The organism is Pseudocolwellia sp. AS88 (assembly GCF_030551755.1).
In the GTDB taxonomy this organism is placed as follows: Bacteria; Pseudomonadota; Gammaproteobacteria; order Enterobacterales; family Alteromonadaceae; genus Pseudocolwellia.
Window position 1 is genome coordinate 1 of sequence record NZ_JAUPEC010000005.1, and the last position, 57,671, is coordinate 57,671.

General features: G+C 35.7%; 51 protein-coding genes (1 of these 51 running past the window's edge). 27 read left to right on the forward strand and 24 right to left on the reverse strand.

Features of this window, described 5'->3' with window-relative positions; translation table 11 throughout:
• Window positions 1-96 precede the first annotated feature (96 nt).
• The 3 genes from accC to aroQ form a co-directional block, all read right to left on the reverse strand.
• On the reverse strand, window positions 97-1,443 hold the full coding sequence (gene accC / locus Q5N69_RS04975) for an acetyl-CoA carboxylase biotin carboxylase subunit (protein WP_304367756.1): 1,347 nt from the start codon (window positions 1,441-1,443) through the stop codon (window positions 97-99).
• 23 nt (window positions 1,444-1,466) lie between these two features.
• Entirely contained in the window at window positions 1,467-1,925 is a 459-nt protein-coding gene (accB, locus tag Q5N69_RS04980; protein ID WP_304367757.1) for an acetyl-CoA carboxylase biotin carboxyl carrier protein, read from the reverse strand.
• 74 nt (window positions 1,926-1,999) lie between these two features.
• A complete protein-coding gene (aroQ, locus tag Q5N69_RS04985; RefSeq protein ID WP_304367758.1) occupies window positions 2,000-2,449 on the reverse strand; it encodes a type II 3-dehydroquinate dehydratase in 450 nt (149 codons plus the stop codon).
• Between the two features lie 405 nt (window positions 2,450-2,854).
• On the opposite strand from aroQ, the gene Q5N69_RS04990 reads away from it, so the two are divergent.
• From Q5N69_RS04990 to Q5N69_RS05000, 3 genes are read left to right on the forward strand one after another with little or no spacing between them, the layout of a single operon-like run.
• Window positions 2,855-3,250 (forward strand): substrate-binding domain-containing protein, encoded by a 396-nt coding sequence (locus tag Q5N69_RS04990; RefSeq protein WP_342866519.1) that lies wholly within the window; start codon window positions 2,855-2,857, stop codon window positions 3,248-3,250.
• Window positions 3,222-4,463: a hypothetical protein gene (locus tag Q5N69_RS04995; RefSeq protein WP_304367760.1), complete on the forward strand. Its 1,242-nt coding sequence runs from the start codon at window positions 3,222-3,224 to the stop codon at window positions 4,461-4,463. Before Q5N69_RS04990 ends, Q5N69_RS04995 begins: the two co-directional genes overlap by 29 nt.
• A gap of 3 nt (window positions 4,464-4,466) precedes the next feature.
• Window positions 4,467-6,899: a bifunctional diguanylate cyclase/phosphodiesterase gene (locus tag Q5N69_RS05000; protein ID WP_304367761.1), complete on the forward strand. Its 2,433-nt coding sequence runs from the start codon at window positions 4,467-4,469 to the stop codon at window positions 6,897-6,899.
• 141 nt (window positions 6,900-7,040) lie between these two features.
• On the opposite strand, the gene Q5N69_RS05005 is transcribed toward Q5N69_RS05000, so the two are convergent.
• Both Q5N69_RS05005 and cutA read right to left on the reverse strand, forming a co-directional pair.
• A complete protein-coding gene (locus tag Q5N69_RS05005; protein WP_304367762.1) occupies window positions 7,041-8,915 on the reverse strand; it encodes a protein-disulfide reductase DsbD in 1,875 nt (624 codons plus the stop codon).
• Between the two features lie 2 nt (window positions 8,916-8,917).
• Entirely contained in the window at window positions 8,918-9,232 is a 315-nt protein-coding gene (gene cutA / locus Q5N69_RS05010) for a divalent-cation tolerance protein CutA (protein WP_304367763.1), read from the reverse strand.
• Between the two features lie 521 nt (window positions 9,233-9,753).
• On the opposite strand from cutA, the gene Q5N69_RS05015 reads away from it, so the two are divergent.
• A complete protein-coding gene (locus Q5N69_RS05015) occupies window positions 9,754-10,296 on the forward strand; it encodes an FxsA family protein (RefSeq protein WP_304367764.1) in 543 nt (180 codons plus the stop codon).
• A gap of 153 nt (window positions 10,297-10,449) precedes the next feature.
• Here Q5N69_RS05015 and Q5N69_RS05020 read toward each other — a convergent pair whose 3' ends face one another.
• On the reverse strand, window positions 10,450-12,924 hold the full coding sequence (locus Q5N69_RS05020; protein ID WP_304367765.1) for a hypothetical protein: 2,475 nt from the start codon (window positions 12,922-12,924) through the stop codon (window positions 10,450-10,452).
• Window positions 12,925-13,273: 349 nt separating this feature from the next.
• Here Q5N69_RS05020 and Q5N69_RS05025 point away from each other — a divergent pair, with 349 nt between their 5' ends.
• Together Q5N69_RS05025 and groL are read left to right on the forward strand one after the other, a co-directional pair.
• On the forward strand, window positions 13,274-13,564 hold the full coding sequence (locus tag Q5N69_RS05025) for a co-chaperone GroES (RefSeq protein WP_304367766.1): 291 nt from the start codon (window positions 13,274-13,276) through the stop codon (window positions 13,562-13,564).
• 174 nt (window positions 13,565-13,738) lie between these two features.
• Window positions 13,739-15,388, forward strand: a complete 1,650-nt coding sequence (gene groL / locus Q5N69_RS05030; RefSeq protein WP_304367767.1) for a chaperonin GroEL — start codon at window positions 13,739-13,741, stop codon at window positions 15,386-15,388.
• A 352-nt stretch (window positions 15,389-15,740) separates the two neighbouring features.
• Here groL and Q5N69_RS05035 read toward each other — a convergent pair whose 3' ends face one another.
• Window positions 15,741-16,556, reverse strand: coding sequence for a RecX family transcriptional regulator (locus Q5N69_RS05035; protein ID WP_304367768.1), 816 nt, complete (start codon window positions 16,554-16,556; stop codon window positions 15,741-15,743).
• 120 nt (window positions 16,557-16,676) lie between these two features.
• Here Q5N69_RS05035 and grxB point away from each other — a divergent pair, with 120 nt between their 5' ends.
• A complete protein-coding gene (gene grxB, locus Q5N69_RS05040; protein WP_304367769.1) occupies window positions 16,677-17,336 on the forward strand; it encodes a glutaredoxin 2 in 660 nt (219 codons plus the stop codon).
• A 53-nt stretch (window positions 17,337-17,389) separates the two neighbouring features.
• On the opposite strand, the gene Q5N69_RS05045 is transcribed toward grxB, so the two are convergent.
• Entirely contained in the window at window positions 17,390-18,304 is a 915-nt protein-coding gene (locus Q5N69_RS05045) for a hypothetical protein (protein ID WP_304367770.1), read from the reverse strand.
• Window positions 18,305-18,832: 528 nt separating this feature from the next.
• Here Q5N69_RS05045 and Q5N69_RS05050 point away from each other — a divergent pair.
• The 3 genes from Q5N69_RS05050 to Q5N69_RS05060 all read left to right on the forward strand — a co-directional run bounded on the left by Q5N69_RS05050 (window position 18,833) and on the right by Q5N69_RS05060 (window position 22,361).
• Entirely contained in the window at window positions 18,833-20,335 is a 1,503-nt protein-coding gene (locus Q5N69_RS05050; RefSeq protein WP_304367771.1) for a hypothetical protein, read from the forward strand.
• An 18-nt stretch (window positions 20,336-20,353) separates the two neighbouring features.
• Window positions 20,354-21,061, forward strand: coding sequence for a response regulator transcription factor (locus Q5N69_RS05055; RefSeq protein ID WP_304367772.1), 708 nt, complete (start codon window positions 20,354-20,356; stop codon window positions 21,059-21,061).
• A 256-nt stretch (window positions 21,062-21,317) separates the two neighbouring features.
• A complete protein-coding gene (locus tag Q5N69_RS05060) occupies window positions 21,318-22,361 on the forward strand; it encodes a hypothetical protein (protein ID WP_304367773.1) in 1,044 nt (347 codons plus the stop codon).
• Between the two features lie 116 nt (window positions 22,362-22,477).
• Here Q5N69_RS05060 and Q5N69_RS05065 read toward each other — a convergent pair whose 3' ends face one another.
• The gene (locus Q5N69_RS05065) at window positions 22,478-23,122 is read right to left on the reverse strand and encodes a peroxiredoxin-like family protein (protein ID WP_304367774.1); all 645 of its coding nucleotides are present in this window, start codon (window positions 23,120-23,122) and stop codon (window positions 22,478-22,480) included.
• Between the two features lie 133 nt (window positions 23,123-23,255).
• Between Q5N69_RS05065 and Q5N69_RS05070 the strand changes: the two genes are divergently transcribed.
• On the forward strand, window positions 23,256-23,828 hold the full coding sequence (locus Q5N69_RS05070; protein ID WP_304367775.1) for a TetR/AcrR family transcriptional regulator: 573 nt from the start codon (window positions 23,256-23,258) through the stop codon (window positions 23,826-23,828).
• A gap of 93 nt (window positions 23,829-23,921) precedes the next feature.
• Window positions 23,922-24,245 (forward strand): ribonuclease E inhibitor RraB, encoded by a 324-nt coding sequence (locus Q5N69_RS05075; protein WP_304367776.1) that lies wholly within the window; start codon window positions 23,922-23,924, stop codon window positions 24,243-24,245.
• A gap of 113 nt (window positions 24,246-24,358) precedes the next feature.
• Here Q5N69_RS05075 and Q5N69_RS05080 read toward each other — a convergent pair whose 3' ends face one another.
• Entirely contained in the window at window positions 24,359-25,348 is a 990-nt protein-coding gene (locus Q5N69_RS05080; RefSeq protein WP_304367777.1) for a LysR family transcriptional regulator, read from the reverse strand.
• Window positions 25,349-25,663: 315 nt separating this feature from the next.
• Here Q5N69_RS05080 and Q5N69_RS05085 point away from each other — a divergent pair, with 315 nt between their 5' ends.
• The 4 genes from Q5N69_RS05085 (at window position 25,664) to Q5N69_RS05100 (ending at window position 31,076) form a co-directional block, all read left to right on the forward strand.
• Entirely contained in the window at window positions 25,664-27,253 is a 1,590-nt protein-coding gene (locus tag Q5N69_RS05085) for an FAD-dependent oxidoreductase (protein WP_304367778.1), read from the forward strand.
• Entirely contained in the window at window positions 27,243-27,857 is a 615-nt protein-coding gene (locus tag Q5N69_RS05090; RefSeq protein WP_304367779.1) for a c-type cytochrome, read from the forward strand. The genes Q5N69_RS05085 and Q5N69_RS05090 overlap by 11 nt, the downstream gene beginning before the upstream one ends.
• A gap of 17 nt (window positions 27,858-27,874) precedes the next feature.
• Window positions 27,875-28,369, forward strand: a complete 495-nt coding sequence (locus Q5N69_RS05095) for a RidA family protein (RefSeq protein ID WP_304367780.1) — start codon at window positions 27,875-27,877, stop codon at window positions 28,367-28,369.
• 91 nt (window positions 28,370-28,460) lie between these two features.
• On the forward strand, window positions 28,461-31,076 hold the full coding sequence (locus tag Q5N69_RS05100; RefSeq protein WP_304367781.1) for a TonB-dependent siderophore receptor: 2,616 nt from the start codon (window positions 28,461-28,463) through the stop codon (window positions 31,074-31,076).
• Between the two features lie 116 nt (window positions 31,077-31,192).
• Here the strand turns inward: Q5N69_RS05100 and Q5N69_RS05105 are convergent, their stop codons facing one another.
• From Q5N69_RS05105 to Q5N69_RS05140, 8 genes are all read right to left on the reverse strand, one after another.
• On the reverse strand, window positions 31,193-31,597 hold the full coding sequence (locus Q5N69_RS05105) for a rhodanese-like domain-containing protein (protein WP_304367782.1): 405 nt from the start codon (window positions 31,595-31,597) through the stop codon (window positions 31,193-31,195).
• A 42-nt stretch (window positions 31,598-31,639) separates the two neighbouring features.
• Window positions 31,640-32,503, reverse strand: a complete 864-nt coding sequence (locus Q5N69_RS05110) for a cobalamin biosynthesis protein (protein WP_304367783.1) — start codon at window positions 32,501-32,503, stop codon at window positions 31,640-31,642.
• Window positions 32,504-32,629: 126 nt separating this feature from the next.
• A complete protein-coding gene (mtnN, locus tag Q5N69_RS05115) occupies window positions 32,630-33,355 on the reverse strand; it encodes a 5'-methylthioadenosine/S-adenosylhomocysteine nucleosidase (RefSeq protein ID WP_304367784.1) in 726 nt (241 codons plus the stop codon).
• Window positions 33,356-33,590: 235 nt separating this feature from the next.
• Window positions 33,591-34,256, reverse strand: coding sequence for a DUF2726 domain-containing protein (locus Q5N69_RS05120; RefSeq protein ID WP_304367785.1), 666 nt, complete (start codon window positions 34,254-34,256; stop codon window positions 33,591-33,593).
• Window positions 34,257-34,582: 326 nt separating this feature from the next.
• Complete coding sequence (locus Q5N69_RS05125; protein WP_304367786.1) at window positions 34,583-35,647, reverse strand: hypothetical protein; 1,065 nt, start codon at window positions 35,645-35,647, stop codon at window positions 34,583-34,585.
• Window positions 35,648-35,813: 166 nt separating this feature from the next.
• On the reverse strand, window positions 35,814-36,383 hold the full coding sequence (locus Q5N69_RS05130; protein WP_304367787.1) for a hypothetical protein: 570 nt from the start codon (window positions 36,381-36,383) through the stop codon (window positions 35,814-35,816).
• A 162-nt stretch (window positions 36,384-36,545) separates the two neighbouring features.
• Window positions 36,546-37,235, reverse strand: a complete 690-nt coding sequence (locus Q5N69_RS05135) for an exonuclease domain-containing protein (protein ID WP_304367788.1) — start codon at window positions 37,233-37,235, stop codon at window positions 36,546-36,548.
• Window positions 37,236-37,247: 12 nt separating this feature from the next.
• Window positions 37,248-39,092, reverse strand: a complete 1,845-nt coding sequence (locus tag Q5N69_RS05140) for a putative nucleotidyltransferase substrate binding domain-containing protein (RefSeq protein ID WP_304367789.1) — start codon at window positions 39,090-39,092, stop codon at window positions 37,248-37,250.
• A gap of 398 nt (window positions 39,093-39,490) precedes the next feature.
• Between Q5N69_RS05140 and Q5N69_RS05145 the strand changes: the two genes are divergently transcribed.
• From Q5N69_RS05145 to Q5N69_RS05160, 4 genes are all read left to right on the forward strand, one after another.
• A complete protein-coding gene (locus Q5N69_RS05145) occupies window positions 39,491-39,742 on the forward strand; it encodes a DUF4212 domain-containing protein (protein WP_304367790.1) in 252 nt (83 codons plus the stop codon).
• On the forward strand, window positions 39,742-41,481 hold the full coding sequence (locus Q5N69_RS05150; RefSeq protein WP_304367791.1) for a sodium:solute symporter family protein: 1,740 nt from the start codon (window positions 39,742-39,744) through the stop codon (window positions 41,479-41,481). The genes Q5N69_RS05145 and Q5N69_RS05150 overlap by 1 nt, the downstream gene beginning before the upstream one ends.
• Before the next feature lie 130 nt (window positions 41,482-41,611).
• Window positions 41,612-42,049 (forward strand): hypothetical protein, encoded by a 438-nt coding sequence (locus Q5N69_RS05155; protein WP_304367792.1) that lies wholly within the window; start codon window positions 41,612-41,614, stop codon window positions 42,047-42,049.
• A gap of 101 nt (window positions 42,050-42,150) precedes the next feature.
• The gene (locus tag Q5N69_RS05160) at window positions 42,151-45,588 is read left to right on the forward strand and encodes a PAS domain-containing hybrid sensor histidine kinase/response regulator (RefSeq protein WP_304367793.1); all 3,438 of its coding nucleotides are present in this window, start codon (window positions 42,151-42,153) and stop codon (window positions 45,586-45,588) included.
• Between the two features lie 27 nt (window positions 45,589-45,615).
• Here the strand turns inward: Q5N69_RS05160 and Q5N69_RS05165 are convergent, their stop codons facing one another.
• Together Q5N69_RS05165 and Q5N69_RS05170 are read right to left on the reverse strand one after the other, a co-directional pair.
• On the reverse strand, window positions 45,616-46,269 hold the full coding sequence (locus Q5N69_RS05165) for a response regulator transcription factor (protein ID WP_304367794.1): 654 nt from the start codon (window positions 46,267-46,269) through the stop codon (window positions 45,616-45,618).
• A 421-nt stretch (window positions 46,270-46,690) separates the two neighbouring features.
• Window positions 46,691-47,719 carry a zinc-binding alcohol dehydrogenase family protein gene (locus tag Q5N69_RS05170; RefSeq protein ID WP_304367795.1) on the reverse strand — a complete coding sequence of 343 codons (1,029 nt, stop codon included), beginning with the start codon at window positions 47,717-47,719 and terminating at the stop codon, window positions 46,691-46,693.
• 143 nt (window positions 47,720-47,862) lie between these two features.
• Between Q5N69_RS05170 and Q5N69_RS05175 the strand changes: the two genes are divergently transcribed.
• Window positions 47,863-48,804, forward strand: a complete 942-nt coding sequence (locus tag Q5N69_RS05175) for a LysR family transcriptional regulator (protein ID WP_304367796.1) — start codon at window positions 47,863-47,865, stop codon at window positions 48,802-48,804.
• Between the two features lie 98 nt (window positions 48,805-48,902).
• On the opposite strand, the gene Q5N69_RS05180 is transcribed toward Q5N69_RS05175, so the two are convergent.
• Entirely contained in the window at window positions 48,903-49,508 is a 606-nt protein-coding gene (locus tag Q5N69_RS05180; protein WP_304367797.1) for an NUDIX domain-containing protein, read from the reverse strand.
• Window positions 49,509-49,780: 272 nt separating this feature from the next.
• On the opposite strand from Q5N69_RS05180, the gene Q5N69_RS05185 reads away from it, so the two are divergent.
• From Q5N69_RS05185 to Q5N69_RS05210, 6 genes are all read left to right on the forward strand, one after another.
• The gene (locus Q5N69_RS05185) at window positions 49,781-50,122 is read left to right on the forward strand and encodes a DUF2956 domain-containing protein (protein WP_304367798.1); all 342 of its coding nucleotides are present in this window, start codon (window positions 49,781-49,783) and stop codon (window positions 50,120-50,122) included.
• 74 nt (window positions 50,123-50,196) lie between these two features.
• Window positions 50,197-51,141, forward strand: coding sequence for an ABC transporter ATP-binding protein (locus tag Q5N69_RS05190; protein WP_304367799.1), 945 nt, complete (start codon window positions 50,197-50,199; stop codon window positions 51,139-51,141).
• Between the two features lies 1 nt (window position 51,142).
• Window positions 51,143-51,916 carry an ABC transporter permease gene (locus Q5N69_RS05195; RefSeq protein WP_304367800.1) on the forward strand — a complete coding sequence of 258 codons (774 nt, stop codon included), beginning with the start codon at window positions 51,143-51,145 and terminating at the stop codon, window positions 51,914-51,916.
• On the forward strand, window positions 51,916-52,614 hold the full coding sequence (locus Q5N69_RS05200; protein ID WP_304367801.1) for a tRNA (guanosine(46)-N(7))-methyltransferase TrmB: 699 nt from the start codon (window positions 51,916-51,918) through the stop codon (window positions 52,612-52,614). Before Q5N69_RS05195 ends, Q5N69_RS05200 begins: the two co-directional genes overlap by 1 nt.
• Window positions 52,615-53,025: 411 nt before the next feature.
• Complete coding sequence (gene panP, locus Q5N69_RS05205) at window positions 53,026-54,657, forward strand: pyridoxal-dependent aspartate 1-decarboxylase PanP (RefSeq protein ID WP_304367802.1); 1,632 nt, start codon at window positions 53,026-53,028, stop codon at window positions 54,655-54,657.
• Window positions 54,658-55,105: 448 nt separating this feature from the next.
• Complete coding sequence (locus tag Q5N69_RS05210) at window positions 55,106-55,255, forward strand: hypothetical protein (RefSeq protein ID WP_304367803.1); 150 nt, start codon at window positions 55,106-55,108, stop codon at window positions 55,253-55,255.
• A gap of 362 nt (window positions 55,256-55,617) precedes the next feature.
• Here the strand turns inward: Q5N69_RS05210 and panC are convergent, their stop codons facing one another.
• The 3 genes in view from panC to folK are tightly spaced (at most 42 nt apart) and all read right to left on the reverse strand, a layout consistent with a single transcriptional unit that may run on beyond the window.
• Window positions 55,618-56,475 carry a pantoate--beta-alanine ligase gene (panC, locus tag Q5N69_RS05215; protein WP_304367804.1) on the reverse strand — a complete coding sequence of 286 codons (858 nt, stop codon included), beginning with the start codon at window positions 56,473-56,475 and terminating at the stop codon, window positions 55,618-55,620.
• Between the two features lie 10 nt (window positions 56,476-56,485).
• Window positions 56,486-57,280: a 3-methyl-2-oxobutanoate hydroxymethyltransferase gene (gene panB, locus Q5N69_RS05220; protein ID WP_304367805.1), complete on the reverse strand. Its 795-nt coding sequence runs from the start codon at window positions 57,278-57,280 to the stop codon at window positions 56,486-56,488.
• A 42-nt stretch (window positions 57,281-57,322) separates the two neighbouring features.
• Window positions 57,323-57,671: the 3' portion of a 2-amino-4-hydroxy-6-hydroxymethyldihydropteridine diphosphokinase gene (folK, locus tag Q5N69_RS05225; protein WP_304367806.1), read on the reverse strand. 143 nt of this gene lie beyond the right edge of the window; the window shows 349 of its 492 coding nt (coding positions 144-492); its start codon lies beyond the right edge, outside the window — the gene reads right to left on this strand; its stop codon occupies window positions 57,323-57,325.

Consider the following 57,671-nt stretch of genomic DNA (forward strand, 5'->3'; position numbering starts at 1 on the left):
CTTAAAATATAAAACGCCCAATGAAGTACATCAGGCGTTTTAATTAAATGACTGTCAACCTATATTAGGACGGGTCATTTAAATAACATGTTAAATCTATTCAGATTCACCTAGTTTTTTCTCTAAGTAATGGATGTTTGCACCGCCATTAACAAAACCAGAATCATTTAAAATATCTTGGTGTAATGTGATATTTGTTTTAATACCATCAATAACTAATTCAGATAGAGCATTACGCATACGAGCTATAGCTACATCGCGATTATCGCCCCAAGTGATTAGTTTACCAATCATTGAGTCGTAATGTGGAGGCACTACATAATCTGCATATATATGAGAATCCCAACGAACACCTAAACCACCTGGAGGATGGAAGCGTGTGATTTTACCCGGTGAAGGAATAAAAGTACGTGGATCTTCAGCATTAATACGACACTCAATTGAATGACCAGCGATTTTGATATCTTCTTGTGTATAAGATAATGGCTGACCAGCAGCAACACGAAGTTGCTCTTTGATCAAATCAACACCAGTGATCATCTCTGTAACTGGATGCTCAACTTGAATACGAGTGTTCATTTCAATGAAATAGAACTCGCCATTTTCATATAAGAATTCAAAAGTACCAGCACCGCGGTAGTTGATTTCAATACATGCATTACAACAACGTTCACCAATCTTGGCACGCATTTCAGCCGTAATTCCTGGTGCAGGAGCTTCTTCAACAACTTTTTGATGACGACGTTGCATTGAACAATCACGCTCACCTAAGTGAATAGCATTACCTTGACCATCTGCAATGATTTGGATTTCAACGTGACGAGGGTTTTCAAGGAATTTTTCCATGTAAACCATGTCATTTTTGAAGATAGTGCCTGCTTCTTTCTTAGTTAAGGTAATTGATTCAATTAACTCTTCTTCAGAACGAACAACACGCATACCACGTCCACCACCACCACCAGCAGCTTTCACTATTACTGGGTAGCCGATGCGTTTAGCATGAGCTTTGTTTGCTTCTTCATCATCTGTTAATGGTCCATCAGAACCAGGAACACAAGGAACACCAGAGGCTTTCATTGCACGTATCGCGGCTACTTTATCACCCATGATACGAATGCTTTCAGCTTTCGGTCCAATAAAGGCAAAACCTGAATTCTCAACTTGTTCAGCAAAGTCAGCATTTTCAGCTAAAAAACCATATCCAGGATGAATGGCTACTGCATCAGTAACTTCAGCCGCAGTGATAATTGCAGGAATGTTTAAGTAACTGTCTAGTGCTGATGGTTTACCAATACATATCGTCTCGTCTGCTAATAAAACGTGCTTTAATGTTTTATCTGCAGTTGAATGTACAGCAACCGTTTTAATACCTAACTCTTTACAAGCTCTAAGTATTCTTAATGCTATTTCGCCTCGGTTGGCGATAACTACTTTATCTAACATGAAATTACCCTTTTTGGTTGGGCTTATTCAATGATGAATAGCGGTTGATCAAATTCAATAGCATCTTCGTTTTGAGCAAGTATTTCTTTAATAACACCTGATTTATCTGCTTCAATTTGATTCATCATTTTCATTGCTTCAACAATACATAGTGTATCGCCAGCATTTACATGTTGGCCAACTTCAACAAATGCTGGTGCGTCAGGTGAGCCTGAAGAGTAGAATGTACCAACCATAGGTGAGCGAACAGTATGACCTGTTTGAACAGGAGCAGCAGCTGGAGCAGCAGTTGGAGCGGCAACTGCTGCAACAGGAGCAGCGGCTGGTGCAGCAACTGGAGCCGGAGCAGCTGCAGGAGCTGAAGCATAAACCGTTTGTCCACGGCTAATTCTTACTGACTCTTCACCTTCTGAAATTTCTAATTCATTGATGCCTGATTCTTCAACAAGCTCAATAAGTTTTTTGATTTTACGAATATCCATAATTAATACCTTTGTTCGTTATATATATTAAGAAGAAAACAACGCGTTAAATTCAACACGTTATTGTTAATTTATTATGTTTTTATCAGCCATGAATGAGCAGCACTTAGCGCATATTCATAACCGTTTGTACCTAAGCCACAAATTACACCAACCGCAACATCAGATAAGTAAGAATGATGTCTAAATTTCTCGCGTGCATGAACATTTGATAAGTGAACTTCAATAAAAGGAATACTAACCGATAACAAGGCATCTCTTAATGCTACACTGGTATGTGTAAATGCTGCTGGGTTAATTATAATGAAGTCAATTTTATGATGGCTATTATGTATAGCATCAATGAGTTCATGCTCAGCGTTAGATTGTAAATGTGTAAGTTGTATATCTTTGCTTGTAGCAGACATTTTTAGCTGTGAAACAATATCATCTAAGGTCTCAGAACCGTATATTTCAGGTTCTCTTTTACCTAACATATTTAGATTAGGACCATTCAGTAATAAAACGTTAAACTTTGCAGTCATTGTCTGTAAAAAGCCATGATATTGTAATAGATGCGTACTATTACATATTTGAGCACTTGATCAAAGAGTATTTACAAAAAAACTGCTCTAGATCTTAATAAAACGACAATCTGTGCTATTTTGAGCGAATATGCGCACTTTTTCGAAGAAGTTAGACCAGTTGGTGTTGATGCCTTAGCTTCTAAAATACTTTTTTATATAACTTTGCGAATTTGTATATTTTAACTAAGATTAATAGAAGTGCTGTAAGGGCTTAATTTGTTGATTTTTTAATTAATCTATTGATTTATAATATATTGCATTCACATTCCCTGTCAGTGCATAATCTATAAATTCAATAGGAACTTTTTTAGCGATATTTATAAGGATATTGTTATTACCCAAATATTTCTTAAAATTAGCATCTTGCTCTTTGTTTTAGTTAGTTTTAGATCGGAAAGCATACATGTTATTAGTCATTATTCTGTTGAAGTAAAGACTCTCTCATCATCACAACTTCGTAGAATTTATTCTATGAGGCAACTTCGTTGGTCTAATAATGAACCCATAGTCGTTTTTGTTTTACCGAGCCAACATGCGGTTCATAAAACTTTCTCAAAAGAAACGCTGCACATTTTCCCATATCAGCTCGATAGAATTTGGAATAAGTTAACCTTCTCAGGGTTAGGTGTTGCACCAAGGATAGTACAATCTCAAGCAGAATTATTACAAGCAGTTAGCACCACCCCGGGAGCAATTGGCTATGTTGAGGTCATGGATAAGGAGAAACAGCATGTCAATGTTATTAACGTCACAGAATAGTTGGGTGAGTAAATTGAATCGTAAATTAACGACCACACTTTTTGTATATTGTTTTTTTACAACAAGTATCTCGCATGCCTATGACAGTGGAGGCACAAAAGATCTCCAAGTTCATGGGTTTGTGGCACAAGGTATTATAGATGTTAATGGTAGTGACTTTGTTAGTGATGACCAAGGTTTGTCATTAGAGTTAACGGAAATAGGGATTAATGCATCATACCAATTAACTTCAGATATTAGAGTCGCAGGACAAGCCGTTTATCTAGATGGTGGCAATCGTTATAATAAAGGTACAAGAGTTGATTACTTATTGGTTGAGTGGGCATTACAGAATACAGAGAATTGGCAAACTAAATTATATTTAGGCCGTATTAAAAACTATCATTGGTTATATTCTAGTACCCGTGACGTTCCTATGGCTAGACCTAGTATTATTCTGCCTCAGTCAGTTTACTTTGATGCAACACGTGATATGTCAATTGGCGGCGATGGTGGTGCAATAGCAACACGTTATTCAAATGAAAATGTTGGTGATATAGACATCACCGCAAGTATGTCTGCATCTACTCTTTCAAAGACGCAAACAACGATTGTTATGGGCAGTAGATCAAGAGGCCGTTTAAATCATGAGAATGATTTTCAAGGCAGTATTTACTGGACACCTAGTAATTCTCAATGGAAGTTTGGAATAGCTACAACTAATGCAGACTTTACTTATAAACAAGGTGAGCAAGATGTCTTTCTTGATGGTGGTTTAGCATTAGAACGTTTTTATTTTAATGCAGAATATCAGGCTGAGAATTGGACCTTTAGCACTGAGTTACTTCAAGAGAACATAGATTTATATGGTTTGCTGTCGCCTGACTTTACAAATGTAAAAAGAGGACAGGGGGGCTTTGTACAAGGACAATTTACTTTAACACCTGAGTTACAACTATTAGCACGCTATGAACATTATTATGCTGATAAAGATGATAAAAATGGTCAACAGCTTGAACGTGAATCAGGAGGAGCGGTTCCAAATTATTTTGGCTACCAATATGATACAACTTTAGGTTTGAAATATAGAATTGATTCAAATATTGAATTGCAATTTGAACATCATTGGATACAAGGTACAGCAAGGCTAACACCTATATTAATCCCTGAACCTAGAGTTAATAAAGAAGAGTATTGGCAATTATGGGCATTACAACTAATGTATTGGTTTTAAATAATGACACAAGTTTTTATTAGTGTTCCAACAAAACTATTATTACTCGTTATTGGCGCTCTACTTTTATTGAGTGCCGGCTTTTCTATTGTCTCATTAACTAGATTAAATGCTGAATTTAAAACATACCAAGCTGAAACCTTGGTTCAAGGGCAAGAACAATTTAAATTTCATGAAAAAACCTTAAAAGATCAGCTAAGGGTTTGGATTGAATCTTTTTCTGATGTTATTCATCTTCAAGAAAAAAATGACTTTATTGATTTAACGACTGAATTATCAAAGCAATTTGATGCACTGCAATTACACCATAACGTTGAAAAAATGTGGTTAATTGATAGTAAGAAAAATGTTCTTTATAGCTCAGGCCCTACGCCAAATTATGTTATTGACAGTGTCAATAAAACACTGGATATGCAAGAGCCTCAGCACTTACTATACTGTCAGGCGTATTGTGAGCAATTACTAACAGTGCCTTTATTAAACAAGAAAGGCGATATGATCGTTGTTGCTTTATCTGTGTCATTGGTTGATATGATCTATGCGATTAATCAATCAATTAAAAGCCAAATAGCCATTGTGAGTTACCCTAAAGCCAACAATACTAAATTACATGAAGCTAAGTTTTTATCAGCCTCTAATATCGAGTTAATGCGTGCTTTGTTTAACCAAAGAAACCCTTCAATATCAGTAGATGAAATAAAAAGAATGGGTGTTCAAGTTGATCTTGATTTAGAAAGTTACTTAATTAATTTGATGCCATTAGCTTCAAATAATCAACGTTCATATTATATGGCGCTAATTGATGATGTAACGAAAATTACTTCTGAGTCTCAACAATACCGTTATCAATTTTTACTTTCAGCCGTTTTAATTTTTGTTACTTTAGCTGGCCTAGTTTATTTTGTTGCGAGTCCGTTAACTCAGCGTTTACTGGTTTTATCTAATGCGTTACCGCTACTTGCGCGTAAAGAATTTGACCAATTTAGACGTATAAAATTGAAGCGTAAAAGCGTATTTTCTGATGAACTAGACGTATTAGCAGATGCTTCAAGTGAGCTTAGTTACGAATTAGAACAATTGAATATAGAGGTTGAACAAAAAACTAAAGAATTAGAAAACATCGCCATGTACGATTTACTGACAGGGCTACCTAATCGTAATATGTTGAATTACCAATTGCGTAAGTCAGTGGCTAACTTGTCACAATTTAAACAAAAAGTTGCGGTGTTATTTCTTGATTTAGATGATTTCAAAAAGGTAAACGATAGTCATGGGCACGGCCAAGGTGACCGATTGCTTATTGAAGCGGCAAACCGAGTAAGATTAAGTATACGTAATGTTGATGTAGCTTGTCGATTTGGTGGTGATGAATTTGTTGTTGTTCTAGGAAAAATAGAGTCAGTTGAGGAAGCAAAGATTGTTGCAGAAGAGATTCTCCAACGCTTTAAAACGCCTATCAAAATAGGAAGCAGTGTATTTTATGTTTCTACAAGTATAGGTATTGCCTTTACAGAAGATAAAATGATCAAAGCTGAAGAGTTGATCAGTTATGCTGATATCGCTATGTACGAAGCAAAAGATAACGGTGGAGCTCAGTACCATATATACCATCCAGAAATGTATCAGCGCGTTGCTCATCGCGTTATGCTTGAAGGTGAAGTAAGGCAAGCACTTGCAAAAAATCAATTTAGCTTAAGTTTACAACCTCAGTTAGTCGCAAAAACTAATCGGATTTATGGTTTTGAGGCTTTATTACGCTGGAAGCATCCAACCAGAGGAATGATATCTCCAGACGATTTTATTCCTATTTTAGAAAACTCTACTCATATGATTGAGCTTGGGTATTGGATTATTCGTCGTTGTTTTGAACTTGCTATCGATATTAAAAAACAAGGATTGAATGGAGCTAGAATTGCTATAAATCTCTCAGCAGGGCAGTTTATTGATCCTAACCTACCAAACTATTTACAAGATCTCTTGGTTGAGTTTTCAATTCCTGCTTCTAGCTTTGAGTTAGAGCTTACTGAGCAAACTTTAGTAAAAAATGTAGAACATACAATTACTATGATGGAAACATTAAAAAGCTTAGGTTTTAGCTTTGCTATTGATGATTTTGGTACGGGGTATTCTTCGTTAGCGTATTTAAAACAAATGCCTGTTGATGTTATTAAGATCGATAAAAGCTTTATCTTTGGTATGTTGGAAAATCATTCTGATTACCAAATTATTATGTCGACCATAGCTATGGTGAAAAATTTAGGTTTAATGGTAGTTGCTGAAGGCGTTGAAACAAGTGCACAGTTAAGAAGTTTAATGCAAAACGATTGTGATTTAATTCAAGGTTATTACTTTTCTAAACCTATTCCTGAAGTAGAACTGATTGATTTTATTAATACGCATATAGTGGATAGTCATTGGAAGACTAAGGCGCAATAGCTTGTTGTTTCAATTAGGCTAGCTTTATAACAGAGTTAGTTTCTTTCTATTTACTTAATAAAAAGTGAAAGGCTGTATCTACTGCCTTTCACTACTCATATTAGCTTCAAGCTTACTATCACTTAAACCTGCAATTTTGTATTAGAATATTTGATTTAATAATGCCGAAAATTCCTTCGCATCCATAAAACCTGTGACCCTATTCTGTGTTAGCTCTTCACCTTGAATATTAAAAAATAGAATCGAAGGTAAGCCAAACACATTAAAGTTATCCATTAACTCAACACTTGTATCTGAACCACTATCAGTTAAATCAACTTGTATTAATACTGTATTTTCAAGGGCAGCTTGTACTCTAGAGTCATTAAAGGTGTAATGTTCAAACTCTTTACAAGCAATACACCAATCAGCGTATAAATCCACCATTACTGTTTTACCATTGGCATTAGCCTTTTTTACAGCTTCACGTAATTCTGTCAGCCCTTCAACCATAATAAACTTATTATCATGGGGTTCTCCAAGTGTTGAACTTTGAGAGTTTACTTGGTTTGGGGTTTCAGACAAATGATTGGGTACTACAGTGTTATCAATCAATTTATAGCCTTGCATTGCACCATAAAATAAGATTAAAAATATGAATAAAGCACGCACACCATGCCAGAAATTTGCTGTAGTCGTTTTATTTGTTGTGTAAAAATAAGCACCAGTGGCGAGTAGTAATACAACCCAAAGTGCTTCGGTAACAGCAGCGGGTACAATTCGCTCTAACAAGAAAATAGGCACAGCTAATAATAAGAGCCCGAATATATTTTTAATTATATTCATCCACGCACCAGCTTTTGGCAGTAACTTACCACCTGAGCTACCTAGTATTAATAGAGGTAAACCCATACCTAAACTTAAAGCATATAAGGCAGAAGCGCCTAAAACAATATCACCCGTTTGAGATATATAAAGTAATGCTCCTGTTAATGGCGCAGTAGTACATGGTGATGCCACCAAACCAGAAATACCCCCCATAGATACAACACCTAAAATAGAACCACCTTTTTGGTTATTGCTCATGTCGTTTAACTTATTTTGCCAACTACTTGGTAATGCTAAATTGAATATTCCAAACATTGAAAGCGCTAAAAATATGAATAATATACTTAAACCTATTAATACTGCAGGCGCTTGGAAAGCAGCTTGAAATTGAGCACCCGCTAACGCAACAACAATACCTAATATGGTGTAAGTAATTGCCATACCCTGCACATAAAAGAACGAAAGGGTAAAAGCTTTTTTAGTTGTAAGTTTGTTACCTTGGCCAACAATAATTCCCGTTAGAATTGGGTACATAGGAAAAACACAAGGAGTAAAAGATAACAGAAGCCCGCCAATAAAAAAAGCAACTAGCGTTAACCATAAACTGTCTTGCTTAAGCATATCAAGCAACTGATGTTGTTCACTTTTAGCTACAATATTATTGCTAGGGCTTTGCTCAATAACAGCTAAATCATCAGAAGATGTATTGGCGCTTAATGCATTTAAAACATCTTCAGTTTGTGTTTCTACCGGAGTTATATAAACAATTTTTTTGGTAGGAGAGTAGCAAAGGCCTTTTTCTGCACAGCCTTGATATCGAACAGTAACAGTAGGGTTTTCTTGTGTGCTTGTAACATAAATATCAAAAGTTAAACTTTCAGTAAAAACTTTTTGTATACCAAAGAATTCATCTTCGTGATCTTCACCAATAGGCAAATCCACTTCGTTTATTGTTGCTGCTTCAGGGGTAAATTTAAATTGATGACGATATAAATAGTAACCTTCGGCAATATCAAAAGTAATATTAACCTTATTGCCTTTTTGACTAAAATTAAACTCAAAAGCTTCATCAACTCTTAAAAACTCATCTTCATTACTAAAAACTGAGGTGGTCGATAGATCAAAAAATGAATCTTGCGCATTTACTGATGCGGTTAGTAAAAATAGGCTGATAAAACTTAAGCAAAAAGAGGAATATATTTTTTTCATTATCACGACTTCGTAGACTCATTAATCCAGAGTAAATATTCTTCATTACCTTGCTGGATATTCATGGCAATTATTTCAGGAGTATCATAAGGGTGCAGATCTTTAATGCTTGATTCAATTAATGGAAACAGTTTCGCTGTTGATTTAATCACTAATTTCACTTCATTATCACACATAACTTGCTTATCCCACTGATAAACAGAAACCACATTGGGAATAATATTTACGCATGCTGCTAATTTATTCTTAACTAATGTTGTTGCAATTAACCTAGCAATATCATCAGATGGGCATGTACAAAATACAATTTGATACATTATAAGTATTACCTTAAGAAAAACTTAAACTTTTAAATTATCGATTTATAACAACCTAAAAATAAATACACACACTAAACTTTGTAATAGTGTATTGCTGAATAAAGGTTTTAGGCTGTTTTTATAAATAAAGCTTACTCCATTCGATTATATCTTTGTAGCTTAAATACTGTGTAACCTGAGCTTGAGTTAAGCTCTTTTACTCAATAATGCTATTTAACCGCCCACCAACGTTGTCTGCATGGATGCAGGTACATGGTTTTTGTCAGGTAAAAAAACGTATTTTTACGCCCAATAGCCAGCTGTTGGTTTATAAAAAATCTGGATAATTAAATAAATTTTATCATTGAGAGAGAACTAAGGCTTTTTATATTCTTAATTCAGATAAAGCTAAACGATACTTTAATAAATCAATAAGTTATTAAACCCATTAATTCGAGTTAAGGTGATGTATTAAGGTATTGGTTGAAAAAGACCCGTTAAACCCCATATTAGTTTCTTTAAAGCGTATTGAGGTGTCCATGTTTAGATTCTTATTTCTGTTATTCATAATCATTCCGATTATTGAAATCACTCTTTTAATTAACATCGGTGAAGTTATTGGCGCGTGGCCAACCATCGCTATTGTTATTATTACCGCTTGGCTAGGCGCTAAAAATGTTCGACAACAGGGCTTAGCTACTATGCAATCAGTGCAAACTAAAATGGCACAGGGTGAAATGCCATCGGCTGAAATAGTTACAGGGTTAATGTTAATGGTGGCAGGTGTTTTATTAGTAACTCCTGGTTTTGTTACTGATATTTTAGGTTTACTACTTCTTGTACCCAGTGTTCGTAAAGCTTTGGGCGCCTCTGTGCAAAAGCACTTACATACAAGACAAGGAAGTACATTTGGTGCAAGTGCTCACTTTCATTCGTCAGACTTTTCTCAAGGGGGCGGTAATGTTTATGAAAACGAAATGGACAACTCAACAGTATTCACTGAAAAAGAACCGGCTATTTTAGAACGTAAACCGCATAAAGGTGAAACTATCGAAGGCGATTTTGAACGCAAAGATGAATAATTAACCAAAATTTCAATACTCTATAGATGTAATTTAATTAGAATTTAAATAATAAAAAACCGCTTACTGCAAAGTAAACGGTTTTTGTATATTTAAGTGAAGTGTTTAAGTTTCACTTTAATATCACTAACAACCTTAATAAAGCCGTAAGTTTTATTTAGTAAAAATACTCTCAACGTTTAATATTGTTTCAAAGGTATCAATATTGGTTGATATTATTTTTTGATCGCCATATAACTCACCACTTTGAATACCAGTAACTGATACTTTCACGTTATCGTTTGCGGTAATCGATATAGTGCCAGCTTCTTTATCCCAATATCCTGTTACGTTAGCTGATTTAGCTGCTAACTTATTTTTAGTGTTTTCACCGATAGTATAAAAGTCTAAGTTTTTTACTGGTAACTTAATATATTCGTTATATTTTTTAGCTACAGCTTTTAACCAATCAAATTGTAATGTTTCGCCATTTCCATAGTTTTCAAAGTTAGTTATATGGAAGTAATGCGGCCATGATTTATAAGTAAGCATATGAAGTAACGTATTATTTGCTTCATATTCTAATACTTCTTGGTAGGTTTTTGGTGTACAAATTGCTGCAGGTTCTGAACAAGGATCGATACCTCGTTCAACATAAGAATCATGATAAATATAATTATACTCATCCACTAAACCTTCAGGTGTCGTAACATTGTAGTAAACCTGTGTAGGGTAGCGAGGTAACATGAAAACGTTGGTACCAGGAATATACGATTCAACGGCTTGATTCACTCGAGATGAGTCAGACGCGAAATATTCAATACCAAGATTTTCAACAGCTTCCATTAATTCAGTATTAAGTCCATCTGGGAATGGCGCATATTCTGGTGATTCAGCATTTGAACTTTCTGTATCTTCTAATCCTGAATGATTACCAGTAACTAAGGTTCTTGAAGCAGTTTCGAAACCAGGAAGATCTAATGTTTGCCACATACTAAGGTTTTCGGCTATTTCATATAAAGCCACATCATAAGTAGCACCTGAACTGGTGTACATATCTCTATGAGTTAATGTATGATTTAAGAAACGGAAGCTATCTTTAGTGTCTATAATTGCTTGTGTTAGCTCATCTGAACTCCCACTTAATTCAATATCAAGTTTTGGTTGTAATGCTACACTAGCTTCTTTAGTGTAAATTTGAGTTGTAGCTGCATTACCGGCAATAAAAATTAAGCCCAATTCGTTGCTGCCTGACGCTTGCCATGCAGTGATAATTGGCGAGATATCTACAGTAATTTCGCCCCAATTTTCTTGATAGCTCACACAGTCTTGTGCTTTGTAATCGCCACCTTGGTTTAACCAAGAAGTTTGTGCATTACTTTTTTCCCAGTCAGCAGCATTATCCCAATTTGAAGTTGTTAAGCAAACGTAGCCTCTACCGCGATAAAAATAATTAAGCCAGGTTCTTACTGTTGCTAAGTTTAATGTGGCTTTGCCGATCACATCAGCTTTACTTACATCAAAACTCATTAATGAACGATGATGTCCAAACCAAGAACTTCTCACATTAATTAAAGATTTAGCAGACGTGTTTTTACTTCTAGAAGATGAAGATATTGAAGTATCTTTATTTGATATTAATGACACATTGCCAGTCGTAGGTGCTTGTGCATAACCCCCGTTAAAGGCTAAGTCTAATTTAAAGTTTGGAAAATTTTCATTTTCTTCATTAAACAATGTTTGAGCGCTAACAATATTATGAATACTTTCTGCTGAGTTGCGGTATTCATTAGTTTCATGGTTAGTATTCGTTTCTGGGTCCCATACTTCAACCGCAGCAAATAAATCATCAACGTGTGCACTTAAGTGAACTTGGCGAGAACCAATAAATACACCTTGTGAAGCATAATTAATAAACTCGTAGTTAATTATTTGAGAATATAATAAATAAGAAGCATTAGAAATAGTTGATAAAAGAACTTTACGACCATCAGCATATGTAAGTTCTGATATGAAAATTTTACCTGTTTCAGTATCAGTTAATAAAGGTAAAACAGTTGGACCTTCAGGATCCGCGCTTGCTTGAGTAGCTAAAGCATAATCAGTTAGGTTTAACGGTGTTGCAGTATTCACATATGAATATAAATTTTCATCATTAGCTGCTTCTTGCCATGTTGCAGTAAAAGAGTTACCTGCTTCTGTATAGCTAGCATCCATACCATAATCTAAGTCATAGTTTTGGCGGAAGTACTCACCAGAAATAGGGTCACCAGAAATAACCGACTCTCTTACCTTAAAGTCGCGTTCATAGTTATGAAGAGTTTTCCATTCTTCTAACGTTAAAGCCGAGTTCAGGTAGTTATCTTCGCCGGTGTAATATAAAAAAGTGCTTGTTAAAATAACGCCACTATAATTACCAACTGCATCAGTTACTAAAGTTTCTTGAGTTAATGCTTGCTTACTTGCATCAAGAACTTCATAAGGTACACCCATTTCGTCCAGTACATCATCTATATAATCTAATCCGGAATCTTCTTCTGGTGTTCCTGACGCAACAACCAAAAGTTTTAAGTTAACGGTTTTGGCTATTGTTGCTTGAGTGAAGAAAAGAAAAGAAATTAACAGAGTATTAATCACCACTTTATTCATCTAAATATCCTTAATTATTATATTACTATTGTTTCCCAACACCATATTAACATTTTGTTTCTATTTAATTAACAAGTTTATCAGGGTGTTAATATGAATGTTTAGTGACTTATAAAGAAAGTTATTTATTAAATTCAACAGATAAGATAGTGCGCCTATATAAATGAGAAGAGGAGAATAATCGTTTCGTGAAATTGTAGTGTTGTTGCGTTAAGTAGAAAGTAAACCTTCCCACATAATAAATAACTAAAAAAATAGCTAAAAGACTTGTGAAGTACATTTTTAGCCCCATTTACTTACACAAGAATAAAAACAAATTTGTTAAACCTAATCGTTTCAGGAGAGAAAAATGAGTATTCGTCCATTACATGACCGCGTAATTATTAAACGTAAAGAAGTAGAATCAAAATCTGCTGGTGGCATCGTTCTTACAGGTAGTGCTGCAGAAAAGTCTACTCGTGGTGAAGTGGTAGCTGTAGGTAAAGGCCGTATGTTAGAAAACGGCGATATACGCGCATTAGATGTAAAAGTTGGCGACCAAGTAATTTTCAGTGAAGGCTACGGCGTGAAAACTGAAAAGATTGACGGCGAAGAAGTATTAATTCTTAGCGAAGCTGATATTTTAGCGATTGTAGAGTAAGCAATGAAATTTATTGTCGTTGCTGACAGCAGTAACGGCAGCAGAAGTATTGAGTAACTTAAATAAGTATCATGCTTCTTCTTTGCTTATAAGTGAGTTAAATAAAAACACTCATTAAAAGCAACACTTTAAAATTAAATTTTAATTTAAAACAAAATTATAGGAATAAATAACATGGCGGCAAAAGACATATTATTTGGTAACGACGCACGAGTAAAAATGCTACGTGGTGTTAACATCTTAGCAGACGCAGTAAAAGTAACATTAGGTCCGAAAGGTCGTAACGTAGTACTAGACAAATCATTTGGCGGCCCAACAATCACTAAAGATGGTGTATCTGTTGCGAAAGAAATCGAATTAGAAGATAAATTCGAAAACATGGGCGCACAAATGGTTAAAGAAGTAGCGTCTAAAGCAAATGATGAAGCGGGTGACGGTACAACAACCGCAACTGTTTTAGCACAAGCAATTGTAAACGAAGGTTTAAAATCTATTGCTGCGGGCATGAATCCAATGGATCTTAAACGTGGTATCGACCAAGCGGTTATTGCTGCAGTTGAAGAACTTAAAAAGCTTTCACAAGCATGTACAGACAACAAAGCCATTGAGCAAGTAGGTACTATCTCTGCAAACTCAGATGCAACTGTTGGTAAAATCATTGCAACAGCAATGGAAAAAGTAGGCACTGAAGGTGTTATTACTGTTGAAGAAGGTCAAGCACTAACAGACGAGCTTGACGTAGTAGAAGGTATGCAGTTCGACCGTGGTTACCTTTCTCCATACTTCATCAACAATCAAGAAAGTGGCAGCGTTGAATTAGAAAATCCATTTATCTTATTAGTAGATAAAAAAGTGTCTAACATTCGTGAACTACTAACTACATTAGAAGGTGTTGCTAAAGCAGGTAAACCTCTTCTAATTATTGCTGAAGATGTTGAAGGTGAAGCACTAGCAACATTAGTTGTTAACAACATGCGTGGTATCGTTAAAGTTGCAGCAGTTAAAGCACCTGGTTTTGGTGACCGTCGTAAAGCAATGTTACAAGACATCGCAACATTAACAGCCGGAACAGTAATTTCAGAAGAAATCGGAATGGAACTTGAAAAAGTAACATTAGAAGATTTAGGTCAAGCGAAGCGTGTAGTTATCTCTAAAGACAACACAACAATCATTGACGGTATTGGCGAAGAAGCAGACATTCAAGGTCGTGTTGCTCAAATTCGTGGTCAAATCGAAGAATCATCTTCAGATTACGACAAAGAAAAACTTCAAGAACGTTTAGCTAAACTAGCTGGCGGTGTAGCAGTAATTAAAATTGGTGCCGCAACTGAAGTTGAAATGAAAGAGAAAAAAGCACGTGTTGAAGATGCATTACACGCAACGCGCGCAGCAGTTGAAGAAGGTGTTGTTGCTGGTGGTGGTGTTGCATTAGTTCGCGCTGCTGAAGCAATTAAAGACCTTGAAGGTATCAACGAAGATCAAACACACGGTATCAACGTAGCTATCCGTGCAATGTCAGCTCCACTACGTCAAATTGCAACTAACTCAGGCGACGAAGCTTCAGTAGTTCATAACGAAGTACGTAACGGAACTGGTAACTACGGTTACAACGCTGGCGATAGTACATACGGTGATATGTTAGCTATGGGTATCTTAGATCCAACCAAAGTAACACGTAGTGCATTACAATTCGCAGCGTCAGTTGCTGGCTTAATGCTAACTACCGAAGCTATGATCACCGATGCTCCAGTTAAAGACTCTGGTGCTGCTATGCCTGATATGGGTGGTATGGGCGGTATGGGTGGAATGGGCGGCATGATGTAATTTATGCTTGTCTAAATCAGTAATAACTTCGTTACTTCACAACTCGTTTAAGAAACACTAAACGTCGTTGTAAAGTGCCTTGTTCTAACATGATTTATTCTGCGCATAATTGCTTTGTAGCTCTTAACGCTTTAATTAAAAACCTGCTTCGGCAGGTTTTTTGTTTTTTGGCGATTAATAACAAAATGTATAGTCAGAAAAACTTATTTTCAAAAATTGAGAGGGAGTTTGTGAAGATTCAAGGCAACTATTTTTTAGCGTATCAGAAGTAGGAGGTAGTATAAAAAAGTAAGTTTTAAGTGGTATTAAAATGTGTTTTCTTTGGCGTGGTTATATCATTTTACGTAGCGGGCTATTTTTCATCTTGATCTAAAGACATCGTTTCTTGTATTTCATCACTAGTAAAACCTTTGCGAGACAAATAACTATAGGCCTTTGACTTTTCTTTATAATCAGACAAATCATAATTCTTTTTAGCGAGTTGATTACTGCAACTTTGGTAGAAATCAATATCACCTGCAAGTGTTAGTTGGTATATGGTTTCTTCAAATTCTGTCACATCAATAAGCTGCTGTTTTAATTCATGAAGGATAAGTATTTGTCCTTTTCCTTTGCGGTATAACTTCATTATTTCAGAGGTTAAGTCTGCTTTTTCAGCTTTTATTGCCATTTTACTGCGTAATGTTTCTAGTGCAGGATGTTCCAACAGAGCTTGATCTATTTGCTGAATAGAAAAACCGCGAGTGGTCATTTGCGAGTATACTTTTTCTTTACTCACGCCATGAAATGTTAGGTAACGAGAGAGTAACCGATTACTCGCCATTTCATTAAAATCTATATTGTTTTGTTCAATAACCTGCTCAAGAGCCGCTTCAATATCACCGGATGAAACTCCGCGTCTTCTTAACTTTTGTTGTATTGCCGCTTTTCCTATTTCATTGTTAAATGCTGATTCACAATAACGAATGGCAAACTCAATATCACTTTTCAAATAACCGTGCTCAATAAGATGCGTAAGTACCTTTTCTATCCATTCAGCATTATCTGTTTTACGTTCTAGTTTGCTACGAATTTCTGCAATCGTAAAGTCTTGTTGGCTTAGATGCCAATAAGCACTGTTGAATACATTATCGATACTTTTAGCTTGTTTAAGAGGAGGGCGTTGCATAATATTAAATCTTAATTTTAAGGTTAGCGGGGTTAGTGTAGCAGAACCTTAAGTACATTAAAAAATATGATAATATAAAATGAACAGAGCTATTTAATTGATTTATTTGAGAACTTAATTATGACAACCATGCGTTTATTTATTTATGATCACTGCCCATACTGTGTTAGAGCACGTATGCCTTTTGGTATGAAAAACATTCCTGTTGATATCTCGGTATTATCGAGCGACGACGAGGCTACGCCAATTTCAATGATAGGTGTTAAAGCTTGTCCTATTTTGCAAAAGTTAGATGGCAGCTTTATGGCTGAAAGTTTAGATATAGTTAAATACTTAGATCAATTAGATGGTTCACCGATTTTTGCTGAATCAGCCAACCGCGAAGATTTAAATGAGTGGTTAAAAAAAGTTAATTTACTCTTTAAAAAACTACTTTACCCGCGTTGGATAACGTCGGGAGTGGGTGAGTTTCAAACACAAAGTGCAATTGATTATTTTACGAATAAAAAAACCAAAGAACTTGGTTCTTTTTCTGAAGCTTTAGCTGATAGCGATGCTTTGATAAAAGAGTTGGAAGATGAGTTAAAAGTACTTGCACCAATGATACATAGCGAAAAGCATGTAAACGAACAACTATCAATTGATGATGTTGATTTGTTTGGTCGATTACGAGCAATAACGCTTATTAAAGATTTGAATATCCCTGAAGAAATCAGTGCTTACATTGAGCATTTCTCAAAAGTTAGCGGTATTCCTACTTTTTATGATGTTGCACAGTAACGTATTTGGTTATTTAAGCCGTTAAGCGCTATTACTTGTGGTAATCGTTACGGCTACTTTAATAAAGCGGATAATGGCGATAATTGTATTTCAGCCTGAAAAAGTATTTTGTGGTTTGACAATATACAAGTGCAATCGTGGGTTACGTATTCTGAGCTTTCATCTGTAGATTTTTGTGGTGGGCTCACTAATATATTTAAACTGTCATTACTTTTCAGTGTATTTAATACTGTTTTATCGATGGAAAGCTTATGAGAGATATAAATCATAGGCTCTTCTATTAAGTCTTGTCCAACGGCTTGTGCGCGCTCTAATAAAGCTGATGATAACAAACTCATCGGATACATTTCAGGAAAGCTCACTTTATCAATAAACTCATCTATGTATTCAGATTGCTCAGCAAAAGAGCTGGTTAAAAAGTTTTTAGCATTGCCGACAATCATATATTTACGTTTAACAAAGTATTGCTCTGGCGTGATAAAAGTACGATCTTTGCTGTTTATAATTTCAGAAAAATCTGGCAAGTTGGTAATCCCTGGAACAATATGTTCGCTGGTACAACGCTTATAACCAAGCAATACGGTTTTACCATTTGCCTTAAGTGCTATACGATTTGAGAAACACTCAACACCCGCAATATCTGAAAGTCTCCCATCACGAACCACTAGCGAAATACTATCACCAGGTTTAACCGAGCCAGCAAACGTAAATTCATACTGACTGAAATTAAGCGGGTTTACGCTAACTTTTGCTGTTTCAATTTGTTTAAGTTGTTGGTCGTAATTTTTAGGAGAGCGGTTGACTTGGTCTTCTACAAAACAGCCTAACTGGAAGCCGAGTGCAACAGTACCTTGGAAAGGGTTCTCTTTGATCCTATGCCAGCGGTTTTTATCATGAAACAGATTAAAGTCGTCAGTAGAATTACGTGCAGCTTCAATGTGCATCTGACTAATTATATATTCAGACATAGTATTCCCTATTTTTTTGTCGTGGTTTTATTGATACACGATCTTATTTTATTTAATCATACGTCGGTTAGCCGATTTTATCACTTATTCTCGAATGACTTTTAAATATACCCCAGAAACAAGTAAAAACCTTTAACTTTAATTCTAGCTCGCATTACTTAAACTGCCTACTAAATAGGCAATAAAACCACTCGTTTTCACAATATTCCTAATATCCTTATTTTTAATATTGATAGGTATTCAGCCTTTTTTGGTATTTTATAACTAAATAAAACATTTTGTTACATGCTAAATAAATATATTTTTATTTGTATTTTTAATTGTTAACTTATTGTTTTATATCTTAATTATTTTGTTTTTGTAGGCAGGAACTAAATAAATAAAAGTAAAGAAATGTAAATTTTATCACAAGTGAAGAACCATTAATAAAGGGATTACGTCTATGACCCAAGTGATCAGCTGACTTATTAATTCAGTAATTCAGCGTTCGATGTAGCTATCCAACTTATTATTTATAAGGTTTTATTGATGAATTTAGACAAACGTTCCAATCTAAGCGTTAACCCATGGTTTTACGCTGCATTTTTTGTAATGGTGCTCATGTTATCTGCATGTGGTTCAAGCGATGATGATGACAGCACTGGCGATATAAGATTTTATAATTTATCTCCAAATGCTCCAGCAATTTATTTAACAATTGATGAAGATTTAGATGATGAAGATGACGATGCGTATGAAAAAACTTATACCGGCATAGAGTTTTTATCTTTAAGTTCAGCTACTAGTATTGAAAACGGTGATTATTTTTATGAAATAGCCTTTCAAAATGATGATAGTACTTCTCGAGACGACTTAGAAATATTGTTAGAAGGTAGTCTTAACGTTGTAAAAGAATCAACACAATTATTAGTGTTAAATGGCGATGTTAGTTCACCAGAGCTATTAATTTATAATGTTCCTACGATTGATGACGATGATGATGCTGATGACGATTTATTTAACCTTCAAGTTTTAAATATGTTCGCAAGTGATCAAAACGTTGCTATGTACATGTCAAAAGACGATGAAACATTCAATGAAGCTGTTTTTGTTGGTGAGTTTAGCTATCAAACATTATCAGACAACCAAAAATTTGACCAAGAAACTTATATTTTTTACTTAGCTGATGTTGATACAAATGAAGTGTTATTTGAGTCAGACGAAATTACTTTTTCTTATGCAACTCAATATATCATTACAGTAAGAGCAAATATCACAGAAGGTGGTTCTCCATACACTATCGACCTTATTTCTACGTCTTCAATTACTGAATACATTGATATAAATTCACAAAGTACGTTTAAAGCTTATAACGCAATTAAAACACATGAATTGCTTCCAGAATATCAAGGTGATGTAACATTAACACTTGAAAACTTAGCAAGCACAGCTACAACAAGCGTTTTTTCTTACGGCTCATTTAGTGAAGAGTTAGTACAAGAAAGTGGCGACTACAGTGTCATGATTACTAACCCTGATACAGGTAATGTGATGATTGAAAATCACTTATTAACTTTGCCTGAAGATTCAGATAAAACAATTTTCTTCTACATTCAAGAAGACAGTGTTGATGCTGATGGCGATGGTGATATTGATGAGAACAATGATGGCCAAATTGACGAAATTGAAATAACTATCCAATCTTTAGTTGTTGATAACAGTAATGATTCTAGTATTTATGATCATAAAATGACGTCTGTTAACTTTATCGATTCTGACGACTTCAGCCTTGTAAGACTATATTATGTTAAAAATAGTGAATTGATTGATACTACGTCTAACGAACAATCAGTATCTTATGGCGATTCATCAACCATTACGTTATTAAACAATACTTATATTGTTTATGTTGTGGCGCAAGACGATTCAAGTGAATTGATTCTAACAAGCTTTGAGTTAATCTTAGATGAAGACTCTGTACCTCAATATATTATTCTAGAAAACGACGATTCAACTGCTACAGGTTATCGAGCTACATTAGCAGATCAATAATTTAAGCAGGTTTATATCATGAACTTTCATGAACGTATTTTAATTTTAAGTGATCATTGTGATAGTGCTGATCAAGCATCGTCTATGTGGTTACGCGGTTTAAAAGAAGAATATAGCGGGTTAATTCATTGTTATTCTGTGGTTGAATTAGTAAAGCAGGTAATGGCAAATCCGTTTGATTTGATTTTTATTGATATACAAAAACCGTCTGAATATTTAGTTGATGTTATTAAATATATCCGAAAAACTACGCGATTAGTTATTTGGAGTTATATAGATGATATTAAAGAGCCTGAAGTTGTAATGTTACTCAAGGCAGGTGCTGACAATTGTATAAAAAGAAGTAGCAGCCAAGAGGTCATTTTAGCGCAGGTAGAAGTCTTCTTTCGAAGAAAGCAACTCGATAGATTGAGTGTTGAAAAAAACCAATTACAGTTAAAGTCTTTTTTGTTGTGTCGTGATAAACGTGAACTGTACTGTCACGATAATTTAGTGGTAACGACAGGTATAGAGTTTGAATTATTAAATATGTTAATGAGCAATAATGGTGAAGTGGTTTCTAGAGAAGATATAGCTAAAAGTATTTTCAAACGAAATGTACTTTATTGTAGCCAAAGCATTAACATGCATATTTCAAATATTAGACGTAAGTTACGCGCAATAAACAATAATGTGGTCATTAAAAGTGTTCGTGGCAATGGTTATATTTTTGTTTTTGATTTCTAATTATTGGTTGAGCAACAAACTCAATTTTTAAAAGCATAACTACCAAGTAAAGCTCGAATAGAAATATTCGGGCTTTTTTATTACTTTATTGTTAAAAATAGTCACAATAGAAAAGGTTTATTAAGCCAAGTTTTGGTTGATTATTACCCATAAAGAATATTTCGAACGTGATGACAAAACTGACTATTAATTGACCCAAACTGTTAGTTGAATTACATTAATTGTTATCACATAAAAAATCTTTCTAATAACGAAAATGCCAAATAAAAACAAATTATTACTATTATTTTTGGCTATCGTTTTAGCTATTATCACCTTACTCATTCTTTACTCTGATGCAGTAGAATCTGTGTTTACTCGATTAAATGATCCCGCCAATATCATTGAAGAATATCCTTCTAATAAAATACAAAAAACGAATAAATACCTTACTGAAAGTTTATATGGCAATCAACAACCTGATAAATTAGAACCAAAGTCTAAATCTGCGACTTGCTTGGCTCCTTTACTCTCTTCTACTACAACTGAAACTTTAGTTGTGATAGATGACAAGGCGAGTGAAAAGCATCAAACAACAAAGAAATACTATGAGCTAAATACCAACTTAGATGATAAAAGTGGAGTGTTTACAAACGAGCTTAAGCAAAAGTTGTTTTATGTATTTAGCCACATAGAAAATGAATTCGATATTAACCTAAGCCATAAATTAGACTTAAATATAGTTTATCTTGGTAGTCGCACTGATTATGAAGATTATGTTATGGAGCAAGGGCGTTCAGCTGAAGGAACGATAGGTGTTTACCTTTATCCTGAACACGCTTCGGTTGTTGAATTTATTGAGTACAAACAAGCTATCAATACCTCAATACATGAAGCTATTCATGCTTTTAATCGCAGTTATTGGGGCGAGTCGTTGCGCTTTTTTAATGAAGGGATGGCAAAGTATTTTGAGAAAATATCAATAAGTGGTGAGTTTCAACATTTCGACTTTTCTGGCTTACAAGATCAGAAATATCCAATGGAAATAGAAAATTTATTGTTTTCTGAAACTGACTGGCATGGCAATAACACTCATAAACTTTATCAAAACAGTAATGCACTTTTTTATTTCTTAATGAGTAATGATAAAGGGCGAAACCTGATACGGGAAATTATGCAGCTTGAGCAAAAAGACTCATGCTCTGTATTAACAGAAAGCATGGTGTTAGACATGTTATTTGAAATGTACCCAAATCATCAGCAAGAATTTGATTATTGGTTTAAAGATGGTTTAGCGCTATTCCTTCAGAATAAAAAATGAAGATAATTATTTTATTCATACACTATACGAATAAAGAAAAGTATAGATTTCAGCAATAAAAAAACCTGCATCAGCAGGTTTTTACTTGTTTATAAAGCTTAAAACTTAATTTCAGCTTATAAAGCTTTTAATGTTTTTATTACTTCACTTGGCTCTTGTCTTGCTGTGTAATCAGCATCTACAAAAGCACTTGCAACTGTTCCATCTTTAGCAATAACAAAAGTTGCAGCTAGTGGTAAGTCGAACTGACCTTCACCATTGTGGCTTTCTACATCAATACCAAATGATAAATAAATTGGTTTTAATGCATCAGGTAAAGAAAACACTAAGCCTAAGCTTTTCGCATATTCCGCATTAACATCGGATAAAACGTCAAATGCTAGTTCATTTTTCTCTGATGTTGAAAGGGATGCATCAGGTAATTCTGGGGTGATAGCAACTAATGTTGCACCTAAAGATTTAATCTCTTCAAGTGAGCTTTGGTATTCACGTAACTCAAAGTTACAGTATGGGCACCAGCCACCACGATAAAAAGTAATAACTACAGGGCCATCTTCTAATAAATTAGCCAATGAAACTGTTTCACCTTTGTGGTTAGGTAATGAAAACAATGGCATGGTTTCATTTTCTTTAGGAGCTTTCAAAGTAATACCAGAATCAGCAAGGGCTTGTGTCGTTTGTTGCATTAATTCTTGTATGTTCTTAGGCGCTTTTTCTTTGAATACTTTTTTGTATTCGTCAATTTTTTCAATTAAAGACATAATTCATCCTACTGCTTTTTAGCTTGAATGTTCATTCAATCATTTTTTTTTAAAACCTACAAGTAGTTTTTTGAACAAGCATTCAAGATGTTGTAAGATGATGTTAATAAAACTTGCATGGATTTTTCTAATAATGCCTAAAATACAATTCGATCGACAAGATGTTCTTGAAAAAGCTACATCACTATTTTGGCGTGAAGGCTACAGTGCAACTTCAATGCAAGCATTGTTTGAAGTTACAGGTTTAAAACCTGGAAGTGTTTATTTAGCCTTTGGTAACAAAGAAGGCTTATTTAAAGAGTCCATCGACTTTTACGGTAAAAGATCCGTCGAATACTTACAAGCTAAACTAAGTAATGACGACACTATAGAGCAGGGGATTTGTGAGTTATTGCTTTCCCTCGTTGATGAATCGACACAAACAGACTATTGCAGCTGCTTCTTGTTAAAAAGCCAACTTGAATTAGATAACCAAACATCCTTAAAGCAACATATTGCTGATTACTTGCTGACTATTGAAAATGTTTATAGCAATCGACTTGCTACCATTTATGGCGAAGAAGAAGCTAAGCAAAAAGCGGCAAGTATTATGGTACATATTTTTGGTATTCGCGTTTATGGCTATCACACCAATAGCAAAGAGCAAATATTAGGTAGCTTAAGGTTAGGCTTAAGTTGGTTGCCTTGGTCGCAGTTAGCTCACTAGCGCTTTTATTTTATATCCATTTAAAACATTGGCGTTTATAATGTTTAATATTATTTCAGGCAATTGCCGCATTTTATTAGAGCTATACAGAATATGACTTTTCCAAACGATGAAACAGGCCAAGTATTGGCAGAAATGCATGAAGCAGGTATTGATTTAACCGTTATCCATAACGTGGTGTTTTTTCAATTATTCGCTAAGAAAGAAGATGCAGAAGCTATGGCTGCTCATTTGGCAGAAGTTGCTCCTGATATTAAGTGCGATATTCATCCAGACGAAACACCTAATGTTTGGGATCTTGATTGCTCAATTAACTTAATGCCTATTTACGATGCTATTGTTGCTCAAGAAGCGCAATTCGAACAAATAGCTAATAAGTTCAATGGCTACAACGACGGCTGGGGAATGGAAGGTTAAGCTTTAGTCCTAGCTAAAATTATACAGTAAATAGTTTTCGTGCTATTTACTGTGCTTTTAAATTAACATTTTCAAACTTCAAACTTCAAACTTCAAACTTCAAACTTTAGCTTTTAACCTTCAACCATAGCTTCAATGGCTATCTCAGGCTGACGTACATATTGGGTATCTATTAACTCACCTTGCCAAGAATTATTGGCATGAGCGGTAGCAGCTGTTTCACGAATTAACTCATATACAGCTAACACTGCAGGTGTATGATTAGATTTCTCTGAAAAATGTAAATAAACATCACGCCAAATATTCGGCTGAATAATCTCAATTTTTCTTAATTGTTGGCTTAACTCTAAATGAAACGTTGCTGAAGATGGCACTATAATTAAACCTAAGCCCTGAGTTACATAGTGAAGGGTGGTCATCAATTGGCCAAAGGCTTTTTTACTTTTTAGAGTTATACCCACTTTTTTAGCTTGTTCATGAAGAAGTGTGCTTAGTGCGTCTTTTTCATCGGGCATAAAAATTTCATAATGCTGCAATTCTTCAAAGGGAATAGAAGCGTACATGGCTAATTCACTAAAGGTTGGGTTTTTAGGCTGTTTAGATATGTATAAAGACAAAGCTTCTCGAAGCAGTAATATGCCTTTTTCAGTACCATCTTGATGATAACGTACAGCTAAATCCACTTCCTTATCTGCGAGCCATTTATCAACTATGTGCGAAGGTCCTATTCTAAAAGAGAGATCGATACCTGGATGTCTATGCTCTAATTCAGTGAGAAGAACAGCAGACAATACATTACAAGCTGCCTGACTCACTCCTACAACAACCTTACCTTTGCAATCCATTTCTCCTTGCATAAGTTCAGCTTTTGCATTGAATATTTGCGCCAAGATAATGCGGGCGTGTTGCTCAAATAGTTTGCCTGCTGCATTTAAAGTTACACCTCTAAAATCACGGTCAAATAATTTGGTTTTTAATTCGTGCTCTAAATTAGCTAACTGCAAACTAATTGCGGGTTGGGCAACATCTAATTCTCTCGCTGCTGCGGTAATACTACCTTGATCGGCGGTAGTTAAAAAATATTGTAGCTGTTTAGAGTTCATTTCTAACCTAATTCTGTGAGTTGTTTAAGTTGGATCTGTTTGAATGTAAGTAATACGAGTGATTCGTTGTCTTTGGATCAAATAATTCGATAAGTCACAAGATCCCTTTTAAGAGCAAATTTAATGCCAGCGATTTTTTTTACATTATTGTTGTTTAAAAACAGCCTCAAAAGCGATTGTTTACAAGGCTATAAAAAAAATATGGGGGGCGCACAATATTTTTCAGTGTTCTGTTGTACGAAGAGTCTCGTTAGTATCAATTTCATGTTTTGACCTAGTGTCTAAATCAATTATATGGAGTTAACGAAAGTCATTATGCTCAACATTACAAGACGACAATTTCTGACGTATGTCGGTGCTGCTGGTGGGTCATCAGCGTTACTAAAAACGAGCTTAGCATTAGGCTTAACCCCTGAAAGCGCTTACGAAGGGCCGGTTAACATTAAACCCGCAGCCAAAGGAGAAAAACCAACAGCATTAATTTTAGGTGCAGGAATTGCAGGTTTGGCAACTGCTTTAGAATTAGAGCAAGCAGGATATGAATGCACTATTTTAGAAGCATCTTTTAGACCTGGTGGACGTAACCTTACGGTTCGCCATGGTGATAAAATTGATGAAATGGGTCGTCCTCAAATATGTAATTTTGATAAACAAGATAATTTATTTTTCAACTGTGGCCCAGCAAGAATTCCAGGTCATCACCGCAGAATATTGCACTATTGTAGAACACTCAATGTGCCATTACAGATCAAAGCTAATAGCAGCAAGATGGCTTACTTTCATGATGAAAAGTCATTAGGCGGTAAACCTAAGCGCATTATTGAGTATCACACGGATGTTCGAGGCTTAATGTCTGAGTTGTTATGGAAAGCTGCTGACAACAATCAATACGATCAATTCTTATCAGAAGAAGATGTAGCAAAGCTTATGTCATTTTCTAAAACTTATGGCGATTTAACCGAAAATGGAAAATATATAGGCAGTGAGAGAGCAGGTTCTACTACTGATCGTATGCTTGATTTTCCTGTTCCAAATGTTCCTATCGAATTAAAAGCTATGTTAGATAGCAGTTTTTGGTATGGAGGACTTCTAGGAGCTGAGCAATTTGATTGGTGTGAACCATTAATGGAACCTGTTGGTGGAATGGACGCTGTCGTTAAAGGTTTTCTGAGAAAATTAAAAACAAAACCCGTATTAAATGCCCAAGTTAAAAAAATCTTCAACACAGATAACGGTGTAGAGGTTACTTATGAACAAGGCGGTTCATTTAAAACCATTAAAGCCGATTATTGCTTCAATAATATTCCTGCTTACTTCATGGCAGGTATCGAAAATAATTTTGATGGAACCTACCAAAAAGCTCTGAACAGCATAAAGCGTGGCCATTTATTTAAAATTGCTTACCAAATGAAAGAACGTTTTTGGGAGCGTGATGGCATTTATGGTGGCATTAGCTACACCACAGGACCTATTGGTCAAATTTGGTACCCCTCGCATGATATCAATGCCCAAAAAGGCATTCTTTTAGGTGCTTACACTTGGGACGGAAAAGCTACTGCAATGTTTGAAGCTTTATCTCATGAAGATCGCCTTAAAGTCGGAGCCGCTAATGCAGAAAAAATCCATCCAGGTTATAGCAAATATATTGAAAATGGCATCTCAATTCCATGGGGAAGAATGAACCACCAGATGGGGTGTGGTATGCGTTTAGATAAAGATGTTTGGGATGACTACTTTCCGTTATTACAAAAGCCTGAAGGTCGACACTTTATGATTGGTGATCAAATTAGTCATCACTCTGGTTGGCAAGAAGGTGCGTTAGCTTCTAGTGAGCAAGCACTCCAACAACTTAATAAATTAGTTGAATTAAACGCTAATAAAAAAGGAGCTTCTTATGCGCGTTAAAACCTTGATGTTCAGTTTGTTGATGGCTTCGTTAGGACATAGTGTTCAAGCCAAAGAAACCCCAACTCCAGCTGGTTTAGATTACTGTACTGTTTGTCACGGCAGTCAATTAATGGGCAATGTGAATATTGGTGCACCAAGACTTACAGACCTATCTAGTTGGTATGTAGAGCGACAACTTCAAAACTTTAAGTTAGGTAAAAGAGGCTCTCATCCTGCTGATAAAACCGGTGGTGAAATGATGGTGATGGTAGGGAAGCTATCAGATGAACAAATATCAGAAATTGCTAACTGGGTTACTCAAACCGTATCAACAAAACCTAAGCCTATGATTGAAGGGGATATCCATTTAGGTAAGGAACAATATCAATCATGCGCATCATGTCATGGAGAAAACGGAGAAGGGAATAAAGCATTAGGAGCACCGAAGTTAAATGGCTTAAACGATTGGTATTTAGTTACTCAATTAAATCATTTCAGACAAGGCTATCGAGGGACCGATGAATCAGACATTTATGGTCAACAAATGAAAGCTGCAAGCAATGTAGTTTTATCAGAAGAAGATGCGGCGAACTTAGCCACTTATATTTATCAATTAAAATAAACTTAGGAGTTTTATCCATGAAGAAAATCTTATTAGTAGCTGCAAGTACATTATTCATGAGCAGTGCTATGGCTGATGTTACACGTCATGCTTTACCAAATAACAACCCATTTCCTATTTCAAGAGCAGTAGAAGTTACACCTGATACTACGTTAATTTTTCACAGCGGCATGGTGCCAGGTCCGGTTGATGCAACCGCTGAAAAAGGTAGCCGTAAATATTATGGTGATACTGAGACTCAAGCGTTAAATGTATTCAAACGTTTTGAAGCTTCATTTAAAGAATTAGGTGTAGATTTTGGTGACGTTATAAAAATGCAAGTATTTATGGTTGGTGATCCAACGATGGATGGAAAAATGGATTTTTCAGGCTTTATGAAAGCTTACACAAAATACTTTGGAACTAAAGAACAACCAAATAAACCAGCGCGTTCAGCATTTCAAATCGCAGGCTTAGCTGGCGGACCTAATATGTTAATTGAAATTGAAATGGTAATTGCAAAACCTGAATAAACTTTTTCTACAAAAGAAAACCCATGCCTCGATTTAGAGGCAAAAAAACAACAAGAAAACCACACCAAAACATGAGAGACAGAGGTTCACTATGGCTAAATATTCATTACTCAGTAAAGCAATAAAAACCAGTTTAATCACCTGTGCTATTAGTACAATATCTATGAGTTCAGCATCAGCACAAGAAGAAGCTGAAGTCGAAGCAGAAAAGGTCTACGAGAAAATAGTGGTGACAGGTGCTCGTGGTGTTCCACGATCGTTAGCCGATTCAGCCGTTCCTATTGATGTATTAAGTGAAGCCGATTTAGCTGCGGTGCCTTTTACTGATACCAATGATATTTTAAAAACCTTAGTACCTTCTTACTCTTTGTCTCGTCAGCCTATTTCTGATGGAGCCTCATTTATTCGTCCTGCTACATTACGTGGTATGCCTACCGATAAAACCTTAGTATTGGTTAACTCAAAACGTCGTCATCGTTCTGCACTCGTTCAGATTGGTGGTTCAGGTACGCAAGGTCCTGATGTTGCAACAATCCCTTCTTCTGCTTTAAAAGGTGTTGAAGTACTTCGTGATGGTGCTGCTGCGCAATATGGCTCAGATGCTATTGCAGGTGTAATCAACTTCCAACTTAAAGATAATGACGAAGGAGGTTCACTTTCTGTAGAAATGGGTCAACATTATGAAGGTGACGGAGAGCTAGTTACTATTAGTGGTAATATCGGTTTTGCTCTTGGTGATAAAGGCTTTTTAAGTGTATCGGGTGAAATTTCTGACTCAAATTCAACTTCTCGTGCAGAACAATATTGTGAAGACTGGGCTTGTGTTGATGTTAATGATCCGCGTTTTGGGGGATTCGATACATCTTTAGCTGGATACTCTGAAGAAGCCTTTATCGCAGGTTTAGATGCTGCCAACCTAGGTGGTGAAGATGTTGTTCAACCTTGGGGCCAACCTAATACATCTGCTACTCGCATTTTCTTTAACTCAGGTTATGAGATAAGCAATACTATGAGATTTTATGCCTTTGGTAACTATTCTGATAGTGAAGGCGATGGCGGTTTTTATTATCGTTACCCAGGTAATGGCACAATCGAAAATGTTCGTTTAGAAGATGGGTCGCTTTATTCTCCTTTAGAAAAATTCCCAGGTGGCTTTACACCTAGATTTACCGGTGAGATCGAAGACATTTCAATTCTTACAGGTTTAGAAGGTGAGTTTGCTAATGAGATGACTTACGATATAAGTGCTCGCTTTGGTTCAAATGAAATTTCTTATACTTTAGATAATACAATTAACCCATCTTTAGGCCCGGATTCTCCTACATCATTTAAGCCAGGTGATTTAACTAATGAAGAGCTTCAATTTTCTGCAGATTTTACTCAACTTTTTGATGTAGGTTTTGCTAATGAATTAATTTTAGCTTTCGGTGTAACTTATATGGAAGAAACTTATGAGTTAACAGGTGGGGATGAAGCATCATATTCTGTTGGTGCCTATTCAAGTGCTGACCCTTACGGCTTCTGTAATGATGACGGTACAGCTACTGCAGCTGGTTTAGGCGTTATAAGTAATGGTTCAACATTAAACTGTGCTGACAGCGATGATGCTGTTTATCAAGCTGTTGGTGTGGGTTCAAATGGTTTCCCTGGTTTTTCTCCTGAGTACTCTGGTAAGTATGAAAGAGACATGATGGGGGTTTATGTTGATTTAAGTAGTGACGTTACTGACGAACTATTTTTACAAACCGCTTTCAGATATGAAGATTACTCTGATTTTGGTTCTGAACTTGTTGGTAAACTTGCTTTCAAATATACCTTAACTGATTCGGTTAATTTACGTGGCTCAGTGGGTACAGGTTTCCGTGCACCTACACCAGGTCAACAAGGTACAACTAACGTATCAACACGTTTACCTGATGGTTTCCCTGTTGCTACAGGTTTATTCCCAGCGTTAAGTAATGTAGGACAAGCATTAGGTGCAGAAGCATTAAAACCAGAGACTTCTGTTAACTATAGTTTAGGTCTATCTGGTAACTTTGATGAGTTAACAGTTACATTAGATTTCTATAACATTGCTTTAGATGACCGTTTTTATGCGGTTTCAACTATCGATGTATCAACGGATCCGACATCAGGTGATGCTTATGACAAGTTCTTAGCTTTGGAAGCTGCTGGCGTTGAAGGTGCTAATACCATTGGCGGTGTAAACTATTTCCAAAATGCATTTGATACTACGACTTCAGGTATGGACTTTGTTGCAACTTATACAATGGGTAACACTGTTCTAACGGGGTCTGTGAACTATAACACCACAGAAATAGATTCAGAGGTTAGTGAGTTTTTAAGCGAAGAAGATGCCTTTGATTTAGAAAACTCTATTCCTGAATGGAAGGGTGTTGTTTCAGCCAAGCATGACTATGATGCGTTTACGTTCCTAGTACGTGCGAATATTTATGGTTCGTATGAAAATGCTATTGATACCGATGCGACAGAAATTCAAAAATATGACCCTGTTGTATTGTTTGATTTAGAAATGAGCTATCAGTTAAGTGATGACTTATCTTTATCTGCAGGTGCTCGAAATATCTTTGATACTTATCCTGATGTAGACGATGGCGATGACTGTTGTGGTGCTGTTTACTGGTCAGGCAATACAGTTGATTGGATGGGTGGATACTACTACGCACGTTTAAACTACACTTTCTAATCTTTATTAAGGTAAACAAAAGCCTTGTAAAATTTGAGGTTTAAAAAGTAAAAAGCCGTTAGTGATAACGGCTTTTTTGTGTGTATTAGAAAGAGTAAATGTAGCGGTTATTAGGCTTACTGTTTTATTAGAGGTAGCTTAGCTTTAACCCAAGCATTCATATCACCTTCAAGATGACGAACATTGAGAAAACCATTATCTTGCAATACGCTTTCAGCAACAATTGCTCTTCGACCCGAGCGGCAATGCACAACAATCATTTTGTCTTTATGTTGAGCTAAAAGAGATAAGTTGTCGGCAACGCTATTATGACTAATATTGATAGCATTTTTAATATGCCCTTGGTTAAACTCTTCAGCCGTTCTTACATCCAATACAATAAAGTTTGCCGTATCTTGCGAAGACATTAATTTCACTAATTCATCTTGAGATATTATAGGTGTTTGAGCCGCAAATATATTGGCTGAAAAAATAGAAATTGAAATGAAAGTCGCTACTGTGAGCAGTTTTTTGATTAACATATATAATACCTTAAGGTTGTATTTAGGTTGTATCGTTTGAATTTATACTTTAAGTGTAAGTACTAAGGTTAAAGCTGAACTAAAAATTAGGCATAAAAATGAAAAATATAGTACTTGGTTTACTCGCTTAACAGCATGCACAATGCTACTTGCATCTGGCTCTAATGCTTTATCATTAAAACTATTACGTCTTAATTTTGTATCTTCATATAAAGCAACACCACCAAGTTTCTTCTCAATGGCTAAGGCAAGCGCATAAACACTGATTGCGTTATTAAGGCTAAAAAAATGTTGTTTAATCAGTTGCCAAAATAATCGAGAATTCTGTCCTACCGTACCTAGCATAATAAATAGTACAAACAACCGGGTTGGAAGCCATTGTAATATTTGAACTAGGTTATTAACTAAAGCACCAAAGGCTCTATATTTTGGTAGTTTTATATTCCAGCTGTAATGCATTTCAAGTAATAATCTAAAAGTGAGTGCAGCGTACGGACCAAATATGAAATAGAAAAATGCGACACTAAAACATTGTTGCATCGTTTGCAGTAAGTGCATTTCAATACTGGTTTTACTGATACCTAAAGGTGATAACTTATCGGTATTTCGCAACGTGAAAGGCGCGATTAATTGCTTAGCTTCTGAGGTGTTTTTTGCAAGTAAAGCTTTTGCTGTTTTAATAGTGGCTCTTGTTAAACCAAAGGAGCCTAGAGCAAAATACAGTAAGAATGCGTGCCATAACCAGTTAACTTCAATAAAGCTTTCAAACAACCATAAAATAAGAAGCAAAGGTAATAAGGTAATAAATGTAGAAAGTGCGCCTGCTATTTTCTGTTGGTGAGGATTGTTATTTGGGTTATTTACTTTATTTGCAAGCTGAGAACAAAAAAAGCGAAACCAGTGCATGGGCTCTTTAATAAAAAAGATAGAGAGAAACACTTTTACTAGAACAACGACAGTAAATATCAGTAAAGATAAAATGAAGGGATGCTCTAATAAAAAGTGATTCATCATTGACGGTGTACTATTTAGTTAAGCGAGTGTTTTATCTTTCATGGCATTTAGCATATTCAATACCAGTTGAGACGAGTTAACTGAAGCTGTTTCTAAATAAGCTTCGAATGAAGTTGGCGACTCTTTACCTGCAATATCAGACATTGAACGAATGATCACAAATGGTATGTTTAATTGATGACAAGTATGAGCAATCGCAGCACCTTCCATTTCAACGGCAGCCATTGTTGGGAAGTTTTTACGCGCTTTAGCAATATCTGCATCCGCTGTCATAAATGTATCGCCCGTGGTAATTAAACCCAATAATGTTTGAATAGGCGTATCAGAGGTTGAGCTTAACTCGGCAATACCTTCTTGAGCTGCCTCAACTAACGTACTATGAGGAATATAAGCTGGAGGGTTAGATGGTAATTGTCCTACTTCGTAACCGAAAGCTGTTACATCAACATCGTGATATCTTACTTCGCTACTGATCACAATATCGCCCACTTTTAATGACTGCTCAAAACCACCTGCTGAGCCAGTGTTTACTATGTAATCAGGTCTAAATTTGTCAATTAAAAAAGCTGTGGCTAAAGCTGCTGCAACCTTGCCAATGCCTGATTGAACAATTACAACTTCACTACCTTCAAGTGTGCCTTCATAAAATGTAAAACTAGCGTGCTCAGTTGTTACACAGTTTTCTAGTTTGTTTTTTAAAATGGCAACTTCAGGCTCCATTGCGCCAATAATTCCAGCTTTCATTATGTTTTTCCGTTAATTAGTCTTTAAATAATAAGGCAATTATAGCTGTAATATTAAGGAAAAGCAGGAGTATTTTATTGAGTAAATATATCTGTGTGAATGATCAAATATGAAGATTATTTTCAATAAGTAGGCTTAATTGACTGGTGCGCTAAAAGATAATTATTTGATACATCTAACAGCTAAAGGATGCTGTTAGATGTATAAATATAAAAGATGTTAACTCATAATTTTACTAGTGAGGAAGGGCAGCAACGCGTGGAGCAGGTATTTGTCGTGCCACTTTAGGCTTATTCATTTCTTCTAATTGAGAACGAGCAGCCGCTGGGCTAAGAACACCTGCTGTATTTTTAGATCTTACTCTTACCATAGGTGCAGGTATCACACTACCTTTCATTTTTGGCTCTGGTTGGGCTTTGCCAATTAAACGTGTATTAATACATGAACGTATTTCTTCAACAGTATAATTGGCTTTTACTTTAATTCTTAAATGTGGAATTGACGCTGCTTCTAATGCGCCACTAACAAACCAATCTTTTTTAAGTTTGTAGCCTTTACCTTGAGTATCAACTAAGTCGATAGCGCCAAGCAGTTTCATGGTGTTACGATCACACAAGACAAAATCTAAGTATTTCTTATCGGCATTATTGGCAGCAGCTTGGCTGGCTTTACTTGATACGCCGTTTCGAATGGTTAATATGTCAGAAAGCTTTACTCGGTTCAGTACACGATAGTCAGGTCCCATGGCTTGTTCAACCAAGTTCTGAAAATTCTTTTCCGCTGGCGTAAAAATGGCATTCTTACGATCAAATGGAAAAGGAAAGCTATTGTCATTTAAGCGGCTTGCTAACAAAGCAACAATAACAACAAGTCCCACCATGGCAAATAATATTAATTCCATAAGCTTCTCCAATAATACAAAATTTTGACGGTTTAATTTATGTATTGAATAAAGCAGTATTTATGCCAAATAGTAGTGTGATTTCTTTTAGGACTCGATCTGTTTTATACAGATACAAAAAGACGTGATGATTCAATTTTATTTTCAACTGAAGATGATGGTAATTGACTGATTTATAATACGTATTTTTAATGAAGATGTGCTTTTTACTTGTTTGTTTATTTAGTTATAGAACAAAAAAGAGGGAAGCGAAGCTTCCCTCAAACGCAACCTAATAGCAAAGGTTGACTAATAGAAGTTGATTAGGATTCTCAACAACTGTTTAACTAAAGCGTATATTTTGCAGAAACTTGAAAGTAGTTAGAGTCTGCATCAAATTCAGCCATTTCAAAATTACCTACTTCTACGCCAAAAGAAAGTTCTTTAGTGTAGTTTTTAAATAGATTAACACCCCAATGTGTTCTATCACGGTCTGTTTCGTCAGTTGTGGTATTACCATAGAATACAGAACTACGCATATCTTCTGTCCAGAAATGACGGTATGCCACCATAACTGAAGTGGTATCTTCTACTTCTTCACCAACGATATCCGTAGATGCAACTACGCCAATGTAGCGACCTACGTTGCCTCCATATACTTGAAAGCGGAAATCATCTTTCCCGTACGTATTAATGCGACCAGCAACACCATAACCAAATGCTGAATGAGTATTACCTAAAGTCGATTCTAATTTACGGCCTAAACCTGATACTGAAACATTACCCCAGTCGCCAGAGAACGTATATTTAGCGATAAAATCAGGAACACCATCACCAGCGGTGTCACTGGTAGCTATTCGGTTACCACCAAAAGATTCTGGATTTTCAATCGAAACTTGTAAACCGCCCATGGTATAACGAATTTGACCTTGACGTATAAATGCTGATGCAACTAGAGGACCACCAAAATCGGCTGCTTCAGCCAATGCACTGGTATTTTGGAAAGTAGTCCAAGTTTGACCAACTAAAATGTTTTTGTATTGAATAAATGCATGACGTATACGAGGATTTGAAGAGTTAGATATAATTTCGTTACCGCCGCCAGCAATAGCATCACCATAAAAATCCATTTCAATAAATCCAGTAACATCACCATGTATGTATTTGGTATTTATACGGGTTTCGTTTGCCGAAATACCGAAATTAGACTGATCTTCAGCAAGTACATTTCCACCGCCGTACCAATAGTCATTCGCTTCGATGTTACCGTCTGTATAACGAGTATCTACCTTGATATAACCACCAAAAATAAGTTTACTGTTTTCACCTGTTTTTATCTCATAGCCTGCATTTGCTGTACCTGCGATAGCAAATAGTCCGCCCATTAGTAGTGCTTTTTTAGTTGTGATCATGTTATCCCCTGTATAGCTTTTAGACGAAAAAACCTGCCCCGTAGCTAATTTATGTAATGTTATTATTGTGTTGCGTGTTATGTGAGGTTAGTGCCTCACGAGTTATGCCTGGTATATCAATAGTGATTAAACGTTGTTTTATTTTTATACGTTTTTATTGTTAATGTTAATTAAGTAACATTAGTTTTTTCTCTAATGCTTGAGCTTTTAGCGCTTTTCGCATTACTTCCCCCGAAGATGTTTTTACTAAATAATCTATAAATTCGATAGATTTTGGTCGTGCAATTGAACCGATCTCAGCTTGAATCAATTCTTGTAAAACTTGTTCAATGTTATTGTCAGCTAGCAATGTGTCTTGTTTAAGTACAACAAATACATGTATTTCATTACCTTTTTGTTCATGTGGAAGTCCAACAACAGCAACTTCTTGGACATCAGGGTGGCTGAGTAAAACACTTTCAATTTCAGAACTCTCTAAACGGTAACGTTCTGTTTTTAATGTTTGCATTGAATCTTCAATAACCCAAATATAGTCACCATCTACAGTTTCTGCACAATTATTTTTTTTGTTTGTATTTTGAGGAGACGTTTTACTGGTGTTAAATAGCTCATTCCAAGGCTGAGAGGTGTTCTTTGTTTCATGAGTCATTATGTTTTTACATTCGGCCATGTTGTAGCCATATATAGCTTGATCATTATTTATTTGATAACTATCAGACTTGCGTGATGTATTCATAAATGACTTCTCTAATTGAAAATAGCGAATTAATGTTTTTTGAACTTGCCCAATAAACTAAACATTTATTGTTCAATTTAACATTAGACCTAAGTCTAAATTTTCATCAAGAAGTCTATTGTTTTTAGTCCAACAAAAAGTGGATTTAGAGAAAGGAGCTATTTACAATAAGAGATCTGCTAGATTTGTTTTGTTAGGCTCTTGTCTTGCATTTACTTGAGCCATAAGTAGCTCGGCAGTTGCTATAGCATCATTTAAAGCATTATGAGCATGATGCTCTGGTAATTGATATTGCGTACGTAATGCCGATAAGCGCAAAGAAGAGGGATCATAAGAAACATCACGAGCATCTAAACGCCTTTTTGCCACCATCAGAGTATCTATCATCGGAAATACAGGGGCTATACCATAAAGTTTAATGCAGGCCTGCTGGAGGAATTCTCGCTCTATACGTGCAAAATGAACTAGCATCACTTTACCTGTTAGTGCTTTTAATAATGTTTCAACAACAACTCTAAGAGGTTCTCCTTGGTCTTTTTCACTGTCAGTAATTTGGTGGATAGTGACATTATCTGATTTTAAAAGACCTTTGCTGTGAACAATTTGATGATAACTGGTTTTTAATGGAATTTTATTTGCCAGTAAGTCAACAAAACCAATACTGAGAAGTTTATCTGTTTTGGCATTCAAACCTGTTGTTTCGAAATCTACAGATAAAATAGGTGTATCTATAAAAAACTGTTTTTCGTCAGGAAAGGGCACAGAGAGAAAATCACGTAAAGCTCCTGCGTGGGCTTGCTTTAGTAGACGCTTTCTTTTTGCTTCATAGCCAAATAAGTTCTTAAAAATCATTAAGGAATTTCCTTAGTATGAAGATTGTCTAACATCTTGCATGGTTTTTATTACCTTAAAAGCATCTTTAAGGTGTTCTCGCTCAAGTTTTGACAAAGCTTTAGGTGGCAGAAAGTTATTGGGCTTTTTATTATTCTGCATCCTCATTGATTGATTTTGCATACGTAACATAGATATGAACTCATAAGCAGCAATTAGATTTGCCGCAGATTCTTTAGTTAATGATCTTGTGCCTGCTGCTTTTTGTAAACGAGTTATTGTATTTGTACTACTGATGCCCTCTGTAAGCGCATATATTCTTGCAAGATCGACAATGGGAGCTATGCCGTTATGCTTTAAGTCGAGTACTGACTTGTTTTCCCCATCGTGTTTAAGAACAAAATCACGGAAAAAACCTAAAGGTGGCTTTAATCTTAATGCGTTTTTCGATAAATGAGCAATAAACATAGTACTTCGTTTAGTTTTCTCTAACATTTCGTAACGCACATTTTCTAGCAACGATGAATCGCCATAAACAGTGGTTAAATCAAAAAATATGCTGGCGTTTAGTAATGCTGCAGAGCTTGGAGTATTTACCCATTCGTCGAAATAACGGTGCCATATTTTTTGCGGTTGTCGCCATCTTTGATTAGTTGCCATAATATCGCCAGGGCAATAAATAAAACCACAAGCGGCTAACCCATCAGAAACAAAAGTTGCTAGATCAAAAAACCAAGTTTGGTCTTCAGGTTTCATATCATCAGATATGATTAAAGCATTGTCTTGATCTGAATGAGCTAACTGTTCTTGACGTGCTTGTGAACCAGCTGCTAACCAAGCATAAGGTACTGGAGGCGGACCAAGTAATTTTTCAGCCATTTCAATTAAACGTATTGTAAATGCCATAGTTATTGCGCTGATACTTTTACCAACGTGGTCAGCAGTAGTGCCAAGTTTAGCCATGCGAATTTGCAATTTAGGTAACATAGTACTGATTTTAGCAAGCTCATTCACTGTTGTTGCTTTGTGAATAATACTGGTTAGGTTAACGGCGTGTTGACCTTCATAATTCATTAAATCGGTAACCGTTAACATGCCTTCCAATTTACCTTGATTAGTGACAGGTAAATGATGGATATGTTTTCCTGTCATTACCATTAAAGCATCATAGGCTGAACTGTTTACATCAATAGTTGTTGGATTTTTAGTGATAATATCGCTGATCGGTTGCTTAAGCGATAAACCTTCAGCTACACAGCGACGACGTATGTCTTTGTCGGTCACAATCCCGATAAAATTGTCTTCTTCTAAAATGATTAAGCAAGAATAGCCTTGTTCAGTCATAGATATTGCGGCTTCTTGAATGGTACTTCTATGGTCAATACTGGCGACTGGAGTATGATAAAAATGTGTAATAGGTGTATTCATTAACGAAGACGAAATAATGGCGGCTTCATTAACCCGTGTCATTTTTTTGTGTAAGCGCTGCTCGGCACTGTGTTCAAAAAAAGCGATAACATCAGGGAAGTCATGCAATATTTCTTGTAATGCAGGATAGGGCAGGGCGTACAATAAAGTATCTTCGTTACTGCATAATCTAATATCTATACTTGTTTGTGCATGACAATATAAAGTGCAGATATCTGTTTCGCTAAACATGCCTAATAATTCGTTATCTGCTGAGTAGTAACTTAAAGCGCCTTTTCTTAAAACAAATAATGTTTCTGCTGATAACTCATCCGGTGGTAAATCTTCTTGTTTGCGTAGGTAACAAATACTTATTTCTTTAACTACTGTGTCTAATAAAGGATCTGGCAATAAGTCAAAAGGAGGGATTAATTTTAAAAACACTCTGATGTCTGCGAGTTCGTTACTCATATTTTATTTTCCATTAAATAATCCTACCTAAATTTGAATGCTTTTATATTAAGCAAACAGGCGAGTTTATCTGTTATGTAGCGCAGTGTTACTCATTAAACTAGTCCTATTGGTAGTAGTGCGTCAACAATAATCCATGGGGTTTAGACTAAAGTGTAATACTCCGATTGAAAAAAGCTTGCTAGTGTTGATACTCATACCACCTCAAGATGCAGGATTCATCCGAAACTCGCCTTTTGAGGTGGCATGGATATAAAAATAGATAGGCTTAGTATTCACCAGAGACTTTAATGATCTTTTCATTAAGCATCAATCATGAATATTTAACCTTTCTCAACATAACTATTCGTTAACTTGGCGTATAAAAATAAGAAACGCTCAATTGCTAGGAGAAAATGATGGAAGGTGAAACTACATATTGGCAGGAAAATCTGCGCTTAATATTTATTAGTCTTGTCATTTGGTTTGTCGTCTCATTTGGTTTAGGCATATTACTTGTCGAGCCATTAAATGAATTTCGATTAGGTGGATACAAGCTAGGTTTCTGGTTTGCACAACAGGGCTCAATTTACACATTTGTTGGTTTAGTTTTTTGGTACTCAGCTAAAATGAACAAACTAGATAAAAAATATAAGGTGGAGGAGTCGTAATGGATGAGTTAAAACTATATACGTATATTGCTGTTTTTGGTTCATTTGCTTTATATTTTGCAATCGCTTGGTGGGCTCGTGCGGGTTCTACAAGTGATTTTTATGTTGCAGGGGGAGACATAACACCGTTACAAAATGGTATGGCAATTGGTGCCGATTGGATGAGCGCTGCGTCGTTTATTTCAATGGCAGGTTTAATTGCTTTCTTAGGTTACGGTGGTTCAGTATTTTTAATGGGTTGGACGGGCGGTTATGTATTACTCGCCATGCTTTTAGCTCCTTACATGCGTAAACACGGTAAGTTTACGGTTCCAGAATTTATTTCAGATCGTTACTACTCAAAAACAGCACGTATTGTTGCTGTAATTTGTTTAATTATCGCTTCTTTAACTTACATCATTGGTCAAATGAAAGGTGTAGGTGTTGCTTTTTCTCGCTTCTTAGAAGTTGATTACGGTTTAGGCTTAGGTATAGGTATGGCTGTAGTTTGGGTATACGCTGTACTAGGTGGTATGAAAGGTATTACTTACACGCAGATTGCTCAATACTGTGTATTAATTTTTGCTTATACAATTCCTGCTGTATTTATCTCATTACAATTAACAGGTAACCCAATTCCACAATTAGGTTTAGGTTCTACACTTGCTGACGGTAGCGGTGTTTATTTACTTGATAAACTTGATATGGTTGTTACTGATTTAGGTTTTAAAGAATACACAACTGACAACATGGGCGGCACGTTAAACATGTTCGCATATACTATGTCGTTAATGATTGGTACTGCTGGTTTACCTCATGTAATCATGCGTTTCTTCACTGTTCCTTCTGTACAAGCTGCTCGTTCATCTGCTGGTTATGCGTTAGTATTTATCGCATTACTTTACACAGTTGCTCCAGCTGTTGGTGCAATGGCTCGTTTAAACTTAATGAATACTATTGAACCTGCTGCGGGTCAAAATCTTGAATACGAAGCACGTCCACAATGGTTTAAAGATTGGGAAACAACTGGCTTATTGAAGTTTGAAGATAAAAACGGCGATGGCAAAATTACTTATGTAGCAGACGCTGAAAAGAATGAAATGGTTAAAGTTGACCGTGACATTATGGTACTTGCTAATCCAGCTATTGCTAACTTACCTAATTGGGTTATTGCACTAGTAGCTGCTGGTGGTTTAGCTGCTGCACTATCAACCGCCGCAGGTTTATTGTTGGCGATATCCTCCTCTATCTCCCATGATTTAATGAAAGGGGTGTTAACACCAGACTTGTCCGATAAAAACGAGTTACTAGCGGGGCGGATTGTGATGACAATTGCTATTCTGATCTCCGGTTATCTCGGGCTGCATCCTCCTGGCTTCGCCGCCGGAACCGTCGCCTTAGCATTCGGTTTGGCTGCCTCGTCAATATTCCCTGCACTAATGATGGGTATATTCGCTAAGAAAATGAGTGGTACTGCTGCTGTATGGGGTATGTGTTCTGGTATCGGTGTAACTATGTTGTATGTATTCCAACATAAAGGCATCATGTTTATCCCAGGTACATCGTTCTTAGGTGATATGGGGCCAGATTGGTTCTTCGGTATTTCACCTAACGCGTTTGGTGCTGTTGGTGCTCTTGTAAACTTTGCGGTAGCGTTTATCGTGCTAAGATTTACTGGCCCAGCTCCGGCTCATATTCAGGATATGGTTGATAACTTCCGTAGTCCTTATGGTAAGATTGAAGCATCACACGATCACTAATTTTATACCTCTGTTGCACCTTGGTGTAGTAGAGGATAGTGTAATGTAAGCTAGAATGAGGCTAGACGATTTATCGCCTAGCCTTTTATTTTTTAACCTTTTAACTTTCAGATAAGAGCATCAATATTTTATGAATAAACACACTAAACTTGCTTTATTAGTTGCCCCTTTTCTTATTTTAGGTGGGTATATTGCTTCTGACTTATATATTGAAAACCAAGCAGAAAAAACACGTGTTTTTCAAATGGAACCATCGGGTAATTGCGATGTAATTAATAAAAGCTGTATTTTAAAATCTGGCGAATTTGAAGTGAACATTTATGATGAAGGTGGAATTACTACCGTTAATTCAACGTTCCCGCTTGATACGGCAACTTTATTTTTAGTAAGTAAAACAGAAGAAGTTACAGTTCATCCATTAGGCATGATAGATAGTGCTTACTATTGGAAAAGCCCAACGGCTTTACGACAACTTGTATCAGCTAAAGGATCTAAATATAAGCTACGTTTAATTGCTAATATTAAAGGTGGTCAATATATCAGTGAATTTACAACTAACACCATGTAATAGATAAAACTTACAGTAGTTTACTCATAATGATTAAAATACAATAAGATGAAACACTGTAACCACCTATTATTTAGTTATCTAATTACAAGAGAATACCTATGTTTCCAAATTGGCAATTAACAACATTAAGCTTCTTTTATATTTGCTTATTATTTTTAATTGCTTTTATTGGAGACAAATATAGAAATAAACTTCTTGAACGTTACCAATCGAGTATTTATGCCTTAACCCTTGGAGTTTATTGTACTTCTTGGAGCTTTTTAGGAACCACAGGGCAAACAGCCAATAATATTCTTTCTCATTTACCTATTTATTTAGGTCCCATATTTCTCTTCTTTTTTGCTTGGCCTTTTATCCAGCGTATTATTCGAGTTAGCCTAAAGTTAAATTTAACTTCAATTGCTGACTTACTTGCAGCTCGTTATGGAAAATCCCACAAACTTGCAGTATTAGTTACTTTAGTGGCTTTAGTGGGAACTATGCCGTACATAGCTTTACAGCTTAAGGCGATTGTTTATTCGTTTACACAATTACAAGCAGAGCAAGACTTTAACCATTGGCAACTAGGTTTAGCGGTAAGCTTAGTACTCGCAGGTTTTACTATTGTTTTTGGTATTCGTAATATCGATGTTACAGAACGCCACCCTGGGATCATGCTGGCGATAGCATTTGAATCATTAGTGAAATTGTTTGCGTTTTTGGCTGTTGGGATTTTTGTTACTTTTTTCCTGTTCGATTCTCCTGGCGATTTATGGGAACAAACCAGCGTTAATATTAAGCTTGAAGATCAGTTTAGTTTACCAAGTATAGCCTCTGTACTTGCTATGTTAGTTATTACGATGGCAGCTTTTTTGTCTTTACCACGGCAGTTCCAAGTGATGGTGGTAGAGTTAAAAGAAGAAAAAAACATCTATCTTAGCCGACGACTTTTCCCTTTATATTTGTTTGTATTTGCCGTTTTTGCTATCCCATTAGGTTTAGCTGGACAGTTATTATTAGGTGATAGCGTACCTTCAGACGCTTATGTTTTATTTTTACCAAGTTTAAAAGATCAAACATGGCTCACCCTTTTAACCTTCTTAGGTGCTATATCATCTGCAAGCTCTATGGTTATTATTTCCGCGATTGCTTTAAGTACGATGTTGAGTAACGAAATCGTTTTTCCACATTTATATCGTGCTAAAAAATCAAGTAATGCCGATTACGACAGCTTTAGAGCGCGTTTACTTTATATTCGTAAACTTCTAGTTTTTAGCGTTATATTTTTAGGCTTTGGTGTGTCATTAATGCTGCCCTCAGATACCTTATCTTCATTGGGTGAAATTGCTTTTGGGGCTTTTGCACAATTAACACCAGCATTGGTTGCGGCTTTTTATTGGCGACGAGCTACATTAACTGGAGTTTACGCAGGTATATTAGTTGGTTTTATGTTGTGGTTAATGTTTAACTTTTTACCTCAATTTGGTTTATATATTCCACCTTTTTCTGACGGTATTATTCCTGCTAGTAGCATGGCAACCTTAGTGAGTTTAACCGTTAACATGTTTGTTATTTGGAGCTTGTCACAAGTTAGCCGACAAAGTGTGCAAGAACGAGTACAAGCGTCAATATTCTTAGAATGGCAATCACCTAAAGTTTTAACTTCACAAAAATACCGTCATCTTGATTTTCGTGAGTTAGAACTATTAGTTTCACGTTTTGTAGGGGAAGAAAAAACAGGCCCTAGTTTTGAGGAGTTTCAACGCAAAACTTTTGATATGAAAGTTGGTAACAATACTTACAATCAAATGTTGCTAGAACATACGGAAAATACCTTAGCTAGTGTTATGGGTGCATCTTCTGCACGTTTGGTGTTGTACTCAGCTTTAGAAGGCCGTGATATCGCATTAGATGAGTTAACCGTTTTAGTTGAGGAAGCTTCAACACATCGCCAAAAATATAGTAGAAACTTATTACAAAGTGCGATAGAAAATGCCAGCCAAGGTTTTTCAGTGATAGATGCTGATTTAAAAATTGTGGCGTGGAACAAAAAGTACATCGACTTTTTTGATTATCCAAAAGAGCTTGTTTATGTTGGTTGTCCAATTGAAGATTTATTGAGATATAACGGTAAACGTGGCTTATTTGGTACGAGTAATGTAAACGAAGCCGTTAATAAACGACTCGACTACTTACGCAATGGTAGTCCGCATTCTACTGAGCGTATGTACAAAAATGGTAAGTCTATTCGTATTGAAGGTAATCCGTTGCCCGATGGCGGCTTTGTTATGATGTTTTCTGATGTTACGGCTTATCGACAAGCGGAGCGAGTTCTGCAAGATGCTAATTTAGATTTAGAATCGATAGTGCAAGAGCGTACTAAAAAACTTGAACAAGTAAATGAAGCGCTCGCGAGTGCACGATATAAAGCCGAAGAAGCTCATATTAAAAAGAGCCAATATTTAAAAGCTTGTAGTCACGATTTAATGCAGCCTTTAGAGGCCGCTAGACTTTTTACTTCAGCACTCGCAGATCAAAAAAACTTGAATCCAGTACAAGAACGACAAGTCAATAATATTGATCGATCTTTAAAAGTGGCAAGTGATTTATTATCTGATTTAAGTGAAATTGCGCGCATTGAAAGTGGCAATATTAAACCTCAGCTAGAAGTTTTTAAGATCAATGAATTGTTTGATAATTTGGCGCAAGAGTTTTCAGCATCAGCTGTAGAAGCAGAGGTCGACTTTCGTGTTGTGGCGAGTTCTGCTTGGATAAAATCAGATAAACGTTTAATTCGACGTATATTACAAAACCTTATTGGTAATGCTTTCCGTTATGCCAGTTCTGGTAAGGTTCTATTAGGGGCTCGTATTGTTGGCAATGCTGTTAATATTCAAGTGCTTGATAATGGACCTGGCATTCCTGAAGATAAACAAGAGTTAGTTTTTGAACAATTCACACAATTAGATACTTCAAGTAGACAATCTACTCAAGGTTTAGGGCTTGGCTTAAACATCACTCAAAGCTTAGCTCAATTGTTAGGTCATACTTTACAACTTAAATCTAAAGAAAATCAGGGATGTAAGTTTACCTTATTGGTTGAGAAAGCCGCTGCTGGTAACATCCGTAAAACTCATGCTCCAATCATAAATACAGGCTTTAAAGATGTTACTGTATTATGTATTGATAACGATCCTGATGTTTTAGCAGGCATGGTGGCACTTTTAGAAGCTTGGCAATGTAATGTATTAACTGCTGATTCTTATGCTTCGGCTCAACAAGTGTTTGCAGAAGAGGGGGAGAGTATCAGGATTTTACTCGCAGATTATCAATTAAATAATAATGAAGATGGATTGACGCTTATTGCCCAGTTACGTGAGCTGTGTCCATATTATTTACCTGCTATATTAATCACAGCAGCTACCGAAAGCGAAGTCGATGTTAAAGCCGAACGAGCAGATGTTGGCTTTATGAGAAAGGTAGTAAAGCCAGCCGCATTGCGTGCCATGATGAGCGCAAAATTAGCCAAGAACCTTCAAGATAATTACTTATCTTAAGGGTTCTCTATAACTTGTTATTTGCACTTAATCTAAGTTCAATTCGGGAATATCTAATTGACTAATGGCGATAACTGCTTGTGTACGATTACGAACATTTAACTTACGAAAGATCGCTGTAGCATGTGCCTTTATTGTCGCTTCAGAAACATGCAAGTCGTACGCTATTTGCTTATTTAACAAGCCTTGGGCAAACATCAGTAATATTTTATATTGCTGTTGAGTTAAGCTTGCAACACGCTCTGATATATCTGTACTTTCGTGATCATTCTCCAGCGCTTGAAAAGCTTCAGGCACCCAAGTATTACCAAATAAAACTTGTTGAATAGCCGTAATAATAAGTTCCACAGGCGTAGATTTTGGAATGAAACCTGCTGCACCAAACTCCATAGACTTACTGATGGTTTCTTGATCTTCGTGAGCAGAAACAATCACCACGGGTATTTGTGGGAAATGATTTCGTACATGTATCAAGGTATTAAAACCGTGAGCACCTGGAATGTTTAAATCAAGTAAAAGTAAATCACTGTCGCTATGACTGATAAGTTGCTTTTCAAGTTCAGGTATTGTTTGTGCTTCTAGCCAAGCGGTATCAATAAATTTTGATTTTAAAGTCCCCAATAAAGCCTGTCTAAATAAAGGATGGTCATCAGCTATTATAATTTTTTCTGGCTGAATCATAAGAATATTCCTTAGGATCTAATTTTATAAATATAAATGAGTTAAAAATCTTTATTAGACTTTAGCATAATAAAGAAAAACTGCTTGTTAACATTTTTTAGTCGTTGTTACGTGAAAAATTATAGTTATATTTTTATTTTAGTAAATAACAAGTAGCGGCATCACTATAGCAGAGTTATGAGAAATAAAGCATATAAGGTTATTTTGATCAGTGATGAGAAAAAGTGATGTTAACTTTTGTTTTATTACTTAAATTTAAAGTGTGATGAGATAGAGATAAAGGAGGATTGGATATATTGGCGCCGGACTTATGGGATAATTAAAAACGGTCTCGAATCGTTTGTTGATTTTAAGACCGTTTAATTTAGTTTTATTTTAGCTGAAATCGCAATAGTGATAACTCAAAAGTTAAAACTGAGCCTTAAAAACCTTCTAAAACAATTTTACCTATCGCACTTCCTGCTTCTAATTCTTGATGCGCTAGCTTAAGGTTTTCTGCATTAATTGTTCCTAAACTTTTACCTACAGTTGTTTTTACAAAACCTTTATCAATAAGGTCTGCTACTTTATTAAGTAAGTGGCTTTGCTCTTCAATATCGCTCGCGTCAAACATTGCACGTGCAAACATAAACTCAATATGAAGAGATAAGCTTTTCAATTTAAGCTTCATTACATCTAAGCTTTCTGAAGGATCGTCAATTAAAGCAATTTTACCAAACGGAACCAATAGATCGATATAGGTATCAAAGTAGCTACCTGTACCATTCAAACTTGCTACATGAGTTACTGAACCTATATTTAATGCATCTATTTGAGGTTTTAATGGCTTAGTATGATCTACTACATAATCAGTGCCTAATTCTTTAACCCAAGCTTGTGAGCTTTCACGAGAAGCGGTCGCGATAACGGTAGCTCCTGTAATAGCTTTAGCTAATTGAATAAGAATAGAACCAACACCACCGGCAGCGCCAACCACTAAAATAATTTCATTAGATTTAGCTTTCGACCCCGCTTCTTGCTGTTTAATAGCTAAATGTTCAAACAAAAGTTCGTATGCAGTTATTGTTGTTAAAGGTAAAGCCGCTGCTTCTACATCAGACAAGCTTTTTGGTTTAAAGCCAACAATACGCTCATCTACTAATTGATATTCTGCATTACTACCTTGACGAGCTAGAGCGCCTGCATAATAAACTTTATCACCAATTTCAAATTTAGATGCTTGATCGCCTTTCTCAAATACTTCACCAACAGCATCCCAGCCAAGTACTTTGTATTCACCTTCTTCTGCTGACATTCGAGTTCTAATTTTATAATCAACAGGGTTAACAGCAATCGCATTTACTTTAACTAAAATATCGCGCCCCGTAGCTTTTGGTTGTGGTAATTCAATATTGATTAGCGAATCGGCTTCATTAATTGGTAACGATTCTTTATATCCAACAGCTTTCATAGGTGTAACTCCAATAAGAATATTTAAATGGTTAATTTAAAATTTTGTTATTCAATGTGTAACTCATGACAACATAATAGGGTTTCATTTAACAAAGATAAACAGCATAATAATTAAAACATTATCAAAAATAATTTGACAATATGCTGTTAGAAGATTTACAGGTTGTATTAAAAGTAGCTGAGTTTAAAGGCATCACCGCGGCAGCTAAAAGTTTAAACATGCAAACGGCGACAGCTAGTGCAGCGATTAAACGTGTAGAAAAAGCTTTAGGTAAAGATTTGTTTGTTAGAACAACTCGACAGTTAAGACTTTCTAGTGCGGGTGAACGCTATATTCCACAATGCCAGCAAGCACTATTAACATTAGAACAAGCTAAAAAGAATATGCGTGATGATCTTGATGTAATCGATGGCGAACTGCGTATTGCTTCATCGTCAGATTTTGGTCGTAATTTAGCAGCAGTATGGCTTGATGAGTTTTTAGAAGCTCACCCTAAAGTTAATTTAAAATTAAGTATTAGTGACAGCAATATTGATCTATACCGAGACTCGATTGATATTGCCTTACGTTATGGCTCTCCATCGGATTCAAACCTTTACGGGTTTAAAATTTGTAATGTGCCTCGACTGTTATGTGCTTCACCAGAGTATTTAGAGAAAAATGGAACACCAAAACATCCTAATGATTTAGTTGACCATAACGGATTGTTTTATCAACTTCGAGATGTAGTCAATAATAGCTGGCGATTTACCCGTGATGGTGAAGAATTCAAAGTGCGAATGCTAGGTAATCGAGCTTCTAACGATGGTGATTTAGTGAGACGTTGGTGCGTGAGTGGTAAAGGTTTGGCTTTTAAATCTTGTTTAGATATTTCTGAAGACTTACTCTCTGGGCGCCTTGTGAAAGTTATGCCTGAATATAAAACGAGTATGACTGAGTTATGGTTAGTGTGCCCTAGCAAGCAATCGATAACACCCGCGGTGCGATTATTAAGGGATGTTTTCAAAGAAAAATGTTCAGCTATTTTAATGGGATTAGTAGACGAAGGTATTTTGAGTAAAGATATGATTGAAAGTGAGTAGTTAACACTTTTGCTATTCACTTTAAGGTTGATACAAAAAAGCTGATAATATTTCTATTATCAGCTTTTTTACTTAACTTTAACTTGGCTTAGGTAGCTTTACGCAAGCTCTTTTTCAACAAGTATTTCACAAATGATGCGAGCCCAAGCTTCAATGTTATAGTCACCAGAAAGTAATTCTTTAGGCGAAATAAAACCAACAGTTTTTAATTGATCTTCACAAGAATCAATACCTTCACCATCAAGTTCATGAACATAAACAACGGCTAAATGCACACGGTCAACTTCGGTGTCATCAGCACAAACTTTCTTTTCAAGTTCAACTGTTTTTACAATAGATGACGTTAGGTTAACTTCTTCTTCAAGCTCTCGTGCCATAGTGTTAGCTAGTGATTGCTCAAGATCGATTACGCTGTTTTCAATCACTAAATCTTCTAAATCCCAATGGCCACCTACAGCAACGGCGATTTTGTTATGTAAACGGCTTTCACCGCCTTTAGACGTACGTTCGTAAGCCCAAACTTTACCTTTGTGAGTAAAGATTGAAATAGGTAACAACTGACGGAAATCATCATCTTTCTCAAGCATAGCTCTTTGGCCAAGCATAAGATCACTGTTATTAAGTTTGTAATCAACAAAGCCGTGTTCACGGTGTTTTACTTTTTCAGATTTAATACAAACAATGTGCTCTTGATGTTTCTTCATTATAACTCTCAGTGTTAATTTATTAGTGCGTATGACAGGTATTATACGTGGATTAAATACTAGGAATAAAGACTCTTTTTAAGAGAGTTACGTATCTTTAATATATTAACCCGCTTTAATCTGTAATTTACAAAAAGCTTTATAGCTGAACAAAGCATAATAGATTTTTATATAAATTAAGCGTCATATCCTGCAAGCATTATTCACATAAAAACAGTATAATAATACTTACTAAGTACTATAAATTTTATTCACTTTAACTGTAACAATTTATGAATCCAAATTCCTCAAAAGAAACGCAACAAGAAGCCCTTAAAGTTGCTAAATCTATTCAAAAACCGGGTCAAACAAAAGAGCAAACTAAGCTTATCGCTCAAGGTATTGAAAAGGGAATAAGTGAATATAAAAAACAACAAAAAGCAAAAGCTAGAGAGCGTGATAAACAGCGTAAGCAACAGTTAAAAGTTAAAAACACTGTTGGAGAAAATGAAGCTGACGATCAACTCGATCAAAACGATTTTCAATCTCCAAGTAAAGGCGCTATGTTTATGATTCTTCCATGGGGCTTACTCATTATGAGTTGGTTTTTATTTGCTTTGTTTTTTACTCGTTAAGCTTATAACACCAAACATTCAAACTTATAACATCTATTTTATTGAACAATCTTATTGTTAATCAGGATTTTATTATGCGTAAAGCGTTAGAAATATCTAACTTAAAGAAAATTTATAAAGGTGGCTTTGAGGCTCTCAAAGGCATTGATTTAACAGTAAACGAAGGTGACTTCTTTGCATTGCTTGGTCCAAATGGCGCAGGTAAATCTACATCTATTGGTATCATTACCTCATTAGTTAATAAAACTTCAGGATCAGTGAGTGTATTTGGTAAAAACATTGATACCGAACTTGAAGCGGCAAAATCTTATATTGGATTAGTACCACAAGAATTTAATTTTAATCAGTTTGAATCATTAATGAGAATATTGGTGAATCAAGCGGGTTATTACGGTGTAGATCGTAAAACAGCTCATGAACGTGCTGAAAAGTATTTAAAGAAGCTCGATTTATGGGATAAACGAGATAACGCTTCACGTATGCTTTCTGGTGGTATGAAAAGACGTTTGATGATAGCGCGTGCATTGATGCATGAACCTAAAATTTTGATTTTAGATGAACCTACTGCTGGTGTAGATATAGAACTGCGTCGTTCTATGTGGGAATTTCTTAAAGAACTGAATCAGCAAGGTATTACTATTATCTTAACGACTCACTATTTAGAAGAAGCTGAAATGTTGTGTCGTAATATCGCAATTATTGATCAAGGTATCATTGTAAAAAATACCGATATGAAATCGTTATTATCTTCGTTGAATGTTGAAACCTTTATTTTAGATTTAGATAGTAAAGACTTAGCTGATCATTCATCAATAGAGCTAACAGGTTTTACTAGCCGGCTAGTAGGTGAATGTACATTAGAAGTAGATATTGATAAATCACAAACTATGAATCAAATATTTACTCAATTAACTGATTTAGGCATTAATGTGAAAAGTATGCGTAATAAGAGTAACCGTTTAGAAGAGCTTTTTGTCAATATGATTAATCAATCTCACGAAGCAGCGGAGGAGAAATAAAATGAGTTCTTCAGTTAACGCTATAGCACTAAAAAGTATTTTGCATAAAGAAGTACACCGTTTTATGCGTATTTGGATACAAACCCTTGTACCACCAGCAATCACGATTAGTTTGTATTTTGTGATTTTTGGCGAGTTGATTGGCTCTAGAATCGGACAGATGGGCGGCTATGATTACATGTCATTTATCGTACCTGGCTTGATCATGATGAGTGTTATTACTAACTCATACTCAAATGTTGCGTCATCTTTTTATAGTGCTAAATGGCAACATAATATTGAAGAAATGCTTGTTGCACCTGTACCTAATTGGGTGATTGTTGCTGGCTATGTTGGCGGTGGAATGGCTCGTGGTATTTTAGTAGGCTTGATTGTTACCTTGGTATCCTTGTTTTTTGTAGATATTCAAATTCATAATATTTGGGTGATTATCGCGACAGTCTGTTTAACTTCAGCAACCTTTTCTTTAGGTGGTTTAATTAATGCGATATTTGCTTCTAGCTTTGATGATATTTCTATTATTCCAACCTTTATATTAACGCCGTTAACGTATCTAGGTGGTGTATTTTATTCTATCAGTTTGCTACCTGAATTTTGGCAAGGTGTTTCACAAGCAAACCCAATTGTTTATATGGTAAATGCTTTCAGATACGGGTTTTTAGGTGTTACTGATGTAAGTTTAACTATCGCTTTTTCTGTTTTAGGCGTATTTATCGTGACCTTATACACGTTGGCTATGGTGTTGATCACTAAAGGTGTAGGACTGCGTACTTAATGACTGAGCAAATAAATAAAGTAGGTGACTCTAAAGCAATTGTAACCAATCAAGATGGTATACATGAAAAGCTTGAAGAGATTGTTTTAAAGCATATAAAACATCCATTTAAAAAGCCTTATCAACAGCATACACAAGATGCTTTTGCTGAAATCGATAAAGTGGTGCAAGCTTTTGATGGCGAGATCATCTTAGATTCTTGCTGTGGTGTTGGGCAAAGTACACGGTTACTTGCGAAACGAAACCCAAATGCTTTAGTAATAGGCGTAGATAAGTCGGCTAATCGCATTAATCGTAATGTTGATGAATTAGTGGATGAAGATAGCTGCCAAAAAGTTGATAACTTTTACTTAATTCGAGCTGATTTAAATGATTTTTATCGTTTGGTTTTAGCGGCTCAGTGGCCTGTTACTTTACATTACGTCTTATATCCTAACCCTTGGCCTAAATCTAAGCATGTGCAGCGACGTTGGCATGGTAGCGCAGTATTTCCTGATATGTTGAAAATAGGTCATACCATGATTTTGCGCAGTAATTGGCGCTTATATCTTGAAGAATTTAACTTTGCGGTGTCTTTGCTTAATTTGACCGGCGAGTTTTCAAAAGTGAACGATGCGGAGCCATTAACGCCGTTTGAAGCTAAATATCTTGCTAGTCAGCAAGAATGTTTTCAATTAACGATTCAAATTAATTCTTAAGACAAATAAAAGCTAAGTGGGCGACCTTAATTGCTCACTTTACTTTTTTTTGTGGAATGTGAAAAACTCCAATTATTAGTGTAATTGACCTCTTATTTTTAGAATTACGAACTTTATTTTTATTTTATTTAATAATATCAATAATTTAATTTTGGTCTAAATATTGAAACCTATTTGTATATAAAAAATAAAAATAGGAATTCAATGATGAACCGTAAAATAAAAAATAAAGTTTTGGCATTTTCTTTGGTAGGTATTTTAGTTTTAGAACTTAGCTTTATCTATATATCTCGGGCTTTAGCGTAATCATTACTTATAAAAGAAGAGACTTTTCAGCTAATTTTTATTAAAGTGCCGCAATAATAAAAATAACCCACCTATTTTATCGATAGGTTGTTGTAAGTGATAAGTATGAAAACTAACAAGCGCAAAGCTAAAGCGACTCCAGAAGCTTTACATAGAATTTTTACCATTCCAGAAGCGCCTAATTCAACCTTAGGTTCTATTGAAAAAGAGATGTCGCAAAACCTTGCGGGATTTCTTGGTAATCATATCGCTGCGACTAATAAAGCATTAACAGATATAGAAAAAGACTTTGCAACTTCTGCTATACCAGAAGATCCGAGTTTTGTGTCTGATCACATGCGCCATTTATTAGACAAGCTTGTTTCACAATCTGTTCATACCTCAAGTCCTAGCTTTATCGGGCATATGACGTCAGCATTACCTTACTTCATCTTACCTTTGTCTAAATTGATGGTTGGGTTAAATCAAAACCTTGTAAAAGTTGAAACCTCTAAAGCATTTACGCCACTTGAGCGCCAAGTGCTGGGTATGATGCACAGGCTTGTTTATCAAGACAATGAAGCTTTTTACGATCAATGGATGCACAGCCCTAATCATTCTCTAGGTGCGTTTTGTTCAGGTGGTACAGTCGCAAACATTACGGCTTTATGGGTTGCTCGCAATAACTTATTAAAACCTGACGGTGATTTTAAAGGTATTGCTAAAGCAGGTTTGTTTAATGCGTTAATGCATTACGGCTATAAAGGTTTAGCTATACTCGTTTCTGAGCGCGGACATTACTCACTTAAAAAGTCTGCTGACATTTTAGGTATTGGTGAAGAAAGTGTAATTAAAATTCCGACCGACGAGTTTAATAAAATTGATTGCAACAAGCTGCGTGAAAAGTGCCAAGAGCTTGCTGAAAAAAATATTAAAGTACTCAGTATTGTTGGTGTTGCAGGAACAACGGAAACAGGTAATGTTGACCCATTAAATGACATGGCTGATATAGCTGAAGAATTTAGCTGTAACCTTCATGTAGATGCTGCATGGGGCGGGGCAACGTTACTATCAAACAAGCACCGTTCTATCCTTAAAGGTATTGAACGAGCTGATTCCGTTACTATAGATGCTCACAAGCAAATGTATATTCCGATGGGAGCTGGTTTAGTTGTTTTCAAAAATCCAGGTGCTGTTTCTTCAATTGAACATCATGCTGAATATATTTTACGTAAAGGTTCAAAAGATTTAGGTAGTCATACCCTTGAAGGGTCTCGTCCTGGTATGGCAATGTTGGTTTATGCAAGTTTGCATGTTATTAGCCGACAAGGTTATGAAATGCTGATCAATCAGAGTATTGATAAAGCTAATTACTTTGCCGACAGCATTGATATGCATGACGATTTTGAATTGATCACTCGACCTGAACTTTGTTTGTTAACCTATCGTTACGTGCCTAAAGTTGTACAGCAATACCTAGCTACAGCAACAGTTGAGCAACAAGACAAAATTAATAACTTATTACATAAACTCACTAAGTTTATTCAAAAGCGCCAACGTGAAAATGGTAAGTCTTTCGTTTCTAGAACACGTATTGAAGTATCACGCTATCAAGGTAACAAAATTTTAGTGTTTAGAGTGGTTTTAGCTAATCCACTAACATCAGAAGATATTCTACAATCTATTCTTGCTGAACAATGTGTTTTAGCTAACGAGAGTAAAGACTTTTTACCTGAGTTACTGCGTATTTGTAGTTAGTTGGCTGGCATATTTACAATCAAATTATCCATTAATCTGACTTTGTTCTCTTGGCTACGACTATAAGTTGTAGCCAGATGCCTCTAGCAAATAAATCCATTTGTTTTATTCACATACTTCTACTCGTTAAATCAAAATTATTTTATTTTTGATCATTTAATATTACATGAGTTCTTTATCACTGGTTTCGTCATGAAATCAGTAAAAGGACGCATTTTAAAAATAGGTTTTAAAATTTTATTTTAGATATATCAAGGGTTTGTTTTTGTATTTTGAATGTATTTATCGAATTTTATTAATTTATCTTATAGTGAGTTATTCATTAATCCTCTTTCGTAAATCTTTCGTTGTGGTTTCAGATGTGTTTCAAGTAGGTTTTTATTGTTGATTTATGTAACCACCTCTGTAATACTACATCCATGGTTACATTAACTTTAGGTGGTGATTTATGGAACAGTTCAATAACAACGTTGTATCGCAATCGGTAACAAAAGATCAAATGAATTATTCAATGATAGAAGAGCAACTTCTTGAAGCTAATAAGAAGATTGAAGAATTAGAGTCTGCATTAGAATGGTCATCTCGCGCATACGAATAAAGTTTCGGGGAAATACCAATTCCAATAATTTATAGATACTTTCTACAAATTTATGAGCGGACTATTTGACTGGTTATTTTATTTATATAAAAGACAGATCGTATTTTATCTGGAATGGTAAAACATAAAAGCTGAACGTTAGAGATAACGTTCAGCTTTTTTATTTCAAAAGTGTTTTAAGGGTAGATGAAAAGGGTGCTTATACCAATTTGATTAATGAAGTGATCTACTTTTTTATGAGGAAAAATGGATAATTACAAGGCATAAAATTTAGTAAGTAGTTATTCTACTTATAAATTTTATAACGCCGTCATTATTAATTTTAACCGTTAAAAATGAGCAGTTAATTAATCAACTTGGTATTAATATATAGCAGGTAAGGTAAACCTTAAATTATCGATTAAACGAGCTTTACCACAATATGCAGCAGCTAAAATAACAATATCGGTATCGTCTTCACTGGCTGGCTGTAAGGTTTTAGCATTACAAACATGAATATAGTCAGTTTTCAAACCAGCATTGTTTATATAAAGTGCAGCTGTTTTTGCTAAACCAATAAAATCGTTACCATTCTTTAATTCTTTAGCTAACCATTGGATATTTTGACTTAAAGCGGGTGCTATTTTTAATTCTTCTTCTGTTAAATAACCATTTCTAGAGCTTAGTGCTAAACCTGAATCTTCTCTGATCGTTTCAACAGGAATAATTTTAATCGGCATAGATAAGTCTTCAACCATAGTCTCAATTACTTGAACCTGTTGATAGTCTTTCAAACCAAAACAAGCAATGTCTGGTTGTACTAAGTTAAACAGCTTACATACAATAGTTGAAACGCCTCTGAAATGCCCTGGGCGACTTTCACCGCAATAACCTTCAGAAACTGTAGGTACTTCAACGAAAGTCTGTTTATCTAGCCCTTTAGGGTAAATAATTTCAGGTGTAGGAGTGAATAATAAATCAGTTCCTTCTGCAGCAAGTTTTTGTTGGTCGGCTTCCATGGTTCTAGGGTAGTTATCAACATCTTCATTTGCACCAAATTGCATTGGGTTAATGAAGATACTCGCAACAATTTTATCTGCATGTTTGTGAGCTTCTGTTACCAATGAAATATGGCCAGCATGAAGGTTTCCCATAGTAGGAACAAAACCAACTTTTAAACCTTGTTGACGCCATTCACTAACTATTTGGCGTAAATCATTTATGTTATCAACAGTTTTCATCTAAATTCCGTTATTCAAATATGTGTTCTTGGCCAGGAAAGTTACCTAGCGATACTTCTTTAATATAAAGCTCAATGGCTTTTTTGATGTCGCCAGTGTCTACTAAAAAATTACGTGAAAACTTAGGCATGTAGTTACACGCAATACCTAAGGCATCGTGCATTACTAATATTTGGCCGTCAGTATCTTTACCTGCGCCAATACCTATTGTAGGAATTGAAACCGCTTCAGTAATGGCTTTTCCTAAAGTTGCAGGAATACATTCTAATACTAAAAGTTGAGCCCCAGCGGCTTCTAATTGTTTAGCATGTTCGATCATTTCTAATGCTTTGTCTTGATTACGGCCTTGTACTTTAAAACCGCCAAATACATTAACTGATTGAGGTGTTAAACCTAAGTGAGCACAAACAGGAATTCCACGCTCAACAAGCTTTTGAATAGTTTCAACTAACCAGCTTCCACCTTCCATTTTTACCATGCTAGCACCTGCTTGCATAAGCTTGGTAGCATTAACGAAGGCTTGCTCAGTTGTGGCGTAACTCATAAATGGCATATCAGCAATTACTAAACTAGTTTCAACACCGTTGCGTACTGATTTTGTATGATAAGCCATATCATCAATACTTACAGGTAAGGTATCGTTTTCGCCTTGCAGCACCATGCCAAGTGAGTCGCCAATTAAAATAGCGTGAATACCTGCTTGGTCAAACAATTTGGCAAAACTTGCATCATATGCAGTAATTGTTGATATTTTTTCGCCTTGTTGTTTCATTTTGATCAGGGTTGAAGTTGTGATCTTTGCCATAACGATTTCCGGTGCTGTGTTATTTAAATAGGGGGGATTATGTTAGCTTAATTTACTATGAAATTTTAGCCCATTAGAAGGGATATTCTTACTCAGATTTTCTATGCTATCGCCATCAGGAAGACAGAGCTCTGGTGCTATTTCATTAAGAGGAATAAGAACAAATTCTCTTTCTTTTAATCCGTAATGTGGCACGACTAATCGCTCTGAATTGATCACATTATTATCGTATAAAAGTATATCAAGGTCTAATACACGTGGTCCCCAACGATTGTCCTTTCTTACTCTGCCTGCTTGGTTTTCAATTTTTTGTAAGGCATCTAATAGAGCAATGGCTGAAAGCGAGGTATCTAATCGAGCAACGGCATTCATATAGTCGGGCTGGTCTTGA

What these genes read in the sequence shown, in the direction of transcription:
- Q5N69_RS05095 (WP_304367780.1), top strand. Translation starts at nt 27,875, where the DNA reads ATGAAGAAAATCTTATTAGTAGCTGCAAGTACATTATTCATGAGCAGT.
- Q5N69_RS05200 (WP_304367801.1), top strand. Translation starts at nt 51,916, where the DNA reads ATGACTGAGCAAATAAATAAAGTAGGTGACTCTAAAGCAATTGTAACC.
- aroQ (WP_304367758.1), bottom strand. Translation starts at nt 2,449, where the DNA reads ATGACTGCAAAGTTTAACGTTTTATTACTGAATGGTCCTAATCTAAAT.
- Q5N69_RS05060 (WP_304367773.1), top strand. Translation starts at nt 21,318, where the DNA reads ATGCCAAATAAAAACAAATTATTACTATTATTTTTGGCTATCGTTTTA.
- Q5N69_RS05140 (WP_304367789.1), bottom strand. Translation starts at nt 39,092, where the DNA reads ATGAGTAACGAACTCGCAGACATCAGAGTGTTTTTAAAATTAATCCCT.
- Q5N69_RS05075 (WP_304367776.1), top strand. Translation starts at nt 23,922, where the DNA reads ATGACTTTTCCAAACGATGAAACAGGCCAAGTATTGGCAGAAATGCAT.
- Q5N69_RS05005 (WP_304367762.1), bottom strand. Translation starts at nt 8,915, where the DNA reads ATGAAAAAAATATATTCCTCTTTTTGCTTAAGTTTTATCAGCCTATTT.
- Q5N69_RS05145 (WP_304367790.1), top strand. Translation starts at nt 39,491, where the DNA reads ATGGAAGGTGAAACTACATATTGGCAGGAAAATCTGCGCTTAATATTT.
- Q5N69_RS05080 (WP_304367777.1), bottom strand. Translation starts at nt 25,348, where the DNA reads ATGAACTCTAAACAGCTACAATATTTTTTAACTACCGCCGATCAAGGT.
- Q5N69_RS05085 (WP_304367778.1), top strand. Translation starts at nt 25,664, where the DNA reads ATGCTCAACATTACAAGACGACAATTTCTGACGTATGTCGGTGCTGCT.
- Q5N69_RS05070 (WP_304367775.1), top strand. Translation starts at nt 23,256, where the DNA reads ATGCCTAAAATACAATTCGATCGACAAGATGTTCTTGAAAAAGCTACA.
- cutA (WP_304367763.1), bottom strand. Translation starts at nt 9,232, where the DNA reads ATGTATCAAATTGTATTTTGTACATGCCCATCTGATGATATTGCTAGG.
- Q5N69_RS05105 (WP_304367782.1), bottom strand. Translation starts at nt 31,597, where the DNA reads ATGTTAATCAAAAAACTGCTCACAGTAGCGACTTTCATTTCAATTTCT.
- Q5N69_RS05065 (WP_304367774.1), bottom strand. Translation starts at nt 23,122, where the DNA reads ATGTCTTTAATTGAAAAAATTGACGAATACAAAAAAGTATTCAAAGAA.
- Q5N69_RS05190 (WP_304367799.1), top strand. Translation starts at nt 50,197, where the DNA reads ATGCGTAAAGCGTTAGAAATATCTAACTTAAAGAAAATTTATAAAGGT.
- Q5N69_RS05055 (WP_304367772.1), top strand. Translation starts at nt 20,354, where the DNA reads ATGAACTTTCATGAACGTATTTTAATTTTAAGTGATCATTGTGATAGT.
- groL (WP_304367767.1), top strand. Translation starts at nt 13,739, where the DNA reads ATGGCGGCAAAAGACATATTATTTGGTAACGACGCACGAGTAAAAATG.
- Q5N69_RS05185 (WP_304367798.1), top strand. Translation starts at nt 49,781, where the DNA reads ATGAATCCAAATTCCTCAAAAGAAACGCAACAAGAAGCCCTTAAAGTT.
- Q5N69_RS05000 (WP_304367761.1), top strand. Translation starts at nt 4,467, where the DNA reads ATGACACAAGTTTTTATTAGTGTTCCAACAAAACTATTATTACTCGTT.
- panC (WP_304367804.1), bottom strand. Translation starts at nt 56,475, where the DNA reads ATGAAAACTGTTGATAACATAAATGATTTACGCCAAATAGTTAGTGAA.
- grxB (WP_304367769.1), top strand. Translation starts at nt 16,677, where the DNA reads ATGACAACCATGCGTTTATTTATTTATGATCACTGCCCATACTGTGTT.
- Q5N69_RS05120 (WP_304367785.1), bottom strand. Translation starts at nt 34,256, where the DNA reads ATGGAATTAATATTATTTGCCATGGTGGGACTTGTTGTTATTGTTGCT.
- Q5N69_RS05045 (WP_304367770.1), bottom strand. Translation starts at nt 18,304, where the DNA reads ATGTCTGAATATATAATTAGTCAGATGCACATTGAAGCTGCACGTAAT.
- Q5N69_RS05020 (WP_304367765.1), bottom strand. Translation starts at nt 12,924, where the DNA reads ATGAATAAAGTGGTGATTAATACTCTGTTAATTTCTTTTCTTTTCTTC.
- accB (WP_304367757.1), bottom strand. Translation starts at nt 1,925, where the DNA reads ATGGATATTCGTAAAATCAAAAAACTTATTGAGCTTGTTGAAGAATCA.
- Q5N69_RS05150 (WP_304367791.1), top strand. Translation starts at nt 39,742, where the DNA reads ATGGATGAGTTAAAACTATATACGTATATTGCTGTTTTTGGTTCATTT.
- Q5N69_RS05100 (WP_304367781.1), top strand. Translation starts at nt 28,461, where the DNA reads ATGGCTAAATATTCATTACTCAGTAAAGCAATAAAAACCAGTTTAATC.
- Q5N69_RS04995 (WP_304367760.1), top strand. Translation starts at nt 3,222, where the DNA reads ATGTCAATGTTATTAACGTCACAGAATAGTTGGGTGAGTAAATTGAAT.
- Q5N69_RS05090 (WP_304367779.1), top strand. Translation starts at nt 27,243, where the DNA reads ATGCGCGTTAAAACCTTGATGTTCAGTTTGTTGATGGCTTCGTTAGGA.
- Q5N69_RS05025 (WP_304367766.1), top strand. Translation starts at nt 13,274, where the DNA reads ATGAGTATTCGTCCATTACATGACCGCGTAATTATTAAACGTAAAGAA.
- Q5N69_RS05210 (WP_304367803.1), top strand. Translation starts at nt 55,106, where the DNA reads ATGGAACAGTTCAATAACAACGTTGTATCGCAATCGGTAACAAAAGAT.
- Q5N69_RS05175 (WP_304367796.1), top strand. Translation starts at nt 47,863, where the DNA reads ATGCTGTTAGAAGATTTACAGGTTGTATTAAAAGTAGCTGAGTTTAAA.
- Q5N69_RS05180 (WP_304367797.1), bottom strand. Translation starts at nt 49,508, where the DNA reads ATGAAGAAACATCAAGAGCACATTGTTTGTATTAAATCTGAAAAAGTA.
- Q5N69_RS05035 (WP_304367768.1), bottom strand. Translation starts at nt 16,556, where the DNA reads ATGCAACGCCCTCCTCTTAAACAAGCTAAAAGTATCGATAATGTATTC.
- Q5N69_RS05165 (WP_304367794.1), bottom strand. Translation starts at nt 46,269, where the DNA reads ATGATTCAGCCAGAAAAAATTATAATAGCTGATGACCATCCTTTATTT.
- Q5N69_RS05125 (WP_304367786.1), bottom strand. Translation starts at nt 35,647, where the DNA reads ATGATCACAACTAAAAAAGCACTACTAATGGGCGGACTATTTGCTATC.
- Q5N69_RS05110 (WP_304367783.1), bottom strand. Translation starts at nt 32,503, where the DNA reads ATGCACTGGTTTCGCTTTTTTTGTTCTCAGCTTGCAAATAAAGTAAAT.
- Q5N69_RS05135 (WP_304367788.1), bottom strand. Translation starts at nt 37,235, where the DNA reads ATGATTTTTAAGAACTTATTTGGCTATGAAGCAAAAAGAAAGCGTCTA.
- Q5N69_RS05170 (WP_304367795.1), bottom strand. Translation starts at nt 47,719, where the DNA reads ATGAAAGCTGTTGGATATAAAGAATCGTTACCAATTAATGAAGCCGAT.
- accC (WP_304367756.1), bottom strand. Translation starts at nt 1,443, where the DNA reads ATGTTAGATAAAGTAGTTATCGCCAACCGAGGCGAAATAGCATTAAGA.
- mtnN (WP_304367784.1), bottom strand. Translation starts at nt 33,355, where the DNA reads ATGAAAGCTGGAATTATTGGCGCAATGGAGCCTGAAGTTGCCATTTTA.
- Q5N69_RS05160 (WP_304367793.1), top strand. Translation starts at nt 42,151, where the DNA reads ATGTTTCCAAATTGGCAATTAACAACATTAAGCTTCTTTTATATTTGC.
- Q5N69_RS05130 (WP_304367787.1), bottom strand. Translation starts at nt 36,383, where the DNA reads ATGAATACATCACGCAAGTCTGATAGTTATCAAATAAATAATGATCAA.
- panP (WP_304367802.1), top strand. Translation starts at nt 53,026, where the DNA reads ATGAAAACTAACAAGCGCAAAGCTAAAGCGACTCCAGAAGCTTTACAT.
- panB (WP_304367805.1), bottom strand. Translation starts at nt 57,280, where the DNA reads ATGGCAAAGATCACAACTTCAACCCTGATCAAAATGAAACAACAAGGC.
- Q5N69_RS05155 (WP_304367792.1), top strand. Translation starts at nt 41,612, where the DNA reads ATGAATAAACACACTAAACTTGCTTTATTAGTTGCCCCTTTTCTTATT.
- Q5N69_RS05050 (WP_304367771.1), top strand. Translation starts at nt 18,833, where the DNA reads ATGAATTTAGACAAACGTTCCAATCTAAGCGTTAACCCATGGTTTTAC.
- Q5N69_RS05015 (WP_304367764.1), top strand. Translation starts at nt 9,754, where the DNA reads ATGTTTAGATTCTTATTTCTGTTATTCATAATCATTCCGATTATTGAA.
- Q5N69_RS05195 (WP_304367800.1), top strand. Translation starts at nt 51,143, where the DNA reads ATGAGTTCTTCAGTTAACGCTATAGCACTAAAAAGTATTTTGCATAAA.